This window comes from Streptomyces sp. NPDC056503, from assembly GCF_042794995.1.
Classification (GTDB): Bacteria; Actinomycetota; Actinomycetes; order Streptomycetales; family Streptomycetaceae; genus Streptomyces.
Window position 1 is genome coordinate 1 of the sequence record NZ_JBHTST010000035.1, and the last position, 57671, is coordinate 57671.

General features: G+C 74.1%; 31 protein-coding genes and 1 pseudogene (1 of these 32 running past the window's edge). 21 read left to right on the top strand and 11 right to left on the bottom strand.

Annotation, left to right across the window (positions count from 1 at the left end; all coding sequences use genetic code 11):
- The first annotated feature begins 9 nt into the window (after positions 1-9).
- The 5 genes and pseudogenes from ACFQ8C_RS13470 to ACFQ8C_RS13490 all read left to right on the top strand — a co-directional run bounded on the left by ACFQ8C_RS13470 (position 10) and on the right by ACFQ8C_RS13490 (position 22406).
- Positions 10-3534, top strand: a complete 3525-nt coding sequence (locus ACFQ8C_RS13470) for an acyltransferase domain-containing protein (RefSeq protein WP_383456027.1) — start codon at positions 10-12, stop codon at positions 3532-3534.
- Between the two features lie 23 nt (positions 3535-3557).
- Positions 3558-9080 (top strand): annotated as a pseudogene (locus tag ACFQ8C_RS13475) (type I polyketide synthase); the annotation flags it as partial.
- 7 nt (positions 9081-9087) lie between these two features.
- Entirely contained in the window at positions 9088-20493 is an 11406-nt protein-coding gene (locus tag ACFQ8C_RS13480; RefSeq protein WP_383455950.1) for an SDR family NAD(P)-dependent oxidoreductase, read from the top strand.
- Between the two features lie 148 nt (positions 20494-20641).
- Entirely contained in the window at positions 20642-21358 is a 717-nt protein-coding gene (locus tag ACFQ8C_RS13485) for a class I SAM-dependent methyltransferase (protein ID WP_383455953.1), read from the top strand.
- 112 nt (positions 21359-21470) lie between these two features.
- Positions 21471-22406, top strand: a complete 936-nt coding sequence (locus tag ACFQ8C_RS13490) for an ACP S-malonyltransferase (RefSeq protein WP_383455955.1) — start codon at positions 21471-21473, stop codon at positions 22404-22406.
- A 24-nt stretch (positions 22407-22430) separates the two neighbouring features.
- Here ACFQ8C_RS13490 and ACFQ8C_RS13495 read toward each other — a convergent pair whose 3' ends face one another.
- The gene (locus ACFQ8C_RS13495; protein WP_383455958.1) at positions 22431-22676 is read right to left on the bottom strand and encodes a phosphopantetheine-binding protein; all 246 of its coding nucleotides are present in this window, start codon (positions 22674-22676) and stop codon (positions 22431-22433) included.
- A 151-nt stretch (positions 22677-22827) separates the two neighbouring features.
- Between ACFQ8C_RS13495 and ACFQ8C_RS13500 the strand changes: the two genes are divergently transcribed.
- From ACFQ8C_RS13500 to ACFQ8C_RS13525, 6 genes are all read left to right on the top strand, one after another.
- On the top strand, positions 22828-24408 hold the full coding sequence (locus ACFQ8C_RS13500) for an AMP-binding protein (protein ID WP_383455961.1): 1581 nt from the start codon (positions 22828-22830) through the stop codon (positions 24406-24408).
- A gap of 125 nt (positions 24409-24533) precedes the next feature.
- Entirely contained in the window at positions 24534-25730 is a 1197-nt protein-coding gene (locus tag ACFQ8C_RS13505) for a cytochrome P450 (RefSeq protein ID WP_383455964.1), read from the top strand.
- Positions 25727-31369, top strand: a complete 5643-nt coding sequence (locus tag ACFQ8C_RS13510; protein WP_383455967.1) for an SDR family NAD(P)-dependent oxidoreductase — start codon at positions 25727-25729, stop codon at positions 31367-31369. Before ACFQ8C_RS13505 ends, ACFQ8C_RS13510 begins: the two co-directional genes overlap by 4 nt.
- 268 nt (positions 31370-31637) lie before the next feature.
- Positions 31638-34454: a LuxR C-terminal-related transcriptional regulator gene (locus tag ACFQ8C_RS13515; RefSeq protein ID WP_383455970.1), complete on the top strand. Its 2817-nt coding sequence runs from the start codon at positions 31638-31640 to the stop codon at positions 34452-34454.
- 172 nt (positions 34455-34626) lie between these two features.
- Positions 34627-35658 (top strand): dTDP-glucose 4,6-dehydratase, encoded by a 1032-nt coding sequence (gene rfbB / locus ACFQ8C_RS13520; RefSeq protein WP_383455973.1) that lies wholly within the window; start codon positions 34627-34629, stop codon positions 35656-35658.
- Positions 35659-35699: 41 nt separating this feature from the next.
- On the top strand, positions 35700-36467 hold the full coding sequence (locus ACFQ8C_RS13525) for a thioesterase II family protein (RefSeq protein ID WP_383455976.1): 768 nt from the start codon (positions 35700-35702) through the stop codon (positions 36465-36467).
- A 105-nt stretch (positions 36468-36572) separates the two neighbouring features.
- Here the strand turns inward: ACFQ8C_RS13525 and ACFQ8C_RS13530 are convergent, their stop codons facing one another.
- Positions 36573-37835: a pyridoxal phosphate-dependent aminotransferase gene (locus ACFQ8C_RS13530; protein WP_383455979.1), complete on the bottom strand. Its 1263-nt coding sequence runs from the start codon at positions 37833-37835 to the stop codon at positions 36573-36575.
- Positions 37836-37882: 47 nt separating this feature from the next.
- Positions 37883-39205 carry a KamA family radical SAM protein gene (locus tag ACFQ8C_RS13535; RefSeq protein ID WP_383455982.1) on the bottom strand — a complete coding sequence of 441 codons (1323 nt, stop codon included), beginning with the start codon at positions 39203-39205 and terminating at the stop codon, positions 37883-37885.
- A gap of 217 nt (positions 39206-39422) precedes the next feature.
- Between ACFQ8C_RS13535 and ACFQ8C_RS13540 the strand changes: the two genes are divergently transcribed.
- Positions 39423-41003, top strand: a complete 1581-nt coding sequence (locus ACFQ8C_RS13540) for an AMP-binding protein (protein ID WP_383456030.1) — start codon at positions 39423-39425, stop codon at positions 41001-41003.
- A gap of 103 nt (positions 41004-41106) precedes the next feature.
- The gene (locus ACFQ8C_RS13545) at positions 41107-42702 is read left to right on the top strand and encodes an AMP-binding protein (RefSeq protein WP_383455984.1); all 1596 of its coding nucleotides are present in this window, start codon (positions 41107-41109) and stop codon (positions 42700-42702) included.
- Between the two features lie 157 nt (positions 42703-42859).
- Here the strand turns inward: ACFQ8C_RS13545 and ACFQ8C_RS13550 are convergent, their stop codons facing one another.
- The 3 genes from ACFQ8C_RS13550 to ACFQ8C_RS13560 form a co-directional block, all read right to left on the bottom strand.
- Positions 42860-43387, bottom strand: coding sequence for a GNAT family N-acetyltransferase (locus ACFQ8C_RS13550; RefSeq protein WP_383455986.1), 528 nt, complete (start codon positions 43385-43387; stop codon positions 42860-42862).
- Between the two features lie 19 nt (positions 43388-43406).
- Entirely contained in the window at positions 43407-44174 is a 768-nt protein-coding gene (locus ACFQ8C_RS13555) for a TIGR04222 domain-containing membrane protein (protein WP_383455989.1), read from the bottom strand.
- 90 nt (positions 44175-44264) lie between these two features.
- Positions 44265-45263, bottom strand: coding sequence for a hypothetical protein (locus tag ACFQ8C_RS13560; RefSeq protein WP_383455992.1), 999 nt, complete (start codon positions 45261-45263; stop codon positions 44265-44267).
- Positions 45264-45606: 343 nt separating this feature from the next.
- Between ACFQ8C_RS13560 and gcl the strand changes: the two genes are divergently transcribed.
- Positions 45607-47385, top strand: a complete 1779-nt coding sequence (gcl, locus tag ACFQ8C_RS13565; protein WP_383456033.1) for a glyoxylate carboligase — start codon at positions 45607-45609, stop codon at positions 47383-47385.
- A 110-nt stretch (positions 47386-47495) separates the two neighbouring features.
- Positions 47496-47903, top strand: a complete 408-nt coding sequence (locus ACFQ8C_RS13570; RefSeq protein WP_383455995.1) for a hypothetical protein — start codon at positions 47496-47498, stop codon at positions 47901-47903.
- Positions 47904-47978: 75 nt separating this feature from the next.
- On the opposite strand, the gene ACFQ8C_RS13575 is transcribed toward ACFQ8C_RS13570, so the two are convergent.
- Positions 47979-48974, bottom strand: a complete 996-nt coding sequence (locus tag ACFQ8C_RS13575) for a helix-turn-helix domain-containing protein (RefSeq protein ID WP_383455997.1) — start codon at positions 48972-48974, stop codon at positions 47979-47981.
- A 175-nt stretch (positions 48975-49149) separates the two neighbouring features.
- On the opposite strand from ACFQ8C_RS13575, the gene ACFQ8C_RS13580 reads away from it, so the two are divergent.
- Entirely contained in the window at positions 49150-50388 is a 1239-nt protein-coding gene (locus ACFQ8C_RS13580) for an MFS transporter (protein WP_383456000.1), read from the top strand.
- On the opposite strand, the gene ACFQ8C_RS13585 is transcribed toward ACFQ8C_RS13580, so the two are convergent.
- The 4 genes from ACFQ8C_RS13585 to ACFQ8C_RS13600 form a co-directional block, all read right to left on the bottom strand.
- Positions 50324-50989, bottom strand: a complete 666-nt coding sequence (locus ACFQ8C_RS13585) for an HNH endonuclease (protein ID WP_383456004.1) — start codon at positions 50987-50989, stop codon at positions 50324-50326. The genes ACFQ8C_RS13580 and ACFQ8C_RS13585 overlap by 65 nt on opposite strands.
- Before the next feature lie 496 nt (positions 50990-51485).
- Positions 51486-52943 (bottom strand): catalase, encoded by a 1458-nt coding sequence (locus tag ACFQ8C_RS13590; RefSeq protein WP_383456006.1) that lies wholly within the window; start codon positions 52941-52943, stop codon positions 51486-51488.
- Positions 52944-53132: 189 nt separating this feature from the next.
- A complete protein-coding gene (locus tag ACFQ8C_RS13595) occupies positions 53133-54026 on the bottom strand; it encodes a 2-hydroxy-3-oxopropionate reductase (protein ID WP_383456008.1) in 894 nt (297 codons plus the stop codon).
- Positions 54027-54070: 44 nt separating this feature from the next.
- The gene (locus tag ACFQ8C_RS13600; protein WP_383456011.1) at positions 54071-54904 is read right to left on the bottom strand and encodes a TIM barrel protein; all 834 of its coding nucleotides are present in this window, start codon (positions 54902-54904) and stop codon (positions 54071-54073) included.
- Positions 54905-55044: 140 nt separating this feature from the next.
- Here ACFQ8C_RS13600 and ACFQ8C_RS13605 point away from each other — a divergent pair, with 140 nt between their 5' ends.
- The 5 genes from ACFQ8C_RS13605 to pucL all read left to right on the top strand — a co-directional run.
- Positions 55045-55305, top strand: coding sequence for a hypothetical protein (locus ACFQ8C_RS13605; RefSeq protein WP_037881565.1), 261 nt, complete (start codon positions 55045-55047; stop codon positions 55303-55305).
- Positions 55306-55349: 44 nt separating this feature from the next.
- Complete coding sequence (locus tag ACFQ8C_RS13610; RefSeq protein WP_383456037.1) at positions 55350-55670, top strand: helix-turn-helix domain-containing protein; 321 nt, start codon at positions 55350-55352, stop codon at positions 55668-55670.
- A 155-nt stretch (positions 55671-55825) separates the two neighbouring features.
- Positions 55826-56341 carry a 2-oxo-4-hydroxy-4-carboxy-5-ureidoimidazoline decarboxylase gene (uraD, locus tag ACFQ8C_RS13615; RefSeq protein ID WP_383456013.1) on the top strand — a complete coding sequence of 172 codons (516 nt, stop codon included), beginning with the start codon at positions 55826-55828 and terminating at the stop codon, positions 56339-56341.
- Positions 56338-56745, top strand: coding sequence for a hydroxyisourate hydrolase (gene uraH, locus ACFQ8C_RS13620; protein WP_383456016.1), 408 nt, complete (start codon positions 56338-56340; stop codon positions 56743-56745). Before uraD ends, uraH begins: the two co-directional genes overlap by 4 nt.
- Positions 56746-56750: 5 nt before the next feature.
- On the top strand, positions 56751-57671 hold the 5' portion of the coding sequence (gene pucL, locus ACFQ8C_RS13625; protein ID WP_383456018.1) for a factor-independent urate hydroxylase. It continues 3 nt past the right edge of the window; only the first 921 of its 924 coding nucleotides appear in the window; its start codon is at positions 56751-56753; the stop codon falls past the right edge of the window.

Below are 57671 nucleotides of genomic sequence, written 5' to 3' on the forward strand. Positions count from 1 at the left end.
GGTCGTGGGTTGTACGGGGCGTTCCCGGTGTTCGCGGGGGCGTTGGACGAGGTGCTCGCGGAGCTTCCGGATGGTCTGCGGGAGGTGATGTGGGGCGAGGACGCGGAGGTTCTGAACCGTACGGGTTGGGCTCAGCCGGCGTTGTTCGCGGTCGAGGTCGCCCTCTTCCGTCTTCTGGAGTCGTGGGGTGTGCGGCCGGATGTGGTGGCCGGGCATTCGGTGGGTGAGATCGCTGCCGCGCATGTGGCGGGGGTGTTGTCGCTGGGGGATGCGGCTCGGCTTGTGTCGGCGCGTGGTCGGTTGATGGAGGCGCTGCCCGAGGGTGGTGCGATGGTGGCGGTCGAGGCGTCGGAGGACGAGGTCCGGCTCACCGCCGGGGTTTCGATCGCCGCGGTCAACGGTCCCCGCTCGCTCGTCGTCTCCGGTGTCGAATCCGAAGTCCTCTCCCTCCAGGCGCACTTCGAGGCTCTGGGTCGTAAGACGACCCGTCTCAAGGTCTCGCACGCCTTCCACTCCCCGCTCATGGAGCCGATGCTGGAGGACTTCCGGCAGGCCGTCGAGGGGCTGGCCTTCGCCGCACCCCGGATCCCGTTCGTCTCCACCGTGACGGGCGCGCCCGCCGGTGAGGAGGAGCTGGGCGATCCGGCGTACTGGGTGCGTCAGGTGCGCGAACCCGTGCGGTTCGCGGATGCCGTGGGCGCGCTCGAAGCCCTGGGCGTACGCCACTTCGTCGAGGCCGGGCCCGACGCCACGCTCACCGCCACGGGCGCGGGAGCCTCCTTCGTACCGCTCCTCCGCCGTGACGGCGACGAGGCGGAGACGCTGGTGTCGGCCCTGGGGGCGCTCCATGCGGCCGGGAGGTCCCCGGACTGGCGGAAGGCCTTCGAGGGACAGGGGGCGCGGCTCGTCGACCTCCCCACGTACGCCTTCCAGCGCGAGCACTACTGGATCAGTGACGGGGACGGTGCCGGGGCCGCCGGCGGCCTGGACCACCCGCTCCTCGGCGCGGTCGTCGAACTCGCCGAGTCGGACGCCCTGATGTTCACCGCGACCCTCTCGCTCGGCACGCACCGCTGGCTCGGTGACCACGTGGTCGGCGGCTCGGCGGTGCTGCCCGGCGCGGGGATCGCGGAACTGCTGGTGCGCGCGGGCGACGAGGTCGGCTGCGGCCGGATCGAGGAGCTGGTCTTCGAGGCCCCTGTCGTCCTGCCGGGGGACGGCGGTGTACGGCTCCAGCTCACGCTCCGCGCGGCCGACGCCTCGGGCCGCCGCGAGTTCGTGCTGCACGCCCGCCCGGAGAGCGCCCCGGTCGGCACCCTCTGGACCCGGCACGCGTCGGGAGCGCTGTCGGTCGCGGCGGGCGCGCCGACGAAGGGGGCGGCGGACCTGATCGCCTGGCCGCCGCCGGGTGCCGAGCCGGTCTCGCTGGCCGGCATGTACGAGTCCCTGGCAGACGCCGGGCTGGCGTACGGGCCCGTGTTCCGTGGCGTCCGGGCGGCCTGGAGGCGCGGCGACGAGGTCTTCGCCGAGGTGGCACTCGCGGAGCGCGCGGCGTCGGACGCCGCCGACTTCCTTGTGCACCCGGCCCTGTTCGACGCGGCCCTTCAGGTCGTGGGGCTCTCGGCGGCGGCCGGTGAGGGGCTTGCCCTGCCCTATGTCCTGCGGGGTGTGGAGGTGTTCGCGTCGGGCGCGGGCGCCGCGCGGGTGCGCGTCACCGGGACGACGCTCGAACTGGCGGACACGAGCGGTCGGCCGGTGGCCTCCGTGGACTCCCTCGTCCTGCGCGACGCGGAGTCCGGCGCGGCGGTCGCACACGGCTCCGCGGACACCGGGGGGACGGCCGACGCCGAACTCCTCCGGACGGAGTGGACACGTGCGGTCCTGCCGACCTCCGACCAGTTCGACGGCGGGGAGTTCACCCTGCTGGAGGTGGCGGGCGGCGCCGCATCGCCGGAGGCGGTGCGGGGTGAGGTGGTCTCGGCCCTGGAGGCCGTCCAGTCCCATGTCGCCGGACAGGGGCGGGTGTTGGTGGTCGTCACGCGCGGCGCCGTCGCCCTGGCCGACGAGTCGGTGACGGATCTCGCGGGTGCCGCCGTGCGGGGGTTGGTGCGGTCGGCGCAGGCGGAGCATCCGGGGCGCCTGGTGCTGGTGGACGCGGACCGCGACGCCGATGTCGCCTCGCTGGCGCCGGTCGTGTTGGCGGTGGCCGAGCCGGACGTCGCGGTGCGTGGTGGTGAGGTGTGGGTACCTCGTCTGGTCCGTGTCGCCCCGGACGGCCCGAGCGGGGCCGGGACGGTGTGGGACGGCGAGGGGCAGGTTCTGGTCTCGGGTGGTACGGGTGCCCTGGGTGCTCTGGTGGCCCGGCATCTGGTGCGGGTGCATGGGGTGCGTGAGCTGTTGTTGGTGAGTCGTTCGGGTCCGGCCGCGCCGGGGGCGGATGTGCTGGTCGGGGAGTTGGAGGGGCTGGGGGCGCGCGTCGAGGTGGTGGCGTGCGACCTGGCGGATCGTGGTTCGGCCGAGGCGTTGTTGTCGGGGCGTGGGCTGGCGGGTGTGGTGCACGCGGCCGGTGTCCTCGATGACGGTGTGGTGACGTCGTTGTCGGCGGAGCGGGTGGTGGGTGTGTTGCGTCCGAAGGTGGATGCGGGGTGGCATCTGCACGAGTTCGCGCAGGCTCCGGTCTTCGTGTTGTTCTCTTCGGCGGCCGGGGTGTTGGGTGCTCCGGGGCAGGCGGGTTACGCGGCGGGCAACGCGTATCTCGATGCGTTGGCGGAGTACCGTCGTTCGGCGGGGCTGTCCGGGCAGTCGTTGGCCTGGGGCATGTGGGACACCGGCATGGTCGAGGGGCTGGGTGCCGCCGAGCGGGAACGCCTGGCCCGCACCGGCGTCGAGCCGCTCGCCGTCGACGACGCCCTCGCCCTCCTCGACGGGGCCGCGGGGAGCGGCGCCCCCGTCCTCGTACCCCTGGCCCTGAACAGGGCCGCACTCGCGGGTGACGGGGACGAACTCGCTCCGATGTTCGGCAAGTTGCGGCGACCGAAGCCGGTCAGGCGGGGCGTGGCCGCGCCCGTCTCGGCGGCCACCCGCTCGCTGCGGGAACGGCTCGCCGGGCTGACCCCGGAGGAACGGGAGGAGCTGCTGCTCGGCCTGGTGCGCACCGAGGCGGCGCATCTGCTCGGGCACCCCGGGCCCGAGGCCATCGAGCCCGAGCGGTCCTTCAACGAGGTGGGATTCGACTCCCTCTCCGCCGTCGGCTTCCGCAACAAGCTGACCATCGTCACCGGCATGCAGCTCCCGGTGACCATGATCTTCGACTACCCGGACTCCGTCGCCCTCGCCCGCCACCTCTCCGAGGAACTGGTGCCGGACGGCACGGGCACGGACCGGGCCACGTCTCCGGACGGCGTCACGGACACGACCACGACGGACGCGGAGCCTTCCGCGGAGTCCCAGGAACAGCGCGAGCGCGAGATCGACGGGATGGACATGGATTCGCTGATCGACATGGCGTTCCGGGCTTCGGAGGGGGACGCATGAGCACTCCGCAGAAGTCCGAGAGGAACGTGCTCGACGCCCTGCGCGCCTCGCTCAAGGAAGTGGAGCGCCTGCGCGAGCAGAACAGGAAACTGACCGCCGCCGGCCACGAGCCGATCGCGATCGTCGGGACCGCCTGCCGCTTCCCCGGCGGCGTCGGGACGCCCGAGGACCTGTGGCGGCTGGTGGCCGACGGCACGGACGCCGTCGGGCCCTTCCCCGCCGACCGCGGCTGGGACCTGGAGAGGCTGCACGACCCCACGGGCGAGCGCCCCGGCAGCAGCTACGTCCACGAGGCCGGATTCCTCCACGACGCAGCCGAGTTCGACGCCTCCCTCTTCGGGATCGGCCCGCGCGACGCGCTGCTGATCGACCCGCAGCAGCGGCTCCTCCTGGAGACCTCCTGGGAGGCCTTCGAACGGGCCGGGATACCGCCGCGCTCCGTGAAGGGCAGCAGGACCGGTGTGTTCGCCGGCGTGATGTACCACAACTACCCCGGAAGTTACGGCTCTTCGGGCGTCGTCTCCGGCCGCCTCGCGTACACCTTCGGACTGGAGGGGCCCGCCGTCACGGTCGACACCGCCTGCTCCTCGGCCCTCGTGGCGCTGCACCTGGCCGTGCAGTCGCTGCGCAAGGACGAGTGCGCGCTGGCGCTGGTCGGCGGCGCCACGGTGATGTCGAGCCCCCGCACCTTCGTGGAGTTCAGCCTGGAGCGGGGCCTCGCCCCCGACGGCCGCTGCAAGCCCTTCGCCGAGTCGGCGGACGGCACCGGTTGGGCCGAGGGCGCCGGCGTACTGCTCCTGGAACGCCTGTCGGACGCCCGCGCCAACGGCCACCCCGTCCTCGCGGTGGTGCGCGGCTCCGCCGTCAACCAGGACGGCGCCTCCAACGGCATGACCGCGCCGAACGGCCCCGCCCAGCGCCGGGTGATCCGCCAGGCCCTGGCCGACGCGCGGCTCAAGGCGGCGGACGTGGACGCGGTGGAGGCACACGGTACGGGGACGACGCTCGGCGACCCGATCGAGGCACAGGCACTGCTGGCCACGTACGGGCAGGGGCGTGAGGACACGGAGCCGCTGTGGCTGGGCTCGGTGAAGTCCAACGTGGGGCACACCCAGGCGGCGGCCGGCGTCGCGGGCGTCATCAAGATGATCGAGGCGATGCGCCACGGCGTCCTGCCGAAGACACTGCACGTGGACAAGCCCTCCACGCACGTCGACTGGCACGCGGGCCGGATCGAGCTGCTCACGGAGGCACGGGCGTGGCCCGAGACGGGGCGCCCGCGCCGGGCGGGGATCTCGTCCTTCGGCGTGAGCGGTACGAACGCCCACGTCATCGTCGAGCAGGCCCCCGCCGACGAGGAGCCGGACGGGGAAGCGGGCGCGGAGCCGGACGGCGAGCCGGGCACGGCGCCCCGGTGGGGCGCCTGGGTGCTGTCGGCGCGCGGCGCGGAGGCCCTGCGCGGGCAGGCGCGACGGCTGCTCGACCACGTGGAGGCGCGCCCCGGGCTGGGCCTCGCGGACGTCGGACTGTCCCTGGCGGCGTCCCGTTCGGTGCTCGACCACCGGGCCGTCGTGGTCGCGGCCGACCGGGACGAGGCCCTGCGCGGTCTGGCGGCGCTCGCCCGAGGAGACAGCGCGCCGAACACCTTCACGGGTTCGGCCGGGACGAGCGTGACGGCGTTCGTGTTCGGGGGCCAGGGGTCGCAGCGGTTGGGGATGGGTCGTGGGTTGTACGGGGCGTTCCCGGTGTTCGCGGGGGCGTTGGACGAGGTGCTCGCGGAGCTTCCGGATGGTTTGCGGGAGGTGATGTGGGGTGAGGATGCGGAGGTTCTGAACCGTACGGGGAACGCGCAGCCGGCGTTGTTCGCGGTCGAGGTGGCGTTGTTCCGGCTCCTTGAGTCGTGGGGTGTGCGGCCGGATGTGGTGGCCGGGCATTCGGTGGGTGAGATCGCCGCCGCGCATGTGGCGGGGGTGTTGTCGCTGGCGGATGCGGCACGGCTCGTTTCCGCTCGGGGTCGGTTGATGGAGGCGCTGCCCGAGGGTGGTGCGATGGTGGCGGTCGAGGCGTCGGAGGACGAGGTCCGGCTCACCGCCGGGGTTTCGGTCGCCGCCGTGAACGGCCCGCGCGCGCTTGTCGTCTCCGGTGTCGAGTCCGAAGTCCTCTCCCTTCAGGCGCACTTCGATGCGCTGGGTCGTAAGACGACCCGTCTGAAGGTCTCGCACGCCTTCCACTCGCCGTTGATGGAGCCGATGCTGGCGGAGTTCCGGCGGGTGGTGGAGGGGCTGTCCTTCTCCGTTCCGCGTGTCTCGTTCGTCTCCACGGTGACGGGCGTGCAGGTCGAGCAGGAACTCGCGGACGTCTCCTACTGGGTGCGGCAGGTCCGTGAGCCGGTCCGTTTCGCGGATGCCGTGGGTGCTCTCGAAGCCCTGGGCGTACGGCACTTCGTGGAGGTCGGTCCGGACGCCGCGCTGACCGCGACCGCGCCCGAGGCCCCCTTCGTACCGCTCCTCCGCCGCGACCGCGACGAGCCCGAGGCGCTGGTGTCGGCGCTGGGCACGCTCCACGTGTCCGGGAAGTCGCCGGACTGGCGGAAGGTGTTCGAGGGGCAGGGGGCGCGGCTCGTCGACCTCCCCACGTACGCCTTCCAGCGCGAGCACTACTGGATGCACGCGTCCGCCGCCGGCGGTGGTGACGCCGACGCCGTCGGGCTCGCGGTCGTCGACCACCCCTTCATCGGCGCGGCGACCGTGAGCGCGGAGTCCGGTTCGCTGGTTCTCTCCGGGCGTCTGTCGCAGGCCGCGCACCCTTGGCTGGTGGATCACCAGGTGGGCGGGGCCGTCGTCTTCCCGGGCTCCGGTCTGGTCGAGCTCGCCGTCCGGGCGGGCGATCACGTCGGCTGCGGGCGCGTCGAGGAGCTGACCCTGGAGGCGCCGCTCGTCGTCCCCGACGGCGGATCGGTGCAGGTGCAGGTGACCGTGGGGGTTCCGGACGGGACGGGGGCCCGTCCGCTGGGCGTGCACGCGCGGAGCGCGCACGACGAGGACGCCCCCTGGACGCGGCACGCCACGGGTCTTCTCGCGGTGGCGCGCACGGGCTCCGGCACGGCACTCGCCGACGCCGATGGCGGTGGTCATGGTGATGCCGATGGGGGAGCCGGTGTCTGGCCGCCGGAGGGTGCCCGTCCCGTGCCGCTTGACGGCATGTACGAGCACCTGGCCGGCACCGGCCTGGTGTATGGACCGGTCTTCCGGGGTCTTCGGCGGGTGTGGCGGCGCGGGGACGAGGTCTTCGCCGAGGTCGCGCTGCCGGAGCGGGCCCGGGCCGATGCCGAGGACTTCGTGCTGCACCCGGCCCTCCTGGACGCGGCGCTGCACGCCGTCGGGGCGGGGGGTGCCCAGGGGACGCCGGGCGAGGGGCCCGCGCTTCCCTTCGCCTGGTCGGGCGTGGAGGTGTACGCGTCGGGCGCGGGCGCGGCGCGGGTGCGGATCGCCGCCGCGTCCGACGGCGGGACCGCCGTTGACCTCGCCGACGTGAACGGCCGCCCCCTCGCCTCGATCGGCTCGCTCGCCCTGCGCGAACTGCCGTCCGACGCGCTCGACGCGCTCGACGGCGCCCGTGCCGGCGGCCCGGCCGCCCGGCGGCTGTTCCGTACGGAGTGGGAGCGTGTCGCGTCGCCTTCGGGTGGGGTGGTCGGCGAGGCCGCCGTGGTCGAGGTGGCGGGTGGTGTGTCGCCGGAGGCGGTGCGCGGAGCGGTGACGGCGGCGCTGGGCGCCGTGCAGTCTCATCTGGGCCAGGACACGGGTGTGTTGGTGGTGGTGACGCGTGGTGCTGTCGCCGCGTTGCCGGGGGAGTCGGTGACGGATCTCGCGGGTGCCGCCGTGCGGGGGTTGGTGCGGTCGGCGCAGGCGGAGCATCCGGGACGGTTCGTGCTCGTCGACGCGGGACCGGGGGTGCCGGTGACGCCGGTGACACCGGTGGTGGACGAGCCGGACGTGGTGGTCCGGGCCGACGGGGTGTGGGTGCCCCGGCTGGTCCGTGTCGCCCCGGACGGCCCGGCCGGGCCGGGCACGGTGTGGGACGGCGAGGGGCAGGTTCTGGTCTCGGGTGGTACGGGTGCGTTGGGTGCCCTGGTGGCCCGGCATCTGGTGGCGGTGCACGGGGTGCGTGAGCTGTTGCTGGTGAGTCGTTCGGGTCCGGGCGCGCCCGGGGCGGACGTACTGGTCCGGGAGTTGGAGGGGCTGGGGGCGCGCGTCGAGGTGGTGGCGTGTGATCTGGCGGATCGCGGCTCGGCCGAGGCGTTGTTGTCGGGGCGTCGGCTGGCGGGTGTGGTGCACGCGGCCGGTGTCCTCGACGACGGTGTGGTGACGTCCCTGACGGCGGAGCGGGTGACCGGTGTGCTGCGTCCGAAGGCGGACGCGGCCTGGCATCTGCACGAGTTCGCCGACACCCCTGCCTTCGTCCTCTTCTCCTCGGCCGCCGGTGTCCTCGGCGCGCCCGGCCAGGCGAACTACGCGGCCGGCAACGCCTACCTCGACGCGCTCGCCGAGTACCGCCGCTCGGCGGGGCTGCCCGCGCAGTCCCTGGCCTGGGGCATGTGGGACACCGGAGGCACCGGCATGAGCGCCGCCGCCGCACCCGCCCCTGCCACCGCAACGGCAGCCGCATCCGCCCTTGCCACCGCAACGGCCGCCGCACCCGCCGTGCCCGCCGCAGCCGTCCCGTCCACCCCACCCGCCGCATCCGGCACGACCGCCTCAAGGCGCGGCGGCGGCCGGCACGCGGCCCTCTCCGCCGGCGAGGCGCTGGCTCTCCTCGACGTCGCGCCCGGCGTCGAGGCCGCCGCCCTCGTGGTGATGGCCCTGGATCCGGAGGCGTGGCGGACGCACGAGGGCGGGACCCCCCACCTCCTCCGCCGTCTGCTGCCGAGCCGGAGGCGCAGCGCCGCGGGAGCCGAGTCCGCCGAGGCGGGCCGGACGCTCCTCGCGGAGCTCGCGGGGCTCTCCCGCGGCGACCGGCTCGTACGGCTGCTCCACCTGGTGCGCACCGAGGCGGCGCACCAGCTGGGACACTCCGGACCCGAGGCCGTCGAGCCCGAGCGGTCCTTCAACGACCTGGGATTCGACTCGCTCTCCGCGATCGGTTTCCGCAACAGGCTGACCACGGTCACGGGAACCCGGCTTCCCGCCACTTTGATCTTCGACCATCCGAATGCCCGCTCCCTCGCGAGCCACCTCTCCACGGAACTGGTTCCGGAGGACGGGGAGGGCGGCGCGGGAGCGGCCGACGAGGAAGCACGTGTACGTGAGGTCCTGCGGCGCATTCCGATCTCACGGTTGCGCGACGCGGGACTGCTGAGCGTCCTGTTCGAGCTGTCGGACGCGGACGGCGGGGCCTCCTCCCGGCTCGCCGCGCATCCGGGCCGAACCGTCGACGGCCTCGAAGGTGACCTGGAAGTCGCCATCGACATCGACGAGTTGGACGGCGACGCTCTGGCCGCGCTGGTACTGCGGGGCATGGAAGACGGCAATTCGACGCAGGGAGTGTGAGGGCGAGATGAGCAAGTCCGAAAGCAAGGTGGTCGACGCTCTTCGCGCGTCGATGAAGGAGACCGAGCGGCTGCGCGAGCAGAACAGGGCCCTGGCGGACGCGGCGCGCGAGCCGATCGCGATCGTCGCCATGGCCTGCCGTTTCCCGGGCGGCGTCGCGTCCCCCGAGGACCTGTGGGCGCTGGTCTCCGACGGCACCGACGCCGTCACCGCGTTCCCCACCGACCGTGGCTGGGACGTGGAGCGGCTCTACGACCCCACGGGCGATCGCCCCGACAGCAGTTACGTCCGCGAGGGCGGATTCCTGCACGAGGCCGCCGAGTTCGACGCCGACTTCTTCGGCATCAGTCCGCGCGAGGCCCTCCTGATGGATCCTCAGCAGCGGCTTCTCCTGGAGACGTCCTGGGAGGCCTTCGAGCGGGCCGGGATAGCGCCGCGCTCCATGAAGGGCAGCGCGACCGGCGTGTTCGCCGGCGTGATGTACCACGACTACGCGCGCGGGGGCACGCTCGGCAGCGTGGTCTCGGGCCGCGTGGCGTACACCCTGGGTCTTGAGGGTCCCGCGGTGACGGTGGACACGGCGTGTTCGTCCTCCCTGGTGGCGCTGCACCTGGCGGCCCAGTCGCTGCGCAAGGGCGAGTGCGCGCTGGCGCTCGCCGGCGGCGTCACCGTCATGGCCACGCCCCGCACCTTCGTCGAGTTCAGCAAGGAGAGCGGCAGTCTCTCCCGGGACGGCCGCTGCCGGGCCTTCGCGGAGGACGCGGACGGCACCGGCTGGGGCGAGGGCGCCGGTCTCCTCCTCCTGGAGCGGCTCTCCGACGCCCGCCGCAACGGCCACCCGGTCCTCGCGGTCCTCCGGGGTTCCGCCGTCAACCAGGACGGCGCCTCCAACGGCCTCACCGCCCCCAACGGCCCGGCACAGCAGCGCGTGATCCGGCAGGCCCTCGCCGACGCCCGCGTCGCCGCCGACCAGGTGGACGCCGTGGAGGGACACGGCACCGCCACGGAGCTGGGCGACCCGATCGAGGCGCAGGCGCTGCTGGCCACGTACGGGCAGGGGCGTGAGGACACGGAGCCGCTGTGGCTGGGCTCGGTGAAGTCGAACCTGGGCCACACCCAGGGCGCCGCCGGTGTCGCGGGCGTCATCAAGATGGTCGAGGCGATGCGCCACGGCGTCCTGCCGAAGACGCTGCACGTGGACAAGCCGTCCACGCACGTCGACTGGGACGCGGGCCGGGTCGAGCTGCTGACCGAGGCGCGCGCGTGGCCCGAGACCGGCCGCCCGCGCAGGGCCGGCGTCTCCTCGTTCGGCTTCAGCGGCACCAACGCCCACGTCATCCTCGAACAGGCCGGTCCCGCCGAGGTCGCCGCGCCGGAGGAGGCCCCGTCGGGCTCCGTCTTCGGCCGGACGATCCCGTGGGTTCTCTCGGCCCGCGGCGCCGAGGCCCTGCGCGGGCAGGCGCTGCGGCTCCTCGCGCACGTGGAGGCGCGTCCCGGGCTGGACGCGCGCGAGGTCGGCCGGTCGCTGACCGGGACGCGGTCGCTCTTCGAGCACCGCGCCGTGGTGACGGGCGCCGACCGCGGCGAACTCCTGGCGGGTCTGCGCAGCCTGGCCGCGGGCGAGGCGGCGGCGAACGTCCAGCAGGACCGCGCCGCAGGCGAGGACGGTCCGACGGCCTTCGTGTTCGCGGGTCAGGGGTCGCAGCGGCTGGGGATGGGTCGTGGGCTGTACGAGGCGTTCCCGGTGTTCGCGGGGGCGTTGGACGAGGTGCTCGCGGAGCTTCCGGACGGTCTGCGGGAGGTGATGTGGGGCGAGGACGCGGAGGCATTGAACCGGACGGGGAACGCGCAGCCGGCGTTGTTCGCGGTCGAGGTCGCCCTCTTCCGGCTCCTTGAGTCGTGGGGCGTACGGCCCGACGCGGTCGCCGGTCACTCGATCGGCGAGATCGCCGCCGCGCATGTGGCGGGGGTGTTGTCGCTGGGGGACGCGGCGCGGCTTGTGTCGGCTCGGGGTCGGTTGATGGAGGCGCTGCCCGAGGGCGGTGCGATGGTGGCGGTCGAGGCGTCGGAGGACGAGGTCCGGCTGACCGCCGGGGTTTCGGTCGCCGCCGTGAACGGTCCGCGCGCGCTCGTCGTCTCCGGCGTCGAGTCCGAAGTCCTCGCTCTTCAGGCGCACTTCGAGGCTCTGGGTCGTAAGACGACCCGCCTGAAGGTCTCGCACGCCTTCCACTCGCCGTTGATGGAGCCGATGCTGGAGGACTTCCGGCAGGCCGTCGAGGGGCTGGTCTTCGCCGCTCCCCGCATCCCGTTCGTCTCCACGGTCAGTGGCACGCCGGTCGGCGCCGAGCTGGCGGACCCCGCCTACTGGGTCCGCCAGGTCCGTGCGCCCGTCCGCTTCGCGGCCGCCCTCGACGCCCTCCGAGAGCAGTCGTCCGTACGGCACTTCGTCGAGGTCGGCCCGGACGCCACGCTCACCGCGACGGTGACCGCGACCGACCCCGGCGCCGCCTTCGTCCCCCTCCTCCGCCGCGACCGCGACGAGGAGGAGACCCTCGTCTCCGGGCTGGCCCGGCTCGTCGCCGCCGGCGCCGCGAACGGCCCCGACTGGGAGAGCTGCTTCGGCGCCGCCGGCGGCCGGCCGGTCGAGCTGCCGACGTACGCCTTCCAGCGCGAGACGTACTGGCTGCGCACGCCCGCGACCGGCGCGGACGCCGCCTCGATGGGGCTCGGCACCGTGGACCATCCGCTCCTCGGCGCGGCCATCGTGCTCGCGGACTCCGACGACCTGATCCTCTCCGGGCGGCTCTCGCTCGCCACGCACCCGTGGCTCGCGGACCACGTCGTGGGCGGAGCCGTCGTCTTCCCCGGCGCCGGTCTGGTCGAGATCGCCGTCCGCGCGGGCGACCACGTCGGCTGCGGGCGCATCGGCGAGCTGACCCTCGACGCGCCCCTCGTCCTGCCCGAGCGCGGCGCGGTCCAGGTGCAGGTCACCGTCGGCGCCGCCGACGACGCGGGGGCCCGCCCGATGAGCCTGTACGCGCGCCCCGAGGAGGCCACCGGGACGGCCCCGTGGGCCCGGCACGCGACGGGCGTCCTGGTCGCGCCGAGCACGGGCACGGGCACGGGCTCGGGCGGTGCCGCGGTCGGCGACTGGCGGCGGAGCTGGCCCCCGGCCGGCGCGGAGCCGGTCTCCCTGGACGGCCGGTACGAGACCCTGGCGGACGCGGGGCTCGTGTACGGGCCGGTGTTCCAGGGCCTCAAGCGGGCCTGGCGGCGGGGCGACGAGGTCTTCGCCGAGGTCGGGCTCGCCGAGCGCGCGCATCCGGACGCGGAGGACTTCCTGCTGCACCCGGCCGTGCTCGACGCCGCGCTCCACGCGATCGGTCTCGGTTCCGCCGCGTCCGCCGCCGAGGGCGACGGCCCTTCCCTGCCGTTCTCCTGGAACGGTGTGGAACTGTTCGCGTCGGGTGCCGCCGCGGCCCGGGTCCGCATCGCCCCCTCGGGCGAGAGCGGCGTGTCGCTGGAACTGGCCGACGCGCAGGGCGACCCCGTGGCCGCCGTCGGCTCCCTCGCCCTGCGTCCCCTGCCCGCCGGGCGGCTCTCCGCCGCGCCCGGGGGCGGCGCGGTCACGGGCGCCGACGACCTCTTCCGTACGGCGTGGGAGCGCTCGGTCCTGCCCGCCGCGGGCCCGGCCGACCAGACGCCCGCCGTGTTCGACGTCACGGGCGGTACGTCGCCGGAGGCCGTCCACGCGGCCGTGACGGACGCGCTGGGGGCCGTGCGGTCCCATCTCGGCGCCGACACCGGGGTGCTGGCCGTCGTGACCCGCGGCGCCGTCGCCGCGCTGCCGGACGAGGCCGTGACCGATCTCGCGGGCGCCGCCGTGCGCGGCCTGGTGCGGTCGGCCCAGACCGAGCACCCCGGCCGGTTCGTGCTGGTGGACGCCGAGCCCGACCTCGAAGGAGACCTGACGGCCGGACTCCTGGCCGCCGTCCTGGCATCCGGCGAACCGGACGTGGTGGTCCGGGCCGGCGGGACCTGGGTGCCTCGTCTGGTCCGTGTCGCCCCGGACGGCCCGAGCGGGGCCGGGACGGTGTGGGGTGATGAAGGTCAGGTTCTGGTCTCGGGTGGTACGGGTGCCCTGGGTGCTCTGGTGGCCCGGCATCTGGTGCGGGTGCATGGGGTGCGTGAGCTGTTGTTGGTGAGTCGTTCGGGTCCGGCCGCGCCGGGGGCGGATGTGCTGGTCGGGGAGTTGGAGGGGCTGGGGGCGCGCGTCGAGGTGGTGGCGTGCGACCTGGCGGATCGTGGTTCGGCCGAGGCGCTGCTGTCGGGGCGTCGGCTGGCGGGTGTGGTGCACGCGGCCGGTGTCCTCGACGACGGTGTGGTGACGTCCCTGACGGCGGAGCGGGTGGCGGGTGTGTTGCGTCCGAAGGTGGATGCGGGGTGGCATCTGCACGAGTTCGCGCAGGCTCCGGTCTTCGTGTCGTTCTCTTCGGCGGCCGGGGTGTTGGGTGCTCCGGGGCAGGCGGGTTACGCGGCGGGCAACGCGTATCTCGACGCGTTGGCGGAGTACCGTCGTTCGGCGGGGCTGCCCGGGCAGTCGCTGGCCTGGGGCATGTGGGACACCGGCGGCATCGGCATGAGCGCCACCGGCCCCTCGGAGCGCCCCCGTCCCGGTATCAGCGGTCTCACCGCGGCCGAGGGCCTCGCCCTGCTCGACCTGTGCACCGCGAGCGCCGCCGCCGTCCTCGTACCCGCCAGGCTCGACCTGCCGGCCCTCACCGACCCGGACGGTACGCTGCCGCCGCTGCTCGGCGGTCTGGCCCCCGCCCGGCGCCGTGCCGCCGCGGCCCGGGAGCGGGCCGGGACCGGGGCGCTGTCGGAACGGCTCGGGGCGCTGCCGCCGGGCGACCGGCTCACCGCCGTCCAGGACCTGGTCCGTGAGCACGTCGCCGCGGTGCTCGGCCACACCTCCCCGGAGAGCGTCGACGGGGACCGGGCCTTCCAGGACCTCGGCTTCGACTCGCTGACCGCCGTCGAGCTGCGCAACCGGCTCAGCTCCGCGACCGGCACGCAGCTGACCGCCACGATCGTCTTCGACTACCCGACGGCCGCCGCGCTCGCCGGGCACCTGCACACCCTGCTCGTCGGCGACCTCGACGACGTGCGGGACGACGGGCCCGCCGTGCGGCTCGACGACGAGCCGATCGCCATCGTCGGCATGGCCTGCCGCTACCCGGGCGGGGTCGACTCGCCCGAGGACCTGTGGCGGCTGGTCTCCGACGGCACCGACGCGATCTCGGGCTTCCCCACCAACCGCGACTGGGACCTCGAGTACTGGCTCGGTGACGGCGCCACCGCCAAGGACCCGCAGGGCGGCTTCCTCCACGACGCCACCGACTTCGACGCGGCCTTCTTCGGGATCAGCCCGCGCGAGGCCCTGCTCATGGACCCCCAGCAGCGGCTCCTCCTGGAGACCTCGTGGGAGGCGCTGGAGCGGGCGGGCATCGACCCGGTGTCGCTGCGGGGCTCGTCCACCGGGGTGTTCGCCGGTGTGATGCAGACCGACTACGACCCGTACGTCGAGGAGACCGACACGCTCGACGCGGGCATCCGCACGACCGGGCTCTCCGGCAGCGTCGTCTCGGGCCGGGTGGCGTACGTGCTCGGTCTCGAAGGCCCCGCCGTCTCCGTCGACACCGCCTGCTCGTCCTCGCTGGTCGGCCTCCACTGGGCGATCCAGGCGCTGCGCCAGGGCGACTGCGACCTGGCGCTCGCGGGCGGCGTCACCGTCATGGTGTCGCCGAGCAACTTCATCGGCTTCGACCGGCAGGGCGGCCTGGCCTCCGACGGCCGCTGCAAGGCGTTCGGCGCCGGGGCCGACGGCGTCGGCTGGTCCGAGGGCGCGGGCATGCTCGTCGTCGAACGGCTCTCGGACGCCCGGCGCCACGGGCACCGGGTCCTGGCCGTCGTACGGGGCTCCGCCGTCAACCAGGACGGCGCGTCCAACGGGCTGACCGCGCCCAACGGGCCCTCCCAGGAGCGGGTGATCCGACGGGCGCTGGCCACCGCCGGGTTCACCCCCGGCGACATCGACGCGGTGGAGGCGCACGGCACGGGCACCACGCTCGGCGACCCGATCGAGGCACAGGCGCTGCTCGCCACCTACGGGCAGGACCGGCCCGAGGACCGGCCGCTGTGGCTCGGCTCGGTGAAGTCCAACATCGGCCACACGCAGGCCGCGGCGGGCGTCGCCGGTGTCATCAAGATGGTGCAGGCGCTGCGTCACGGCCGGCTGCCGGGCTCGCTCCACGCCGACGAGCCGACGCCGCACGTCGACTGGAGCGGCGGCGCCGTCCGGCTGCTCACCGAGGCCAGGCCCTGGCCCCGCTCCGGGCGTCCGCGCCGCGCGGGCGTCTCCTCGTTCGGCTACAGCGGAACGAACGTCCACACCATCCTCGAAGAGGCCCCGGAGGAGGAGTCCGCCGAGCCGGCGCCCGCCGGTCGCGACCTGGACGCCGGCCGGACCGAGGCCCCGGCCCCGGACGCCGACCAGGCCCCGGCAGCCGACCAGGCCACGGACGTCGACCGCGGCCCCGCGCTGCCCTGGCTGCTCTCCGCGCGCAGCGCCGACGCGCTGCCGCTCCAGGCGAAGCGGCTCCTCGCCCACCTGGCCGAGCATCCGGAGGTACGGACCGAGGACGTCGGCTACTCGCTGGCGTCCGGTCGCGGCTACGGCCGCCACCGGGCGGCGGTCGTCGGAGCCGACCGCGACGGGTTGCTGGCCGCGCTGGCCTCGCTCGCCGACGGGGCTCCCGGGCCGGCCGTCGCCCTGGGCACCGCGCGGGCCGGCGGCGGGAAGACCGCCTTCCTCTTCCCCGGGCAGGGCGGTCAGCGGGCCGCGCTCGGCCGGGAACTCCACGCCGCCTTCCCGGCGTTCGCCGACGCCTTCGACGCGGTCTGCGCGCATTACGACCGTCATCTGGACCGGCCGCTGCGCGAGGTGATGTTCGCGGAGGAGGGCACGGTCGCGGCCCAGCTGCTCGACCAGACGGCGTTCGCCGCGGCCGCCGTCTTCGCCCTGGAGGTCTCCCTCTTCAGGCTCCTGGAGTCCTGGGGGGTGCGCCCCGACTACGTGATGGGCCACTCGGTGGGGGAGATCGCCGCCCAGCACGTCGCGGGCGTGTTCTCGCTCAAGGACGCCGTACGGCTCGCGGGCACCAGGGGCCGGCTCATGCAGGAGGCGTCCGGCGGGGCGATGGTCGCCCTGGAGTGCACCCCGGAGGAGGCGGAGCCGCTGCTCACCGACCGGGCCGCGGTCGCCGTCGTCAACGGCCCGCGCTCGATCGTGGTCTCCGGCGACGAGGAGCCCGTCCTCGCGGTCGCCGCGCACTTCGAGGGCCTGGGCCGCCGCACCCGGCGCCTGGGCATCCGGCAGGCCTCCCACTCGCCGCGCATGGAGGTCATCCTCGACGACCTCTACGACGTCGCCGACGAACTGTCCTACGAGGCGCCCCGCGTCCCGGTCGTCTCCACCCTCACCGGCGCCCTCGCCACGGTCGACGACCTCGACGACCCCGAGTACTGGGTGCGGCACGCCCGGGAGACCGTCCGGTTCCTCGACGGCGTGCGCGCCCTGGAGGCCGAGGGCGTCACCCGCTTCGTCGAGCTGGGCCCCGACGGGGTGCTCTCCGCCGTCACCGAGGCCTGCCTCGGCGGCATCGCGGAGGACCCCGTCGTCGTGCCCGTGCTCCGCCCCGGCCGCCCCGAGACCACGGCCGCGCTGGCCGCGGCCGGGGAGCTGTACGCGAACGGGGTGGGCGCGGACTGGCAGCGGCTGTTCACCGGCAGGGGCGCCCGCACGACGCAGCTGCCGCCGTACGCCTTCCACCGCGAGCGCTACTGGCCCGACCGCACCACCCGGCAGGCCGAGCTCGACGTCACCTCGGCGGGCCTGGACGCGCCCGAGCACCCGATGATCGGCGCGGCCGTCGGCCTCGCCGGCTCCGAGGGCGCGGTGCTCACCTCCCGGCTGACCGTCGGCCGGCTCCCGTGGCTGGCCGAGCACACCGTCGGCGGCGCCGTCGTCGTGCCCGGCGCCGCCCTCGTGGAGCTGGCCGTGCAGGCGGGCGACCGGGTCGGCTGCGGGCACCTCGCCGAACTCACCCTGGAGACGCCGCTGACCCTGTCCGAACCGGGCGGCACCGTCGTGCAGATCGCCGTGACGGGACCGGCCGAGGACGGCAGCCGGGAGCTGACCGTCCACGCCAGGCCCGAGGACGGCGACCTGCCGTGGACCCGGCACGCCTCGGGCCGCCTCACCGGCGCCCCGCAGACCCCGCCCGCCGGGCTCACCGCCTGGCCCCCGGCCGACGCCGAGGCCGTGCCGGTCGACGACCTGTACGAGCGGCTCGCCGCGATGGGCCTGGAGTACGGGCCGGCGTTCCGCGGCGTGCGGGCCGCCTGGCGGCGCGGCGGCGAGGTGTTCGCCGAGGTCGCCCTCGACCCCGCCCACGCCGACCGGACCGGCCCCGCCGAGCGGTACGCGCTGCACCCGGCGCTGCTCGACGCCGCCCTGCACGCCGTGGCGTTCTGCGGCGAGGACGTGACCGGCGGACTGCCGTTCGGGTGGACGGACGTGGCCGTGCACGCCACCGGGGCCACCGCCCTGCGGGTGCGCCTCACCCCGCTCGGCGACGGCTCCCTCGCCCTCGAACTCGCCGACCACACGGGCGGACCCGTCGCCTCCGTGGGCTCGCTGCTGCTGCGCCCCGCCGGCGGACCGAGCGCGCCGGACGCACGCCACCTGCGCCACCTCTTCCGCTGGGACTGGACCGCCGTGCCCGCCGGCGCCGGGAACGCCCCGGGCGTCCTCGCGGTCGTCGGCGGGGACCCCGCCCTGGCCGAGGCGCTCGGCGCGGCCGCCGTGCCCGCCGCCCGCTACGGCGACCTGGGGGAGCTCCGCGCGCACGCGGTGGCGACCGGCCGGGCGCCCGACGTCGTCGTCTGGGACCGCACCGCGGCCCTGCCCGACGCCGACGCCGACCAGGTGCGCGAGGCCGTCACCGCCACGCTGACGGACCTTCAGGAGTGGTTCGGCGAGCCGCTGTTCGACCCGGCGCGGCTCGTCGTCGCGACGCGCGGCGCGCTCGCGCGCTCCGGCGAGGACGTCACCGACCTCGCCGGCGCGGCGCTCTGGGGACTGCTCAGGTCCGCCCAGGCCGAGCACCCGGACCGGATCGTCCTGGCCGACCTGGACGAACGGCCCCGGTCCGTGAGGGCGCTGGCCGCGCTGCCCGCCGGGGACGAGCCGCAGGCGCTGGTGCGCGACGGCGTCGTCCACGGGGCGCGGCTGCTGCGCCCCGGCGCGCACGAGGAGGCACCCGGCAGCGTCTTCGACCCCGAGGGCACCACGCTGATCACCGGCGCCACCGGGCTGCTCGGCGGACTCGTCGCCCGGCACCTCGCGACCGAGCACGGCGTGCGGCACCTGCTGCTGGTCAGCCGCGGGGGCGTCGCCGACCCCGAGCTGCTCGCCGAACTCGACCGGGCGGGCGCCGAGGTCACCGTCGCCGCCTGCGACGCGGCCGACCGGGACGCCCTCGCGGAACTGCTCGCCGCACTCCCCGAAGGACGCCCGCTGCGCGCGGTCGTCCACGCGGCCGGCGTCCTGGAGGACGCCACGATCGGCTCCCTCACCCCCGAGGGCCTGGCGAGGACGCTGCGTCCCAAGGTGGACGCCGCGCTCGCGCTGCACGAGCTGACCGCGGACCTCGGGCTCGGCGCGTTCGTGCTGTTCTCCTCGGCGGCCGGGCTGTTCGGCGCGCCGGGCCAGGGCGGCTACGCGGCGGCGAACGCCTTCCTCGACGCGCTCGCGGCACGGCGGCGCGCGGCCGGCCTGGCGGCCCAGTCGCTGGGCTGGGGCCTGTGGGAGACGGTGAGCGAGATGACCGGCGCCATGACGGACGCCGACCGGGCCAGGCTGGAGCGCAGCGGCATGGGTGCCCTCTCCGCCGACGAGGGCCTCGCGCTCTTCGACGCGGCGCTGGCCAGGCCCGAGGCGCTGCTGGCCCCGGTCCGGCTCGACCTGGCCGGGGCCACGGCCGACGAGGTCCCGCAGGCCTTCGCGAGGCTGGTGCCCGCGGCCCGCCGCAGGGTGGGCGCGGCCGTCGCCGGAGGCGAGGAGTCGCCGGTCCGGCGGCTCGCGGGCCTCACGGGCGCCGAGCGGCGGAAGGCGCTCGTGGCGCTGGTCCTGGACCACGCGGCCGGTCTCCTCGGCCACCCCGACTCCACCGGCCTCGACCCCCGGCAGCACTTCCTGGAGATCGGCTTCGACTCGCTGCTCGCGGTGGGGCTGCGCAACCAGCTGAACGCCCTCACCGGGCTGCGGCTGCCGCCCTCGGTCGTCTTCGACCACGGCAGCCCCGCCGAGCTGGCCGCCCGCGTCGACCGCGAGCTGGGCTCCGTCGAACCGGCCGACGGGCCGGCGGGGCCCGCCGCGGCGGGCGCCGGCCGGGCGCCGGACATGTTCCGGGAGCTGTTCCACTCGGCCGTCGGCAGCGGCAGGCTCTACGAGGCGCTGCACATGCTCGGCACGGCGGCGGTCCTGCGGCCGTCGTTCGAGTCCCCGGCCGAACTCGCCGCGCCGCCGGCCGCCATCAGGCTCGCCGACGCCGCGCCCGGCGGGAAGCTGCCGAAGCTGTTCTGCGTCGGCAGCCCGATGGCGATGGGCGGCGCCTACCAGCACGCCCGGCTGACCTCGCACTTCCGGGGGACGCAGGAGGTGTACGCGCTGCCCGTGCCGGGCTTCGCCGAGGGCGAGAGCCTGCCGGCCACGGCCCGCGCGGTGACCGAGCTCCTCGCGGAGTGCGTGCGCGACGCGGCGGGCGGCGAGCCCTTCGCCCTCCTCGGCTACTCGTCGGGCGGTCTGATCGCCCACGCGGTGGCGGGCAGGCTGGAGCAGATGGGCGTCGCGCCCAGCGCGCTGGTCCTGCTCGACACGTACACCGTCGAGCCCGCCGCGCCCGAGGGCGGGGAGCGGGACGGCGAGCAGGCGACCGGCATCATCGCGGAGATGGCCGTGGCCCTGCTGGCGAGGGAGGCGCAGTACGGCCCGTACGACGGGACCAAGCTGACCGCGCTGGCCCGCTACACGGAGCTGATGGCCGACTTCGCCCAGGGTCCGGTGGCCGCGCCGACGCTCTTCCTCCAGGCCGAGGACCGCTTCACCCTCGACGGCTCCGCCGGGGAGGGCGACAGCGCCGGCGGGGCGGCCGGGGGCGACGACTGGCGGACCCGGTGGGAGGGGGCGGCCGCCACCCGCACCGTGCCCGGCGACCACTACTCGATGGTCGAGGAGCGGTCGCGGACCACGGCCCTCGCGATCCAGGAGTGGTTCGCCTCCTCCTCCTGACCCGCGTTCGGGGCGCGGCGGCCGACCGCCGCGCCCCGACGCACCCCCCGCCGTATGCCGACCCGACCCGACCTGCCCCGATCCGACCTGCCCTGACCTGACCCGATCCGACCTGACCCGATCCACCGACAGCCCGAGGGAGACGCCGATGTACGAGGCCGAGGACGCCGAACTCTACGACCTGGTCCACCAGGGCCGCGGCAAGGACTACGAGGCCGAGGCGGCGAGCATCGTCGCGGTGGTCCGGGAGTGGCACCCCGGCGCCGGCTCGCTCCTCGACGTGGCCTGCGGCACGGGCGGCCACCTGCGCCACTTCGAGAAGTGCTTCGGGGACGTCGAGGGGGTGGACCGGTCCCCGGACATGCTGGCGTACGCCGCGCGGCGCGTACCGGGGGTGCGGCTCCACCCCGGCGACATGCGCACCTTCCGGCTCGGCCGCACCTTCTCGGCCGTGACCTGCCTGTTCAGCTCGATCGGCCACATGCGGACCACGGAGGAGCTGGCGGAGACGCTCGCCTGCTTCGCCGCGCACGTGGAGCCCGGCGGCGTCGTCGTGGTGGACCCCTGGTGGTTCCCCGACACCTTCCTGCCCGGGTACGTGGCCGGCGCGGTCATCGAGGACGGCACGCGCACGGTCGCCCGGGTCTCGCACTCCTCGCTGGAGGGCAACGCGACCCGGATGTCCGTCGAGTACCTGGTGGCGGAGAGCGGCGCGGGGATCCGGCGCGTCAGCGAGTCCACCCTGATCACCCTGTTCACCCGGGAGGAGTACGAGCACGCCTTCGACCGGGCCGGGCTGACCCCGCACTACCTGGACAGCGACTTCTCCGGGCGGGGCCTGTTCGTCGCCGTGCGCCGACCGTGACGGTGACCGGGCCGTTCAGTGGGCGATAGGGGTACCGCCGCGCGGCGGTGCCCCGACAGGCTGGTCCCGGCGCCCGTGGGTGACCGGGGCCGACACGGAACCGAGGTGACTGATGAACGACGGCCGCGCGCTGGTCTTCCCCGGCATGGGCCCCTCCCGCTTCGCGGACGTGGCCCGGTTCATGATGGTCGACCGGTTCGCCAGGGAGCTGCTGAAGACCGCCGACGACGTGCTCGGCTACCGGCTCGTCGACAGGTTCAGGGACGCGCCCGCCGACTACTCCGAGCACGCCCAGGTCGCCTTCCTGGTGAACTGCCTGGCCCTGGCGCGGCACGCGGAGGAGAACCACGGAATGGTGCCGGACTATTGCGTCGGGCCCAGTTTCGGATCGAAGACGGCGAGCGCGTACACGGGAAGCCTGTCCGTTCCCGACGCCGTCCGGATGGTCTCGCGCATGGCCCGGTGCATCGACGCGTACTTCGCGGAGGAACACCGCGACGTCGTCACGCACTCGTTCGTCCGCACCCCGGAGGAAAAACTCCGGGAACTCCTCGGAGAACTCGAAGCGGCGGACGAGTGGTACGACATCTCCTGCTATCTGGATTCCGATTTCTTCATGCTGTCGCTGCGCGAGGGCCGGCTCGAATGGCTGGAGCGGAGCATCCGCGCGGCGGGTGGTCTGCCGCTGTACACGATGCGTCCGCCGATGCACTCGGCGGCGTTCGGCGGACTGCGAAAAAAGGCGGCGGAGGAGGTCTTCGCCGACCTGGACTTCGCCGACCCGGGGATCCCGGTCGTCTCGGACCAGGACGGCACGCTCGTCACCACCGGCGAGGGCGTGCGGACCCTGCTGCTCGACTCCGTCGTGCGCCCCCTGCACTGGCCGCGGACCGTCCGGGCGCTGCGGGAACTGGGCGTCGGCGAGGTGTGCGTGGCCGGGCCCGACAGCCTCTTCGGCCGGGTGCGGACCACGACCGAGAACTTCGCCGTGGTCACCGTCGACCCCCGCACGGCGCTGCGGCCGCGCCCGAAGGACGCGGCCGCCTGAGCCGGGCCTCCCGGCGCGCTCGGGTCACACCGGCGCGCGCATCGCCGTCAGCGTCCGCCACAGGACGCCCGGCGAGCGGAACGAGTCGAGACTCAGCGCCTCGTCCCTGAACCGCACCCCGTACGCGCCCTCCAGAACCGTCATCAGCTCGACGACCCCCATGGAGTCGAGCCCCAGATCGGGCAGATCGCTCTCCGGGGAAAGCTCCTCGGCGGGCGAGACGTACGGCAGGTGTTCGCGCAGTATTTCCTCGAATTCAGGGTCCCACATATTCGCATCCCCTCCGTCCGCGGACGGCCCGCCGTATGACGGCCGGGCCCGGCGAACATCGACAGTAGCACCGGGTGCGGTATGCGGGACCGCGATTCCGAATCTCTTTCCGCACGGTGGAGTTGGAAGCCCGATGACTGCCATGAGCCCCATGGACCAGATGAGCCCGAAGCCAGGGACGAACGGAAACGCGCTGTATTCGCGATTCCTGAAAGGACTCGCGCTGGACGGCGACGCGGTGGCGCTGCGCGCGGGCGGGCACTCCGTGACCTACCGCGAGGCGCACCGCACGGCCCTGCACCGGGCGGGCGCGGTCGGCGACCCGGCGCGGCCCGTCGCCGTCCTGGCGTCGCCCGCCGCCCCGGACGCCGCCCTGGACATCCTGGCGGCCCTCGCCGCCGGGGCCACGGTCGTGCCGCTGAACGCCGAGGGACCGCCCGCCCGCACCGCCCGGACCCTCGCCGCGTCCGGCGCCCGCACCGTGTTCGCCGACGCGGCCGGACTGCGCGCCCTGGAACGGCTGCCGGACCGGGCGCGCCGGCTCGCGGTCCACGCCCCCGCCGCCGCGATCGCCGGGACGCCCGGCGTCGGCGCCCGGCCCTTCGAGGAGGCCGTGCCGCTCGACGCGCCGCGCCCCGTGCGGCCGGACGACGCCGCGTACATCCTGTTCACCTCCGGATCCACCGGCCGGCCCAAAGGCGTGCCCATCACCCACCGCAACGCCACCCACTACTTCGCGGAGCTCGACGGCCGCTACGCCTTCGTCCCCGGCGACGTCTTCTCGCAGACCTTCGACCTCAACTTCGACTGCGCCCTCTTCGACCTGTTCTGCGCCTGGGGCAGCGGCGCCCGCGTGACCCGCATCCCCCCGCACGCCTACCGCGACCTGCCGGCCCACCTCGCCGACGAGGGCGTCACCGTCTGGTTCTCCACCCCCAGCGCCATCGCCCTCACCCGCAGGACCGGCCGCCTCGCCCCCGGCGTCATGCCCGGACTCCGGCACAGCTTCTTCGCGGGCGAGGCGCTCGGCGCCCAGGACGCCGCCGACTGGCAGGCCGCCGCCCCCGGCTCCGTACTGGAGAACCTGTACGGGCCCACCGAACTCACCGTCACCATCGCCCGCTACCGCTGGTCGCCCGCGACCTCGCCCGACCGCTGCGTGAACGGCGGCGCCCTCATCGGCCGGGTGCACGACGGCCACCGGACGCTGCTCCTCGCCGAGGACGGCACCCCCGCCGACGACGAGGGCGAACTGTGCGTCAGCGGGCCCCAGACGACCCCCGGCTACCTCGACCCCGCCGACGACGAGGGCCGCTTCCTGGAGCACGACGGGCACCGCTACTACCGCACGGGCGACCGGGTGCGCCGCACCGAGGACGGCGACCTGGCCTACCTGGGCCGTCTCGACACCCAGGTCCAGGTCCACGGCCACCGCGTGGAACTGGCCGAGATCGACCACCTGTTGAGGGCCGGCACCGCCGTCGAGCAGGCCGTCACCGTCGCCGTCCAGGGCGGCCCGACGGACACCGCGGAGCTCGTCGTCTTCTACACCGGCACCCCGGTGCCGCCCGTCGAGCTCGCCCGCGCCCTGCGCGCCGCCCTGCCCGGCGGCACGATACCCAGGCACTTCGGCCACCTCGCCGCCCTGCCCCTCAACGCCAACCGCAAGATCGACCGCCTGGCGCTCACCGCCAGGGCCCGTGAGCTGCTCCGCCCGGGGACCCCCGCATAGGGGGTGGTAGGGGGGGTGCGCGCGCGCCACCCGGGTTAGCGTCCGAACACGGGGGCGTACGAGGGAGAACGGCACACTTGTGACCCCCGCGACGTGTGCCGCGAGTCACGAGGAGCAGGACAGCGATGACAGCCGTCCACACCGTCCGCGCCTACCCGTTCGACATGGAACGCACCGAAGTCTCCCCGCTGTACGCACGGCTGCGCGCCGAGGAACCCCTGAGCCGCGTCCAGCTGCCCTACGGCGAGGCCGCCTGGCTGGCCACCCGCTACGACGACGTCAAGGCCGTGCTCACCGACGCCCGCTTCAGCCGGGCCCTCGCCCAGGGCCTCGACCAGCCGCGGCTGCGGGCGGAGAACGTCGGCGACGGCGTCATGGGCATGGACCCGCCGGACCACACCCGGCTGCGCCGCCTCGTCGGCAAGGCGTTCACCGCCCGCCGCGTCGAGCAGCTGCGCGCCGAGGTCCAGCGCCGGGCCGACGCGCTCGTCGACGCCATGATCGCCAAGGGCGGCCCGGCCGACCTCGTCGAGGACTTCGCCCGCCCCCTGCCCGTCTCCGTCATCTGCGACCTCCTCGGCGTGCCCTTCGAGGACCACGTGCGCTTCCGCCGCTGGACCGAGGCCATGACCAACGACGAGAGCATCGGCGGCAACGTCCTCGCGGAGATCGGCCCCGAACTCACCTCCTACCTCGCCGGCCTGGTCGAGGAGCGCCGCAGGCGCCCCGCCGACGACCTCCTCGGCGCGCTGGTCCGCGCCCGCGACGAGGGCGACAAGCTCACCGAACAGGAGCTGATCTCCTTCGCAGGCCCCGGGCTCCTCGCCGGCGGCGCCGAGACCGTGGCCTCCGGCATCCCCAGCTTCGTCTACACCCTCCTGACCCGCCCGGACGACCTCGCCCTGCTGCGCCGCCGGCCCGAGCTGATGCCCGGCGCCGTCGAGGAACTCCTGCGGTACGTCCCCGTCAACACGGCCGCCATGTTCGCCCGCTACTCGCTGGAGGACATCGAGCTCGGCGCCACCACCATCCGGGCGGGCGAGCCCGTCCTGCCCGCGCTCGCCGCCGCCAACCGCGACCCCGAGGTCTTCGACGACCCCGAACGGCTCGACCTCACGCGCACCAGGAACCCCCACCTCACCTTCGGCACCGGGCCGCACCACTGCATCGGCGCCATGCTGGCCAGGGTGGAGCTCCAGGTGGCGCTCGGGACCCTGCTGACCCGCTTCCCCGGTCTGCGCCTCGCCGACGGCGAGGAGGGCGTGGAGTGGAGCTTCGGCGTGATCGTCCGGGGCCCGTCGCTCATGCGGATCACCTGGTGACCGCCGACGGGCGCGTCGTCGAGGCGCTGCGCACGGCGCTGACGGAGAACCACGGACTGCGCCAGGAGAACGCCCGGCTGCGCGGGGCCGCCGACGAGCCGCTCGCCGTCATCGCGATGAGCTGCCGCTACCCCGGCGGCGTCACCACCCCCGAGGAGCTGTGGCGGCTCGTCGACGAGGGCGTCGACGCCGTCACCGGCTTCCCCACCGACCGGGGCTGGGACCTCGACGGGATCCACCACCCCGAGCCGGGCCGCCCGGGCAGGACGACCAGCCTCGAAGGCGGATTCCTCACCGGCGCCGCCGACTTCGACCCCGGCTTCTTCGGGATCTCGCCCCGCGAGGCCCTGGTCACCGACCCCCAGCAGCGGCTCCTCCTCGAACTGTCCTGGGAGGCGTACGAACGGGCGGGCATCCTCCCCGAGGACGTCCGCGCCACCCGCACCGGCGTCTTCACCGGCGTCATGTTCCACGACTACGCGGGCGACACCAGCGCCGGCAGCCTCGTCTCGGGGCGCGTCGCCTACGCCCTCGGCCTGGAGGGGCCCGCCGTCACCGTCGACACCGCCTGCTCGTCGTCGCTGGTCGCCCTGCACCTCGCAGGCCAGGCGCTGCGCCGCGGCGAGTGCGACCAGGCGCTGGTCGGCGGGGTGACCGTGCTCGCCGTCCCCGACGTGTTCCTCTACTTCAGCGAACAGCGCGGGCTCGCCTCCGACGGGCGCTGCAAGGCCTTCGCCGCCGCCGCCGACGGCGTGGGCTGCGCCGAGGGCGCCGGCCTCCTCCTCGTCGAGCGGCTGAGCGACGCGCGCGCCAAGGGCCACCGCGTCCTCGCCCTGATCCGCGGCAGCGCCGTCAACCAGGACGGCGCGAGCAGCGGACTGACCACCCCCAACGGCCCGGCCCAGCAGCGTGTCATCGGCCAGGCCCTGGCCGGCGCCGGACTGGCCCCCGGCGACGTCGACGTCGTCGAGGCGCACGGCACGGGCACCCGGCTCGGCGACCCGATCGAGGCGCACGCGCTGCTCGCCACCTACGGCCGGGACCGCACCGCCGGACGTCCGCTGCTGCTCGGCTCGGTGAAGTCCAACATCGGCCACACCCAGGCCGCCGCCGGCGTCGCGGGCGTGATCAAGACGGTGATGGCCCTGCGCCACGAACGCGTCCCCAGGACCCTGCACGTCGACGCCCCGACCCCGCACGTCGACTGGACGGCGGGCCACGTCTCGCTCGTCACCGAGCCCGTCGCCTGGCCGCGCGGCGAGCGCCCCCGGCGCGCCGGCGTCTCCTCCTTCGGGATCAGCGGCACCAACGCCCACGTCATCCTCGAAGAGGCCCCCGCCGAAGAACCTGCCGCGCCGGAGCCCGCCGCCGGGCCGACCCCGCCCGTCGTCCCCTGGACGCTCTCCGCCCGCACGCCCGAAGGCCTGCCCGCGCAGGCGGCCCGCCTCCTCGACCACGTCCGCGCGCACCCCGGGCTCTCCGCCCCGGCGATCGGCACCGCCCTGGCGACCCGGCGCACCGCCTTCGGCCACCGCGCCGTCGTGCTCGGCGAGGACCGCGAGGAACTCCTCCGGGGCCTCGCCGCGCTCGCCGGGGGAACGGCCGCCCCGCAGGTGGTCGGCGGCGTCGCCGGCCCGCGGCGCAGGACCGCGTTCCTCTTCTCCGGGCAGGGCACCCAGCGGCCCGGCATGGCGCGCGAACTCCACGCCGCCCACCCGGTCTTCGCCGCCGCGTTCGACGAGGCGTGCGCGCACTTCGAGGCGGCCGGCTCCCCGGCGCTCCCGGTGGCCGCCGTCGCCCTCGCGCCCGAAGGCGCCCCGGACACCGGCCTGTCGACCCGTACCGACCTCGCGCAGGCGGCCCTGTTCGCGGTGGAGGTCGCCCTCTTCCGCCTCCTGGAGTCCTGGGGCGTCACCCCCGACCACGTCGCGGGCCACTCGGTGGGGGAGATCGCCGCCGCCCACGTCGCCGGGGTCCTCACCCTGGCCGACGCCTGCGCGCTCGTCGCCGCGCGCGGCCGGCTCATGCAGGCCCTGCCCGAGGGCGGCACCATGGTCGGCATCGCCGCCTCCGAGGAGGAGGTGCGGGCCAGGCTGACCGAGGGCACCGACATCGCGGCCGTCAACGGCCCCGCCTCGGTGGTGATCTCGGGCGGACGCGCCGCCGTCGACGCGCTCGCGGCCGCCTTCGCCGCCGACGGCCGGCGCACCCGGCGGCTCGACGTCGCGCACGCCTTCCACTCCCACCTGATGGAGCCGGTGCTCGCCGAGTTCGGCGCCGTGGCGGCCCGCCTGGAGTACGCCGCGCCGAAGCTGTCCCTGGTGTCCACCGTGACCGGCGCCCCCGCCGGCGCCGACGAGCTCTGCACGCCCGACCACTGGGTGCGGCACATCCGGCGGAGCGTGCGGTTCCACGACGCCGTGCGGTCCCTCGACGGACTCGGCGTCGGCCGCTACGTGGAACTCGGCCCCGCCCCCGTGCTCACCGCGCTGGTCGCCGACTGCGCCGGAGCCGACGTGCTCGCCGTGGCCACCGCGCGGCGCGGCACCGGCGCGGCGCGGGCCCTGACCACCGCCCTCGCCCGGCTGCACGCCGACGGACAGCCCGTCGACTGGGCGGCGTTCTTCGCCCCCTTCGGCGAGCCCCCCGCCGACCTGCCGACCTACGCCTTCCAGCGCGAGCGCCTCTGGCGCCACACCCGCTCGCACGCCGACGCGGGCCGGCCGGGGCCCGGACTCCTCGACACGGTCGTGCACCGGGCCGACGACGGCGGCCTGATCCTCACCGGGACGGTCTCCACCCGCTCCCTGCCCTGGCTCGCCGACCACGTCATCGACGGCACCGTCCTGCTGCCCGGCACCGCCTTCGTGGAACTGGCGCTGCGCGCGGGCGCCGAGGCGGGCTGCCCCCGGGTGGACGAACTCACCCTGGAGACCCCGCTGGTGATCGCCCCCGGCAGCCCCGTCACCCTCCAGGTCGCCGTGACGGGCGCCGCCGACCGGCGCGAACTCCTCGTCCACGGCCGGCCGCGCGACGCGCCCGCCGACGCCCCGTGGACCCGGCACGCCCACGCGGTGCTCACGGCGCCGGACGGAACGTCGAGCACCGGATCCGGGAGCACCGGATCCGGAACCGCCTCGGACGGGACCGCCTCGGACGGGACCGCCGAGCCGCTGCCCGCCGTCTGGCCGCCCGAGGGAGCCGAACCCCTGGACGTACGGGACCTGTACGCGGCGATGGCCCGCGAGGGCCATGCCTACGGGCCCGCCTTCCGGGGCCTCACCGCCGCCTGGAGCCTCGACGGCGACGTCTACGCCGAGGTGACCCCGGCCGGCCCGCTGCGGGACGAGTCCGCCGAGTACGCCCTGCACCCCGCCGTCCTGGACGCGGCGCTGCACGCCATGGACCTCGCCGTCACCCGGCGCGGCGGCGCCACCCTGCCGTTCCTGTGGACCGGGGTCACCTCCCACCGCGGCGGCGCCCGCGACCTGCGCGTGCGGCTCACACCGCGCGGCCCCGACGCGGTGGGCCTGTACGCCGAGGACCGCGCGGGGAACCCCGTCGTCACCGTCGGCGAACTGCTGGTGCGCCCCCTGCCCGAGGCGCGGCGCGCGGCCACCGCGGCCGAGGCGCTCCACCGGGTCGTGTGGGAGCCGGTCGCCGCGGGGCAGGCCCCGGCCGTGTCCTGCGCCGTCGTCGGCGAGGCCCACCCCGAGCTGGCCGAGGCGCTGCGCGCGGCGGGCGCCGAGGTCCGCGTCCACGCCGACTGGCCGGCCTTCCGCACCACGCTCGGCAGCGCCGACGCCGACGCCAACGCCCAAGTCGCCGTACCCGACGTGGTGTTCGCCCACCCGGCGGCGCCCGCCGCCGTGCCCGGGGCCGGGCTCCCCGCCGCGGCCACCGCCGCCGTGGGGGCCGCCCTCGGAGCCGTACAGGAGTGGCTGGCCGACGAACGCCAAGCGGACTCCCGGCTGGTCCTGGTCACCGGCGGAGCGATCGCGGTGGACGCCGACGAGGCGCCCGCCGCCCTGGCCCACGCCCCGGTGTGGGGCCTGGCCGGCACCGCGCGCCTGGAACACCCCGGCCGGATCGCCGCCCTGGACCTGGACGGCACGGCGCCGCCCGGCGCCGCCCTCCTCGCCGCCCTGGCCCGGGACGAGCCCGCCCTCGCGGTGCGCGGCGGCGGACTGCGCGCACCCCGGGTGACCCGCGCCCACCCGGCGCCGTCCGCGCGCCCCGGCACGGGGACGGACGGCGTCCTCGCCCGGGCCGTGGCCGGCACCGTGCTCGTCACCGGCGGCACGGGTGCGCTCGGCGGGCTGCTCGCCGCCCACCTCGTACGCGAACACGGCGCCAAGCGCCTGCTGCTGGCCGGCCGGCGCGGACCCGACGCGCCCGGCGCGCGGGAGCTGACCGACCGGCTGACGGCCCTCGGCGCCGAGGTCACCGTCGCCGCCTGCGACGTCGCCGACCGCGAGGCGCTCGGCCGGCTCCTCGGCACCATCCCCCCGGACCGCCCGCTCACCGCCGTCGTCCACACCGCGGGGGTGCTGGACGACGGGGTGGTCACCTCGCTGACCCCGGAGCGCGCGGCCGCCGTGCTGCGCCCGAAGGCCGACGCGGCGTGGCACCTCCACGAGCTGACCCGGGCGGCCGATCCGGCGCTCTTCGTGGTCTTCTCGTCGGCCGGAGGAGTGATGGGGGCGCCGGGGCAGGGGAGTTACGCGGCGGCCAACGTCTTCCTCGACTCGCTGGCGCAGTACCGCAGGGCCTCGGGGCTGCCCGGTCTCTCCCTCGCCTGGGGGCTGTGGGAGCAGGCGGGCGGCATGGGCGGTCGGCTGACCGGCGCCGACGCGCGGCGGATGCGGCGCGCCGGGGTGCGCGGCCTGTCCGACGCCGAGGCGCTCGCCCTCTTCGACGCGGCGCTCGGCTCGCCCGAACCGCTGCTGCTGCCGATCCGGCTCGCGCCGGCGACCGCGGCGGCGGGCCCGCAGGGGCCGGCCGGGGACTACGCGGACGACGGTCACCGCGACCGCGACCGGGAGACCGGCCGCGGCCCGGACACCGGCCGTGCCCGCCCCGGTGCGGGGGCGGATGGCTGGCGCGGGCTCCTCGCCGGGCTCTCCGGGGCCGAGGCCAGGCGGACGCTGCTCGGGCTGCTGCGCGCCGAGGCCGCCGAGGTGCTGGGGTACGAGACCCCGGCGGCGATCGAGCCCGAACGGGGCTTCCTGGACATGGGGTTCGACTCCCTGACGGTGGTGGAGCTGCGCAACAGGCTCGCCGGCCACACCGGGCTCCGGCTGCCCGCGACGCTCCTCTTCGACTGCCCGACCCCGGACGCGCTCGCCGACCGGCTCCACGGCGAACTCACGGCGGCCGAGGCCTTACCCCCGGCGACCGGCGGCCTCCAGGAACGGCTCGCCGCCCTGGAGGCGGCGCTCGCCGCCTCGGGACCCGGCTCGCCGGGCGCGACCGGGGTGGCGGAGCGGCTGCGGGAGCTGGCGGCGCACTGGGAGCGGAGGCACGCGGTCACGGCGGCGGCCGGGGACGCTCCGCAGGCCGGGCCCGACGTGCGGAGCGCGACCGCCGCGGAGCTGTTCGACATCCTCGACGGCGAACTGGGCGATTCAGAGGAGTGAGACGGTCCCGGTGCTCCCCGGACACCGGCTGTTCCCTTGAGAACGGAATTACCTCTGCTTTACTCTTCGTAAATACTCCGCGCCGTCGCGGGCCAGGCTTCGGCGTGCCCCGACGCCTGGCCAGAGGGGTGGTAGGGCAGGGGGTCTCCTGCTAGGGTTCGTGGAAATCTGTACACGTGTTTGTCGCTCGCGGGAGAATTCTATGAATGTCTCTGCGAATTCACCTGGGTCCCCGGGCGGTGCTGTGCACACAGGGGGTATTCGATTAATGGATTTGCGTGATCGCGATGTAGTTGAGCCGCTTCATGAATCCTTCTCCCAATGCGTGGCTGGGAAAGGCCAAGTAGTAATCGTGACCGGCGGCCTGGCAAGTGGAAAGACCGAACTTCTCCAGAAGTGCTCCGAAATGTTCACCCAGTCGGGAGCGCTCCATCTGAGCGCCACCGGGGCCCGTGCCGAGCAGGACAACTGGATGGGAATCATCTGGCAGCTCCTGCACAGCGCGCCCCTGCCCGGCTCGATCATGGAACGCCTCGATCGACTGCTGGGCGGTGGCGTGCCGGATTCCGTCCGCGCCGATTCCGCGCACCACGACTCCGGAAAGTGTCCGGCGGCCGCGGGGGCCGCCGGACACCCGGAAGTCCACGTCATGCACGGCGTGTCCGCCCTCCTGCTGGCGCTCGCCCAGGACCGTCCGCTCGTCATCACCGTCGACGACGTCCACTTCGCCGACGAGGCCTCCCTGGAGACCCTGCTCTACCTGCGGCGCCGCATGCGCTCCGCGCGGATCCTGCTGGTGTTCACCGAGTGGGCGCGACCGGACCTGCTGCGGCCGGTCTTCCGCACCGAGGTCACCCGGTACCCCTACCGTCGCATCACCCTGGAACTCCTCTGCGTCGGCGCCATCGAGCGGGCCCTCACCGAGGCCGGCGCGGACCCCGCGACGGCCGCCCGGCACGCGCCCGCCTACCACGCGCTCACCGGCGGGAACCCGATGCTGGTCAACGCGGTGCTGGAGGACCGGTGGACCGCGGGGGCCGCGTCGGGCGACCCGGGCGCCCCCGTCGCGGGGGCCGCCTACCGGCAGGCCGTACTGGACTGCCTCCAGCGCTGGGACCCCCATCTCTTCGACGTGGCCCGGGCCCTGGTGATCCTGGAGGAGAACGCCACCCCCGCGTTCATCGCGCGCCTGCTGCGGATGCGCGTCGACGACGTCGAGCGCCTGCTCGACGTGCTCACCAAGGCGGGCCTCCTCGTCGACGGCGCGCCCGGCCATCCCGAGATCGCCGCCACCCTGCACGCCCTCTCCGACCAGGAGACGGCGCACCTGCACACCCAGACGGCCGAGCTGCTGTACGAGCGGGGCGCCGACGAGACCGAGATCGCGCGGCACCTCGTGCGGGCCGGCACGGTCCAGCGGCTCTGGGGCCGGCCACTGCTGTGCCGCGCCGCCCGCCAGGCCCTCGTCGGCAACGACCCGGACCTCGCGGTCAGCTGTCTGGAGCTGGCCCTGCGCGAGAGCGACGACGAGTCCGAGCGGCTGCACTTCCAGGCCCTGCTGGCCCAGGTCGGCTGGTGGGTCAACCCGTCGGCGGCGGCCCGCTACTTCACCCCGCTCCAGGAGGCCCTGGCGGAGTCGCGGCTGCCCCGGCAGGACGCCCTCCCCGTCATACGGCAGATGCTGTGGAACGGCAGCTCGGGCGCCACCGCCCAGCTGGAGCGGATGACGGCCCAGTCCGAGTCCGGCGACGTCCGGGAGCTGTCCGAACTCTGGCTCGCCCACGACTGGATCTACGGCCTGACCCGGGGGCAGGGCGGCCGGACCGCCGGCCACACGGCCGAGCACCGGACGTCGGCGATGCCCGCCAGCCTCTTCGCGCTGCTGGCCAAGGGCGCCACCGACGACCTGGTCGGCGCCGCCGAACACATCCTCCAGGGCCGCCTCGCCACGATGCTGCCCGAGGCCGGAGCCACCGTCATCCTGCTCCTGGACCACGCCGGCCAGCAGAAGCGCGCCGTCCACTGGTGCGACTTCCTGGAGGCGGAGGCCGCCCGGCAGGGGGCCACCACCTGGCGGGCCGTACTCGGCGGGGTCGCCGCCGACATGGCCCTGCGGCGCGGCAACCTCGCCGTCGCCGAGAGCAGGGCGGACCGGGCCCTGGGGCTGCTGCACGTCCAGAGCTGGGGCGTGCTCGTCGGTTTCCCGCTGGCCACCAAGATCTCCGCCGCCACCGCCATGGGCCACCACGAACAGGCCGCCGAACTCCTCGACCAGGTCGTCCCCGACGCCATGCTCGGCACCACCTTCGGGCTGCGCTACCTCCAGGCCCGGGGCCATCACCACCTCGCCATGGGCCGCCCCTTCGCGGCGCTCGGCGACTTCGAGCACTGCGCGGCCCTGATGCGCAAGTGGCGCCTGGACTTCCCCGCCCTGGTGCCCTGGCGCAGCGACCTCGCCCAGGCCCACCTGGCGCTCGGGCGCCGCAAGAAGGCCCTGGAGCTGCTGACCGAACAGCTCGAACGGCTCGGTTCCCGAGGCGACGAGCGCGCCCGGGGCCTGACCTTACGACTCCTCGCGCTGGTCAGCCCGCTGGAGCGGCGCGCCGAACTCCTCGGGGAGGCCATCGAACTCCTGGAGCGCAGCGAGGACCACCTCGAACTCGCCCGCGCCCTCGCCGACCGCAGCCAGGTCCACCACGACCTCGGCGAACTGGGGGACGCCCGGCTCCTGGCCCGCCGCGCCGCGCAGGAGGCCAAGGCCTGCAACGCCGAGACGCTCTCCGCCCTCCAGCTCCGCCGCGCCTCCCAGGGCCCCCAGCCCGAGCCGGCGCCCGCCGAGGCCCCCGCGCCCGAGGCGGCGACCACGCTCAGCGAGGCCGAACGGAAGGTCGCCACCCTCGCCGCGTACGGCCACAGCAACCGGGAGATCGGCCGCAAACTGTTCATCACGGTCAGCACCGTCGAACAGCATCTGACCCGGGTCTACCGGAAACTCAACGTGCAGAAACGAGAGGACCTCCCGCTGGAGCTCGCCGGACGCCAGACCAGGGAACACCCGGCGGGCCACACCCTGAGATCGGCCTGACCCCATCGGGAGCGAAAGAGGGCCGGCGGGCCGGTGATCCCGCCGGCCCTCCCGCATTCCGGAACCGGAATGCGACGGCACCGGCGGCGGACCGAAAGTGTGGGGCGGCTAAGGGGCCCCTACCGGAAGCCGTTCTCCTGGAAATCCACCGCCTTCTCCCTAGCCTGGTGCCATGACCTCCATACTTGTCACGGGTGCGGCGGGATTCATCGGATCCCATTTCGTCCGGCACTGGGTGCGCCGGCACCCCGACGACACCGTCGTGGCGCTGGACGCGCTGACCTACGCCGGTTCGCGCACCAACCTCGCGGACGTCGCCGACCGCGTCGTCTTCGTCCACGGCGACATGGGCGACGAGGCGCTCGTGACGGGGCTGCTGGCCGAGCACCGCGTCGGACTCGTCGTCAACTTCGCCGCCGAGTCCCACAACAGCCTCGCCGTGCTGGACCCCGCCCGGTTCTTCCGCACCAACGTGCTGGGCACCCAGGGCCTCCTCGACGCCTGCCGTCGCGCCGGCGTCGAGCGGTTCCACCACATCTCGACCTGCGAGGTGTACGGAGACCTCCCGCTGGACGCCGACGAGGTGTTCACCGAGACGAGCCCCTACCGCCCCCGCACTCCCTACAACGCCAGCAAGGCCGCCGCCGACCACGCGGTCCGCGCCTACCACGAGACGTACGGGCTGCCCGTCACCCTCACCAACTGCGCCAACAACTACGGCAGCCACCAGTTCCCCGAGAAGGTCCTCCCGCTGTTCGCCACCCGCGCCCTGGACGGCCGTGCCCTGCCCGTCTACGCCTCCAGCGCCAACCGCCGGGAGTGGATCCACGTCCAGGACCACTGCGAGGCCATCGAGACCGTGCTCCTCAAGGGGCGGATCGGCGAGACCTACCACGTCGGCACCGGCGTCGAGGCCAGCGTCGACGAGATCGCCGCCCTCGTGCTCGACGAGCTGGGCCTGCCCGAGTCGCTCAAGGAGACCGTGCCCGACCGGCCGGGACACGACCGCCGCTACCTCCTGGACTCCTCCCGCATCCGGCGCGAACTCGGCTGGGAGCCGCGGATCCCCTTCGACTCCGGGGTCCGGGAGACCATCCGCTGGTACGCGGCCCACCGCGACTGGTGGCAGCCGCTGCTCGGCCGCAGCCCCGTCGCCGAGCACGCCTGGCACGGCGCCCCGCGGAGCGCCGCCGCCCCCGCGTGACGCGTCCCGACAGGCACCCCACGGAAGGAGCACCCACCACCATGTCAGCAGCGAGCACGGAGACCGGACCCTGGCTCAGGCGCTTCCACCCGGCGCCGGACACCCCCGTACGCCTGGTGTGCTTCCCGCACGCCGGGGGTTCGGCGTCCTACTACTTCCCCGTGTCCAAGGCGCTCTCCGCCGCGGCCGGGGTGCTGGTCCTCCAGTACCCGGGCCGGCAGGACCGGCGGCTGACGCCGTGCGTCGAGTCCATCGGGGAGCTCGCGGACGCGATCGCCGAGGAGCTGCGCGGACGGCTCGAAGGGCCCGTCGCGCTGCTGGGCCACAGCATGGGCGCCACCGTCGCCTACGAGGTGGCCCGGCGGCTCGAAGAGGCCGGCGAGCCGCCGCTCGCGCTGTTCGCCTCGGGGCGGCGCGCCCCCGACTCGCTCCGCGACGAGCGGGTGCACCTGGCGACGGACGCCCAGGTCATGGCGCACGTCGCCCGGCTGAGCGGTACGGGGGCGGGCGTCCTGGACGACCCGGAGATCGTACGGATGGTGCTGCCCGTCATCCGCGGCGACTACCGCGCCGCCGAGACCTACCGCCACCGTCCCGGCCCTCCGCTGAGCTGCCCGCTGTACGCGCTGACCGGCGACGACGACCCCCAGGTGAGTCCGGCCGAGGCCGACGAGTGGGCCCGCTTCACCACCGGCCCCTTCGAGAAGGCGGTCTTCGACGGCGGCCACTTCTACTTCACCACCGGCCCCGACAAGCCGATGGCCTACCTGGGGGAGCGGCTGACGGCCCTCGCGGCCGAGACCCTCTGACGACGGGGACGGCGACGACGGGCCGGGGGCGGCGACGCCCCGGCCCGCGCGCCTCCCGCGTGGGCCGGGGGGCGCGCGGCGCCTACCGGACGGATCCGGCGGCGGTCAGGCCAGCGAGCCGAAGCTCTCGCGGAGCCACGCCAGTTCGGCCGCGATGTGCGGCAGCGCGACCGGGTCGGCGGAGGCCAGCGCCAGCTCCTGCTCCTCGCGGGTGGCGCCGTACAGCATGCTGGTGGCGGCCTTGAACCGCAGCGCCTTCCCGTCGTCGTCCAGGAGGTGCCCGGCGAGCACCGCGATCCCGAACTCGTCGAGCAGGAACCGCCGCAGGGAGTCCGAGTCGTGCACCCCGCGCCCGGCCAGCGGGGCCCGCAGCGGCTCGAAGTCCGGGTAGACGTAGAAGGCGCCGGCCGGCGCACGGCACTCGGCACCCGCGTCCACCACGATCCGGTGCACCGCGCGGGCCACCGCGCCGTGCAGCCGCGCGCACGCCGCCAGATGCTCCCGCAGCTCCGGCGGCTCGCCGAAGGCGTACGCGGCGACCTCCTGCATCGGTCCCGCCAGCGTCGACCACACCTCGCTGGCGATCGACACGACGGCGTCCCGCAGCGCGGCCCCGCGCTCCCCGTCGGGGAAGCGGGCCGCGCCGACGCGCCAGCCGCCGAGCGCCAGGCTCTTGCTCAGGCCGGTCGTCACCACCGTGCGCTCCGGGGCGACCTCCGCCGGGCTCAGGAACGGCGTCGCCGGATCGTGCAGCACGTCGCGGTAGATCTCGTCGGAGACGATCATCAGGTCCTCGGCCCGGGCGATCGCGCACACCTCGCGGACCAGCTCCGGCGGGGCCAGCGTGCCGGTCGGGTTGTCCGGCAGCGTCAGCACCACCACCCCCGGCGTCCCACCGCCCTCCCGGCAGGCCCGCACGGTCTCGCGCAGCGCGTCGGGAGCGGGCACGCCCCCGCACTCCGGCGGGATCGGCACGCCGTGTGCCCGCTTGCCCGCGAGGCGCGCCTGCGGGGCGTAGGTGTTCCACGCGGGGCGCGGCAGCAGGACGTCGCCGGGCACGGCCAGCTGGAGCGCCATCAGCAGCGGCTTGCTGCCCGGCGCGACCACCACCTGCCCGGGGTCGGTCGGCAGCCGCCGCCGGCCGAAGTACCCGGCGACCGCCTCGCGCACGTCGAGGCCTCCGGCCACCGGCCCGTACGCGTTGCGGTGCGCACCGGCCGCCAGCCGCTCGGCCAGCGGGGCGAACACCGGGAGCCGGGCCTCCCCGAACCCCAGGTGGACGACCCGCTCGCCCGCCGCCCGCCGCTCGTCGACCAGTTGGTTGAGCGCCAGGTTCGGCGAGACCTCGAACCCTGCCACGGCCACCATCCCTTCCCGCTTCCCGCTTCCCGAACGACCCGCCCCGGCGGGGCGCGTCACACCCGTCCGCCGAGGAGCGCGCCGAACTCGGCGGGCGTCCCCGGGGCCGGCCGCAGCTCGTCGAGCCACGCCGCGTCCGCGCTGAACTCCGCGTGGAACGGGCGGCCCACCAGCGACGGGTCCCGCGCCTGGAGCATCCGCAGCCGGAAGACCGCACCCCCGTCCGACTCCTCCACCCCGTCCACCACGACCTTGCCCGGCGTCGCCGACATCACCGGCCCGCGCACCGTCCGCGCCAGCCCCGGCAGCTCCCGGTACGCCGCCTGGAAGATGCGCACCGCCTCGGCCAGCGGCACCTTGAAGTACTCGTGCGGCCCGGTGTCCCGCTCCACGAACAGGTAGTACGGCACCACCCCGTGCGACAGCTCCGCGCGCCACAGCTCCGCCCAGACCGCCGCCCGGTCGTTGACCCGGGCGATCAGCGGCGCCTGCCCGTACAGCAGCGCGCCCGTCGCCCTGACCCGTGCCAGCGCCCGCGCCGCCGGCTCGTTCGCGAGCTCGCGCGGATGGCTGAAGTGCGCCATCACGGCCAGCGTCCGCCCCGAGGCCACGACCCGCTCGAAGAGCCGCAGCAGCTCGTCGGCGTCCTGGTCGGTCACGAAGCGCTGCGGCCAGTAGGCGGGCGACTTGGTGCCGAGTCGGATCGTGCGCACCGTCGGCACGGACAGCAGCGGCTCGATGTGGGCCCGCAGCCGTTCGGTCGACATCACCAGCGGATCGCCGCCGGTCACCAGGACGTCGCTGACGTCGGGCTTGGTCCGCAGATAGCCGACGAGCCCTTCGGGGGACGGCGCGGCGAAACGGAGATCCGGGTCGCCGACGAATTGCGCCCACCGGAAGCAGTAGGTGCAGTAGGCGTGACAGGTCTGTCCCTGCCCGGGGAAGTAGAGGACCGTCTCCCGGTATTTGTGCTGAATCCCCGGAATCTCCACGGAGTCCACGGTGGGGACGTTGAGTTCCCGCTGTGCCGACGGATGCGGATTCAGCGACGCGCGGATCTCGCCCACCGCGGCGCGCAGCGCGGCCCTGTTCCCCGAAGGGCCGGAAAGCTCGTCGAGCCGCCGCAGGTCGTCCGGCGCGAGCATGTCGATCTGAGGGAACGTCAGCTGGAACATCGGGTCGTCGGGGACCCGCTCCCAGTCGATCAGCTCGGACAGGACGTGCTCGTTGACCCGGAACGGCAGCACCAGCGACACCAGCCGCATCGCCCGCACGATGTCGGCGGGCAGCCCGTACCGCTGGGCGATCTGGTCGATCTGGTGCGGCCCGTAGGCGCGGAACCGCGCCGTGTCGGGGAGGCCAGGAGCCAACGGGGACATGGGGGCGATCCTTGTCGATAGCGGCAGCGGCAATTGTCCGCCGACCCTATTCGGCGGGAATTGCGCGGCGCACCCCTAACAGCCCCTAACACGCTCCCGCGGGTATCCGCGAGAACTGGAGTCACTTTCTCCCGGCCTTACTTGACCCCGATCGGCGCCCCCTTGATGCTGGAGGCCGAATCCGGCCGAAGCGGGGGAGTGGAAGCACGTGACGGGTATGCAGCCGGCACTCGCGGTGAACGCACCGGTCGAGCGGATGGACGAACTCCTGCTGGCCGCCGCGGCACGCACTCCGGAACGTCCGGCCGTCGTCGAACACCTGGGAAGCGACGGAATCCGCGTCCATTCCTATCGCCGGCTGGAGCAGAAGGTACGGGAATACGCCCGCGCCCTGGACGCCACCGGCCTCGGCATCGGCGACCGCGTCCTGATCCACGCCGACACCGACGTCGAGTCCATCGCCCTCTTCCTGGCCTGCTCGTCGCTGGGCCTGCCGTTCGTCCCGGTCAGCCCCGAGGCCCCGGAGCAGCGGCTGCGCACCATCGTGGAGACGGCCGAGCCCGCGCTCTTCGCCCACGCGGCCGGCGGCTCCCCCTCGTGGCTACCGCCCGGCACCGGCAGCGCGCGCTTCGGCGCCGGCGGCCTGGAGCCCGGGCGCCCGGTGCCGCCGCGCGCCCGGGTGCGGCGCGAGATCACCGGCACCGACACCGCGTACATGATCTTCACCTCGGGCACCACCGGCCGCCCCAAGGGGGTGGTGATGAGCCACCGGGGCGTCACCTCCTTCTACCGGGGGATGCTCGCCCACGCCCTGATCACCCCGGACGACCGGGTCGCCAGCACCTCGCCCCTCCAGTTCGACTTCTCGCTCCTCGACATCGGCCTCGCGCTCGGCAGCGGCGCCGCCGTCGTGCCCGTCCCGCGCGACGTGGTCCGCTTCCCCCGGCGCTTCGTCGGCCTGCTGGACGCGGCGGAGGTCACGCACGTCAACGGCGTCCCCTCGATCTGGCGCTCCGCGCTGCGCCACGAGGCCGAGGCCCTCGCCCGCCTGGACCGGCTCACGTCCGTGCTGTACTGCGGCGAGCCCTTCCCGCTGACCGAACTGCGCGCCCTCCAGGGCCTGCTGCCGCGCCTGCGGATCGTCAACTGCTACGGCGCGACCGAGTCGATGGCCTGCTCCTTCACCGACGTGCCCCGCCCCCTCCCCGACGACCTGGAGAACCCGTCCATCGGCTTCGCCCACCCCGGCGCCGAGATGCTCCTCGTCGACCCGTGGGGCCGTCCGGTCGAGCGGCCCGGCGAGGTCGGCGAGATCTACCTCCGCAGCCCCGCCCTCTTCACCGGCTACTGGGACGACCCGGTGGCGACCGCCGCCGTCCTCGTGGCCGACCCGCTCGAACCCCGCTCGGGGCAGATCGTCTTCCGCACCGGCGACCTCGCCTACCGGGGCGAGGCGGGCGACCTCTACTTCGCCGGCCGGGCCGACGACCAGGTCCAGATCCGGGGCAACCGGGTGGAGCTCGGCGAGGTCGAGCGCAGGATCCTCGAGTTCCCCGGCGTCGCCGCGGCGGCGGCCGTCGTCGTCCCCGACGGGGCCGAAGGGGAGTACGCGCTCGGCGTCTTCGCGGTCGCGGCGCGCGGCGCGGAGGTCCAGGAGCGGGCGCTGCGCTCCTTCTGCCGCGACTCGCTGCCCGCGTACATGATCCCCAAGGCCGTCCGGCTGGTGGACGAGCTGCCGGTCACGCCGAACGGCAAGACGGACCGGAAGGCGCTGGCGGGCCTGCTGACCACGCCCTGAACCGCCGCCGGGAACCGGTGCGGTTCCCGGCGGTCCGGGCGATACTCGGTGCACACCGCCGAAGGGCCCTTTGGGGGCCCGGAGTCCACCGAAGGGACCTGGCATGACCGCCACGGAGCTCTCGTACGCGCACGGGGTGGCGGACACCCCGCTGCTCGGCGACACCATCGGAGCCGACCTCGACCGGGCCGTCGCCGCCTGGCCCGACCGCGAGGCCCTGGTCGACCTCGCCGACGGCCGCCGCTGGACCTACGCCGAGTTCGGCGCCGACGTCGACCGGATCGCGGGCGCGCTGCTCGGCAGCGGCGTCCGCAAGGGCGACCGGGTCGGGATCTGGGCGGTGAACCGCGCCGAGTGGGTCCTCGTCCAGTACGCCACCGCCCGCGTCGGAGCCGTCATGGTCACCATCAACCCGGCCTACCGCTCCCACGAACTCGCTTTCGTGCTGCGCCAGTCGGGGATCTCGCTGCTCTTCGCCTCGCTCGCGCACAAGACCAGCGACTACCGGGCGATGGTCGAGGAGGTGCGGGGCGGGTGCCCGGAGCTGCGGGAGGCGGTGTACTTCGGCGACCCGAGCTGGGACGCCTTCACGGCCCGCTCGTCCGGCGGCCTCGTGCCCGAACCGCTCTCCGCCGACGAGCCGGTCAACATCCAGTACACCTCGGGCACCACCGGCTTCCCGAAGGGGGCCACCCTCTCCCACCACAACATCCTCAACAACGGCTACTTCGTGGGGGAGATGATCGCCTACACCGAGGAGGACCGGATCTGCGTCCCGGTGCCCTTCTACCACTGCTTCGGCATGGTGATGGGCAATCTGGCCGCCACCTCGCACGGCGCCTGCGTCGTGATCCCGGCCCCGTCCTTCGACCCGGCCGCGACCCTGCGCGCCGTCCAGGAGGAGCGCTGTACCTCCCTGTACGGCGTACCGACCATGTTCATCGCGGAGTTGAACCTCCCCGACTTCGCCACGTACGACCTCTCGTCGCTGCGCACCGGCATCATGGCGGGTTCGCCGTGTCCGGTGGAGGTGATGAAGCGGGTCGTCACCGAGATGAACATGGCGGAGGTGTCGATCTGCTACGGCATGACGGAGACCTCGCCGGTCTCCACCCAGACCCGCCGGGACGACGACCTGGAGCGGCGCACCGGCACCGTCGGCCGGGCCCTGCCGCACATCGAGGTGAAGGTCGTCGACCCGGCCACCGGCCTCACGGTGCCCCGCGGCACCGCGGGTGAACTGTGCACCCGCGGCTACAGCGTGATGCTCGGCTACTGGGACGAGCCGGCGAAGACCGCGGAGGTCGTCGACGCCGGCCGCTGGATGCACACCGGCGACCTCGCGGTGCTGCGCGAGGACGGCTACGTCCAGATCGTCGGCCGCATCAAGGACATGATCATCCGCGGTGGCGAGAACATCTACCCGCGCGAGATCGAGGAGTTCCTCTATGGCCATCCCAAGATCGCCGACGTGCAGGTCGTCGGCGTCCCCGACGAGCGGTACGGCGAGGAGATCCTCGCCTGCGTGATCCCGCGCGACCCGGCCGACCCGCCCACCCTCGACGAACTCGCCGCCTTCTGCCGCGACCGCCTCGCCCACTACAAGGTCCCGCGCCGCGTCGAGATCCTCGCCGAGTTCCCGATGACGGTCAGCGGCAAGGTCCGCAAGGTGGAGCTGAGGGAGCGGTACGGCTCCTAGTGCTGTGGCCGCAAAGGTTTGCCGGGTCGCGGCGTCCGGTGCGGTGCATCGCAAGGCGGAGGGCCACGACTCGTACGGGACGTACCTGCGTGGTCCGACAACGCGGCGAGGTGCCGTGCCGGGCGTCGCGACCCGGTGAACCTTCGCGGTCACAGCACTAGACGGAGTCCCCGGTCAGCTCACGGCGCATGCAGACGCGCGGCCAGGCCGTCAGGCCGTGGGCGGCCTCGGCACGGCTGATCGCCCGCAGCCCCTCGGTCAGGGCGGGGTCGGTGTCGGCGAGCGGACGGAATCCGAGGCGGGCGTAGTACGGGGCGTTCCAGGGCACCTCGGCGAAGGTCGTCAGGGTGAGGGCCGTCAGGCCCTCCTCCCGGGCGGCCCGCGCCAGGTGCTCGATCAGCGCCCGGCCCACGCCCCGGCGGGCCGCCCCCGGGTGGACGGAGACCTGCTCGATGTGGGCGGCGCCGTCGACCGCGTCCGCGATCAGGTACGCGACGGGGCGGTCGGCCCCGTCGACCGCCACCCAGGCCCGGCCCGCCGCGCGGTACCCCTCCAGCACGTCCAGTGGCAGGGGTTCGTCGTCGGCGACGGCCGTCATCCCGAGGGCGCGGAAGGGTTCGCCCGCCGCGCGCTCGATGGACCGGAGCAGCGGGAGTTCGGCCGGCAGGGCCGCTCGGATACGCATACGCCAGTATGGCGCGGTCTCACCGCCCGTCGGAGGCCCGGTGGCCGAGCAGCCCCCCGTCCCGGGAGAAGCGCGGCAGGAACAGGGCGAGCGCCGGGTCGCCGTAGAGCGCCACGTACAGCTGGACCAGCCGTCCGTCCGTCACCTCCCGCCGGTGCTCCGGCAGCGGGTGCCGCTCCCGGAGCTCGGCGAGCAGCCGCCGGGCGGCCCGGGTGGCCGGCGGCAGCCGCAGCAGCGCGAGCACGGCGAGGAGGACCGGCACCCCGGCGGCGAGCGCGAGGGCGGTCCCGGGCCCGTCCGGCCCGCCGACGCCCGTGAGCAGTCCGGCCGCGAGCGTGGCCGGCGCCGCCGCGAGCAGCAGCCGGGCCGCGCGCCGCCGTCCCGGCGGTCGCACCAGCCCCGCCCGTCCCAGCTCGGCGCGGAGACCGTCCACCGCCCGGCGCGCCTCGGGGCGCAGGGCGAGCGCGGGCACGGCGAGGGCGTTGCGCAGCGAGCGGTGGACGCCGAGCTGGACCGGGTCCCGGGTCCGCCCCGGCCCGCCGTTGGCCCGAACCGTGTGTTTGCGTCCCGCCGCGACCGCCCCGCGCTGGTGCAGCGCGACCAGCGCGACCGTCACCGCGGCCCGTCGCCCGCCGCGCAGCAGCGCCAGTGCCTCGGGACCGGGCACCGCGCCGGTGGCGCCGGGACCACCGCTTCCGCCCCTGCCGCGCAGCAGTACCGCCGCGGCCAGCACCTCGGCCCAGGCGGCGCAGACCGCCGCCACGAACCACCACGTCCCCGTCCCCATGCCGTCCACCCCCAGGATGGTTCTGCCCGGAGGAGCGTGATCATCACGCGTGGATGGCCGGATCCGTATCCCCGATCGGCCCGGTGCGGATCAGATGGCGCCGCCGGACGTCAGTTCGTCGGCCGCGTTGTTCACGGGCTGCGGGGTGCCGGTGAGGTCGAGGACGAAGAGCGGCAGCCCTATCTCGGCGGCGCGGGACCGGGCCTCGGGGGTGTAGCCGGCGAGCGAGAAGAAGATGCTCACGGCGGAGGCGCTGAGGCCGTTCAGCCAGAGGCACTCCACGGCCCGCAGTCCGGCCGGCCGGGTGCTGGGGTCGACCTGGGCGACGAGCCCGGGTCCGCGCAGGTCCACGCCGGGGGAGTGGCGGTCCTCCGGCTGCACGATCTCCCGGAAGCCGAGCCAGTTCAGGTACGTCGCCGCCGCGGCGACCGCGTCCCGCGCCGTCCTGATCGTCACCGGCCGGTACGCGCCCCGCCCCGGGGAGGGCGTCGGCGTGGTCGGCGGCGGCGGGATGTGCGCGGGGTAGCGCTCGGCGAAGGACCGGGGAGGGGCCCCGAACCAGTCCGATGCGGGCGCGGCGCCGGCGGCGTCCGGGGCCCCGCCGTCCGGGACGGCGAACGGGTCGGGGCCTTCGGAGGCGGGCCCGGGGCCCGCGTACGGCAGGGGACCAGGGGCCTCGGAGTCGTCCGGCCCGTACGGCAGGGGACCGGGGCCCGCGGAGCCGTCCGGCCCGTACGGCAGGGGATCAGGGGCCTCGGAACCGTACCCCTCCCCGGGGTCCGGCCGCTCCGGTCCGGGGACCGCGGTCCCCGCCCCGACCTGGTCGGAGACCGGTGCCACCGGGATCCTCAGCACCGCCCCGCAGGCGCAGCCCAGCTCCGGGTGGGGCCACTCGCCCTCGCGGCCGCAGGCGCCGCAGCGGACGGTCACCCACGCGTCCAGCCAGGTCCGGTGCCGGATGGGTTCGGCGGTCGCGTCCGGGATCACCGGGGCGGCGACGGGGGTCCCGCAGGCGCAGGGGAAGACGGGTGCCGCGTACGCATGGCTGCGCAGGCACTCAGGGCAGCGCACCGATACCGACTCACCCACACCCGACCCCCTCTTCCCGTTCGTCCATCGTCCACCAATCCGGCCGCGCGGGGGTGCGACTTCGGCCATTGCGGGAGGCCTTTCGGTACCCGTCCGGTGCCTGGGCCGACGCCTGTCCTACGCCCGTCCGGTGCCCCGGCCGACGCCCGTCCGGTGCCCGGAGGGGGCCTCGGCGGTGTCCTGGCGGTGCCCGTCTGATGGGCGCTCCCTTGACGGCTCCCCGACCCCCACCTACATTGCTTCCGTATAGCAGAACAGTTCTTCCGCATTACGGAAACAGGAACGGGCGGCCCGCCCGGAACCTGCGACCGACCGGCCGAGCAGGAGCACTCCCATGCCTCGTATGACCGCCGCCGCAGCGGCCGTTGAGATCCTCAAGCGCGAAGGCGTCACCAACGCGTTCGGCGTGCCCGGCGCGGCGATCAACCCCTTCTACCGCGAGCTCAAGAACGTCGGCGGCATCGGCCACACGCTGGCCCGCCACGTCGAGGGCGCCTCCCACATGGCGGAGGGCTACACCCGCGCCAAGGCCGGCAACATCGGTGTCTGCATCGGCACCTCCGGCCCCGCCGGCACCGACATGATCACCGGCCTGTACTCGGCGATCGCCGACTCGATCCCGATCCTGTGCATCACCGGCCAGGCCCCGGTCTCGAAGCTCCACAAGGAGGACTTCCAGGCCGTCGACATCGCCTCGATCGCCAAGCCCGTCACCAAGGCCGCCACCACGGTCCTGGAGGCCGCGCAGGTCCCCGGCGTCTTCCAGCAGGCCTTCCACCTGATGCGCTCCGGCCGTCCCGGCCCGGTCCTCATCGACCTGCCGATCGACGTCCAGCTCACCGAGATCGAGTTCGACCCCGAGACCTACGAGCCGCTGCCGGTCTACAAGCCGGCGGCCACCCGCGCCCAGGCCGAGAAGGCGCTCTCCTTCCTCCTGGAGGCCGAGCGCCCGCTGATCGTCGCCGGCGGCGGCATCATCAACGCCGACGCCACCGACCTCCTCGTCGAGTTCGCCGAGCTGACGAACATCCCGGTCATCTCCACCCTCATGGGCTGGGGCACCATCCCGGACGACCACGAGCTCGCCGCCGGCATGGTCGGCGTCCAGACCGCGCACCGCTACGGCAACGCGACCTTCCTGGAGTCCGACGTCGTCATCGGCATCGGCAACCGCTGGGCCAACCGCCACACCGGCTACAACCTCGACGCCTACACGGCCGGCCGCAAGTTCGTCCACGTCGACATCGAGCCCACCCAGCTCGGCAAGATCTTCGCCCCGGACTACGGCGTCGCCTCCGACGCCAAGGCCGCCCTGGAGCTCTTCGTCGCCATCGCCAAGGAGTGGAAGGCCGAGGGCAAGCTCCCCGACTTCACCGCCTGGGCCGCCTCCGCGCAGGAGCGCAAGGCCACCCTCCAGCGCCGCACGCACTTCGACAACGTGCCGATCAAGCCGCAGCGCGTCTACGAGGAGATGAACAAGGCCTTCGGCCCGGAGACCCGGTACGTCACCACCATCGGCCTCTCCCAGATCGCCGCCGCGCAGTTCCTGCACGTCTACAAGCCGCGCCACTGGATCAACTGCGGCCAGGCCGGCCCGCTCGGCTGGACCATCCCGGCCGCCATCGGCGCCGCCACCGCCGACCCGGAGACCCCGGTCGTCGCGCTCTCCGGCGACTACGACTTCCAGTTCATGATCGAGGAGCTGGCGGTCGCCGCCCAGCACAAGGTCCCCTACGTCCACGTCCTCGTGAACAACGCCTACCTCGGCCTCATCCGGCAGGCGCAGGGCGGCCTCGGCATCAACTTCGAGGTCAACCTCGAGTTCGAGAACATCAACACCCCCGAGATCGGCGTCTACGGCGTCGACCACGTCAAGGTCGCCGAGGGCCTCGGCGTCAAGGCGATCCGCGTCACCGACCCGGAGAAGCTGGGCGAGGCGCTGGAGGAGGCCAAGAAGCTGGCCGTCGAGTTCCAGGTCCCGGTCGTCGTCGAGGCGATCCTGGAGCGCATCACCAACATCGCGATGAGCAAGACCGTCGACATGAGCGACGTCACCGAGTTCGAGGACCTGGCCACCGAGCCCGGCCACGCGCCGACGGCGATCAAGCCGCTCGCGGTCTGACCGCCGGGCCCGTCCGGGCCCACCCGCACCCGCCCGCACCCGTCGTCCACGTGACGGGGCGGGCGGGCTCGTCGTTAGGCTGGGTCCCCACCCGGGTGAGGAGCCCCGCCATGACCACCACGCCCCCGGCCGTGACCCGCCTGGTCACCCACGTCGAGCTGGACGAGGCCCACACCTTCGACCGGCAGATGTCGGTGTCCGCCCGCCTGGAGGCCGAACTCTCCGACGGCCGCTCCCTGGTCCTCCTCGACGACCGGGGCTGGGCCGCGAGCGTCCTGGGCGACGGCTCCATCCGGGACCACCTCACGGTGGAGTCCGTCGAGGACGACGCCCGCACGGTCGTCGGTCCCGACGAACCCTTCGGGGACGAGACCCGGGAGCAGGCCGCCGCCGCCCACTGGACCGCCCTCGCCGCCCGCCTGGCCCGGCACGGCGTCCCCGCCGACGGAGCCGCCCTCGCGACCCTCCCGCACGACGTCGTCCTCGGCGAACACCTCCGCGCCTGGGCCGGCTTCTAGCCCGCCCCTCCCGCCCCTCCCGCCCCTCCCGGGCTCGCGACGCGAGCCCGGCAGGATCCGAAACAGGCAATACGGCTAGGACACGCGCCCCCGCTGTGCCCGTACGAGGACGGCCCCGGCGTCCGTCCAGTCGTACAGCACCGACCGGCCGGCCCGCCCGCGCCGCACGAGACCGGCGTCGCGCAGCACCTTCAGGTGCCGTCCCACCGAACCGAGGCCCTGCCCCGTCAGGGCCACCAACTGGCTGGTCGACAGGGGCTTTTCGAGCCGCAGCAGGATCCCCGCCCGGGCCGTCCCGAGCAGCGCCCCGAGCGCCTCCGGCACCGCGGGCCCCGCCCCGTCCGCCAGAACTCCCGCGCAGGGGTAGACGATCGCGTACCGCTCGTCCCCCTCCCTGGACGCGTCCCACGACACCCAGCCCGTCGCGGGCGTCACCGGCACGAGGAGCAACCGGCCGCCCTCTACCGAACGCGGAGGATAGTCACGGGCGTTGACCTGGAGCCGGCCGTTCCCCAGCCATCGGGTCTTCCCCGGGCACAGCTCGTCCAGCGCGGCCCCCCAGCCGTCCCGCGCCATGCGCGCGGTCCTGGCCGTCACATCGGCCTCCAGCACCCGCCGCCGACGCGGCCACTCGGGCAGCACCGTCTCCCGCCACACCCACGTCAGCAGCTCCGCGAGCCGCTCCGGCAGATCCCGCGCGGAGCGGAGCGGCTCCGGGACGGGCCCGCCGACCGACACCGCGAGGTCGGCCAGGGCCGTGTCCCGTCCGGTCGCCCGGACCACCGCCACCTCCTCCTCGAAGGGCCGCTCGCCCTCTCCGGTCGGGGTCGGGGTGAGGAAGTCCGCCAGCCAGGTGGGGCTGATCGCCGCCCGGACCAGCAGCCCGTCCAGCGGCTCGGCCGCGATCCGCGCGCGGTACGCGGGCAGCCGGTCCGCCAGCCACGCCCGCTCGCCCGGATGCCCCGCCCGGCCCGCGTGCAGCGCCTTCAGCGCGGCGACGGACTCGGTCAGCGGCGACACCACGAACCTGCTGCTCGCGAGCGCGTCCGCCCCGATCCGCCACCACCCCATCCCCGCCCCGCCTCCCCGTCGCACTCGCCGCACCGCACGTTCAGCCGTACCGCACGCCCCGTCCCACGCACGCCCCGTCCCGCGCCCAGCCCCGTCGCGCGCCCCACCCCGCGGGGAGGTTTCGCGGACCCGCGAAACAATACCGGCGGCCGTCCGGGCTCCCCAGAATCCCGGCATGCCCCTTTCCCCGCCCCTGCACGGGGCCTCCGCCGTACCCCGCTACCGCGACCTCCTCCGCACCCCCGAGTTCACGCCGCTCTTCCTCGCCGGCTCCGCGCAGGTCGCCGGGCAGACCGTCGCCGGTCTCGGGATCGCCACGCTCGTGTTCCGGGCGACCGCGTCGCCGCTGCTGAGCGCGCTCGCGATGTTCGGGCCCTCGCTCGCGCAACTGCTCGGTGCCACCACGCTCCTCTCCGCCGCCGACCGGCTGGCACCCCGTGCCGCGCTCACCATCGTCGCCGTCGTCTTCGCGGCGGGGACGGCCGCGCAGGCCGTGCCCGGGCTGCCGCTCGGCGCCGCCTTCGGGGTGCTCGCCGTGCTCGGCGTCGTCGGCTCGCTCGGCGGGGGCGTGCGGCTCGGGCTGCTCGGCGAGGTGCTGCCCCGCGAGCGGTACCTGATCGGGCGGGCGGTGATGAACATGGCCGTCGGCGTCTGGCAGATCGCCGGGTTCGCCGCCGGCGGGGTGCTGCTCACCGTGCTCTCCCCGCGCGGCACCCTCCTCGCCGGCGCCGCCCTCTACCTGCTCGCCGCCCTGCTCTACCGCTTCGGCCTCACCGCCCGCCCGCCCCGGGCCACCGGCCGTCCCTCGGCCGCCGAGACCTGGCGGACCAACGGCCTGCTGCTCGCCGACCGCCATCGCCGGCTGCTCTACCTCGCGCTCTGGGTGCCCAACGGGCTGATCGTCGGCTGCGAGGCGCTCTTCGTGGCGTACGACCCCGACCGCGCCGGCCTGCTCTTCGCCTGTGCCGCCGTCGGCATGCTCGCCGGGGACACGGTCGTCGGGCGGTTCGTGCCGGCGCGGCTGCGCGGACGGCTCGCCGCGCCCCTCCAGTTCCTGCTGGCGGCCCCGTACGCGCTCTTCGCGTTCGGCACGGGGCCGCACCAGGCGGTGGCGGGCGCGGCGGTCGCGGTCTCCGCCGTCGGCTACGGCGCGAGCCTGCTGTACCAGGAGCGGCTGCTCGCGCTCGTCCCGGAGGAGTCGAGCGGGCACGCGCTGGGCCTGCACGGCTCCGGGATGCTCGCCTGCCAGGGCATCGCCGCGGCCCTGGCGGGCGGTCTCGCCCAGCTGACCTCGCCGGCGACCGCGATGGCCCTCCTCGCGGTGGCCTCGCTCGCCGTCACCGCCGTGCTCACCGCGGGGCTGTCGAGCGCAGCACGACCGTCTCCTCGCACGGCCCGTCGGCGAACAGCTTGAGCGCCTCCATCTCCTCCTTGTCGACGGACAGCCCCCAGCGCAGCTTGGTGCCGACCCACTCGCCGACGTAACGGCAGTAGGCGGTGTTGCCGTCCGGCACCCATCCGGCCGGGTCCTGGCCCGCCTTGGCCGCCCGGCTGCGGGCGGTCACGGCGACCAGCGTCGCCGCCGCCCCCTGGTCGTTCGCGTACGCGGCCCGCCGCGCCGCCGTCCAGCCGGACGCCCCCGAGGCCCACGCCTCCGCCGGAGGCACGAGGTGGTCGACGTGGAGGAGGGCCGGGTCGGTGACGGTCTGCCCGTCGTAGTACGAGGTCCACCGGCCGCCCGTGAGCGCGCAGCCGGTGCCGGTCGCGGGCGCCTCGACGGCCTCCGCGAGGAGCACCTCGGCGCGGGTGTCGCAGCCGTCGGCCGCGTCGAGGCCCTCGTCCCAGTGCGGGAAGGCCGCCTCCTCGTATCCCGCCGGGTCCTCGGCGGCCTCGGTGAGTTCGGCGAGCGCGTCGGGGAAGAGCTGGACGCCGGCGGAGGCGGCCGGGACGGGGGCGGCGAGCGGGGACAGGACGAGGGCGAGCGGGACGAGCCCGCGCATCAGGTTCTTGATCACGTACGGCTGGATAGCGCCGCGGCAGGGGCGCACGGGAGGCGAATCGCGGTGCGCTCCGCCGAGCGGGTGCGGATCTTCACCGCAGAAACGATGCGGTGCCGGGGGAGTGCCGGGACAGGGAAGAGCGCGGAACCAGGGACCGTAAACCTGGTTCCGCGCTCTCGTCTGGTGACCGCCCGGCGACACGAGGCTGGCGCGACAGGACGTTCGCGGCGCCGGGCGGAGTCTGTGTCCCCCTTCGTCCGGGGGATCCCTCGGGGGAGAGGGCGTGGGGACCGCGGCGGCTGCGACGGACGCTTCGGCCGGTCCCTTCCTTCAGGTCTGGAAGGGGGGCCGGGCGTCCTGGCCACCGCACTGGCTCGCAGCCGCCGCGGTCTCACGCTGTCCATGAACACCGGCCACCCCTCATCCGGGCCGGTGTTCCGGACGGCGTACGACATTGACCTCCCGTCAGATGTCGTACGCGGTCTGGGGATCCGTGTGGGATCCGGGAGGGTCAGTCCTCGCGCAGGGCGCGGACCGCCTCCTCGACGCGCTTGCCGTACTCGGCGTCGGCCGCGGCGAAGTGGGCGAGGTTCTTCTCGATGACGTCCTCGCGGGACACCTGGGAGAGACCGCCGGCGATGTTGGCGATCAGACGGCTCTTCTCCTCCTCCGACATCAGGCGGTACAGCTCGCCGGCCTGGAAGAAGTCGTCGTCCTTGGTGTGCTGCGGGGCGGCGTGGGTACCGGTCCAGCCGTGGATCGCGAGCGGCGCGGAGAGCGGCGTGTCGGTCTGGGCCGGGCCCTGGTGGGAGTTGGGCTCGTAGTTCTTGTCGTACCGCGAGCCGTTGCGGGTGGCCATGGCGCCGTCACGGCCGTAGTTCTCGGCGACGGTCGCCTTGGGGGCGTTCACCGGGAGCTGGGTGTGGTTGACGCCGAGGCGGTAGCGGTGGGCGTCCGCGTAGGCGAAGAGGCGGCCCTGGAGCATCTTGTCCGGCGAGGGACCGATGCCCGGCACGAAGTTGTTCGGGGAGAACGCGGCCTGCTCGACCTCGGCGAAGACGTTGTCCGGGTTGCGGTCGAGGACCATGCGGCCCACGCGCTGGAGCGGGTAGTCGCTGTGCGGCCACACCTTGGTGAGGTCGAAGGGGTTGAAGCGGTAGTCCGCGGCCTCGGCGGCCGGCATGACCTGCACGTAGAGGGTCCAGGACGGGTTCACGCCGCGCTCGATGGCCTGGAGCAGGTCCGTCTGGTGCGAGTTGGCGTCCTTGCCGACGAGCTCGGCGGCCTGGTCGGCGGCGAGGGAGCGGATGCCCTGGTTCGTCTTGAAGTGGTACTTGACGAAGAAGGCCTCGCCCGCCTCGTTGGTCCACTGGTAGGTGTGCGAGCCGTAGCCGTTCATGTGACGGTACGAGGCCGGGATGCCGCGGTCGCCCATGAGCCAGGTGATCTGGTGGGTGGCCTCGGGGGCGTGGGCCCAGAAGTCCCAGACGTTGTCCGCCTCCTGCTTGCCCGTGAAGGGGTCGCGCTTCTGGGAGTGGATGAAGTCGGGGAACTTGATCGGGTCCTTGATGAAGAACACCGGGGTGTTGTTGCCGACGAGGTCGTAGTTGCCCTCTTCGGTGTAGAACTTCACCGCGAAGCCGCGCGGGTCGCGGACCGCGTCCGCGCCGCCGAGCGAGTCGGCCACGGTGGAGAAGCGGATGAAGAGCTCCGTCTTCCTGCCCACCTCGGAGAGGAAGTCGGCCTTCGTGAAGCCGGTGACGTCGTCGGTCACCTCGAAGTAGCCGTACGCGCCGGAGCCGCGGGCGTGCACCACGCGCTCCGGGATCCGCTCACGGTTGAAGCGCGCGAGCTTCTCCAGCAGGTGCTGGTCCTGGAGGAGGAGGGGGCCACCGACGCCGGCGGTGGCGGAGTTCTGGTTGTCGGCGACGGGGGCGCCGGACTCGGTCGTAAGCACGCGCTTCGACATGGTGGCCTTTCCCTACAAGATGCTGCTGACGATGCCGTGGAGCGTAGGTTCGCTCAGAACGCGGCGTCAACAGTTTGTTGAAATTGAGGTGTGGTGTTCCGGTCGGCGGCGGCGCCTGGGCGCGACAGGACAGGTGTCAGCACCGCCGCCGACCGGAAATCTGGGGCCCCGCCGAGGCGGGGCGGCAGGTCAGACCTGCGCGCCGGAGAGACGCTCGACGGCGCGGAGCAGGGCCGAGTGGTCCAGGCCGCCGTCACCCTGCGCGCGCAGCGAGGCGACGAGCTGGGCGACCACGGCGCCGACCGGGAGGGCCGCGCCGACGTTGCGGGCGGCGTCGGTCACGATGCCCATGTCCTTGTGGTGCAGGTCGATCCGGAAGCCGGGCTTGAAGTCCCGGTTCAGGAAGTTGTCCTTCTTGCGGGTCAGCACGGTCGAGCCGGCCAGACCGCCGTTGAGGACGTCGAGGGCGGCCTGGAGGTTCACGCCGGACTTCTCCAGGAAGACCACGGCCTCGGCGCACGCCTGGATGTTCACGGCGACGATGAGCTGGTTGGCCGCCTTGACCGTCTGGCCGGAGCCGTGCGGGCCGCAGAGCACGATGACCTTGCCGAGCGCCTCCAGGATCGGGAGGGCCTCGTCGAAGTCGGCCTGCTCGCCGCCGACCATGATGGAGAGCACGGCCTCGATGGCGCCGGCCTCGCCGCCGGAGACGGGCGCGTCGATGACGCGGATGCCCTTCTCCTTGGCGTTCTTGGCCAGGTCGACGGAGGTCTGCGGGGTGATCGACGACATGTCGATGATCAGCGCGCCCTGCCGGGCGTTCTCCAGGATGCCCTCGGGGCCGTAGGAGATCGCCTCGACCTGCGGGGAGGCGGGCACCATCGTGATGATCACGTCGGCGTCCTTGACGGCCTCGGCGATCGAGCCGGCCACGGTGCCGCCGGCGGCCGCCAGGCGCTCCAGCTTGTCCTGCTCCAGGGTGAAGCCGGTGACGGAGTAGCCGGCCTTGATCAGGTTCTCGGACATGGGGGAGCCCATGATGCCGAGGCCGATCCACGCGATCTTGGGAAGGTTGCTGCTCATGAGGGTGCCTCTCAAAACAAGGTCGTACGGGGAGGGGGCCTGCGTCAGCGGGCCGGGCGGGCCTCTGCGGCGAGCCATTCGAAGGACGCGGCGGCGTCGGCGGCCTTGTACTCCAGACCGACCCAGCCGTCGTAACCGGCCTTCCTCAGCTCGTCGAGCAGCTGCTCCAGCGGCAGTTCGCCGGTGCCCGGGGCGCCGCGGCCCGGCTTGTCCGCGATCTGGACGTGGCCGGTCTTGTCCGCGTACCGCGCGATGACGGCGCTGACGTCCTCGCCGTTCATGGCCAGGTGGTAGATGTCGAGGAGGAACTTGGCGTTGCCGAGCCCGGTGGCCTCGTTCACCTTGTCGACGACCTCGATCGCGGAGGGGGCGCTCACCAGCGGGTAGAGCGGCGACTCCGGCTTGTTCAGGGTCTCGATCAGCAGGATCGCGCCGACGCGGTCGGCGGCGCGGGCCGCCAGGACCAGGTTCTCCAGGGCGAGGGCGTCCTGGACCTCCGGGTCGACGCCCTCGACGCGGTTGCCGTAGAGCGCGTTGAGCGCCTTGCAGCCGACCGAGGCGGCGAAGTCCGCGGCGATGTCGATGTTGGCCCGGAAGCGGTCGGACTCCTCGCCCGGGACCGAGACCGCGCCGCGGTCCGGGCCGGGGAGCTGTCCGGCGTAGAAGTTCAGACCCACCAGCTGGGTGCCGGCGTCCTCAAGGGCCTTCTTGAGGGCGTCGAGCTCGCTCTGCTCGGGGGTGGCGGTGTCGATCCAGGGCCACCACAGCTCGACCGCGGTGAAGCCGGCCGCGGCGGCGGCCGCGGGGCGCTCCAGGAGCGGGAGTTCCGTGAAGAGGATCGACAGGTTCACATCGAAGCGCTGGTCCGTGTATCCCATGAGGGGCGGCGCTCCTTCCGTATTGCGGAAGTCGTTTTCTGTCTGACGGAATGTTGCAAGTCCGTGGCGGTGCTTGTCAAGGGCCCTCGTCGACTCCCGGGCTCCCCAGCCGCCCGAACGGCCCGTAGCGTGGGGGCATGGTGCGTTTGAGAGTGGAGTTCACGACCGAGCCGTTCGACCTCGACGAGGCGCCGGCCCACGCGGTCGTGGCCCGTGAGGTCATCCAGTCGGCCGAACTGGACGCCGTCGATGTCGGCCCCTTCGGCAACACCGCGGAAGGCGGCGCCGACGCCGTCCTCACCGCCGTCGACGAGCTGCTGCGCAAGGCGCTCGGTGCCGGTGCCACCCGGGTCTCGCTCCAGGTCAACGTGATCGGTGAGGGCGGGGAGGACGCGAAGTGACCGAGCATCCCTTGGCGGCGGCGGTGAAGCCGCTGGTCGACGCGATGGGCGCGGAAGTGCTGGAACCGGCCCAGGCCGCGGGCGACGACGTCGTGCTGTCCTGGGAGGGCGAGGACGTCCTCGCCGTACGGCTGCCGCAGCTGTCGGACTCCCTGGACCACATCCTCGCGGCGATGGAGCGCCGGCACGGGATGCCGCTGGCCGAACTGGACCGCAAGGCCAAGCAGGAGGTCGTACGGCTCCTGGAGGCCCGCGGCGCCTTCTCGGTGCGCCACGGCGTGGAGACGGTCGCCGGCGCCCTCGGGGTCAGCCGCTTCACCGTCTACAACTACCTGAACAGGGAAAACGCCTCCAAGAACGCCTAGTTGATCAAGAGTGGCCACAAGCCGTCGTCCGCATGTCGGGACGACGGCTTCCGTGTCACCGAGTTTTCAACAAAGTGTTGACGTGGTGTTGCCGAGGGCGTTAGCTATCCGCAGCCCGTCCGACGCACAGCGAAAAACAGCCACGGAGGCTTCCCGTGACTTCAGGTACGACACCGGGCCTCACCCGGTTCAACACCTCGGCGGACAGCGAGGCTCTCGCCGCGCTCCACGAGGTGTGCTCCAGCTCGGCGTGGGGGAGCAAGCTCCTCGCCCAGCGCCCGTACACCACCGCCGAAGCCCTCTTCCTCGCGAGCGACGCCGCCATGGCCGAGCTGACCGCCGAGGACCTGGCCGAGGCGATGGCGGGCCACCCGCCGATCGGTCGTCCGAAGGAAGGGGATGCCACCTCCACCCGCGAGCAGAGCGGGATGGCCGGCTCCTCCGCCGAGCTCAAGGCCGAGATGCTCGAACTGAACCTGGCCTACCAGGACCGTTTCGGCCACGTCTTCCTCATCTGCGCCACCGGCAGGACCGGCGAGCAGATGCGCGACGCGGTCCGGGACCGGATCGGCAACTCGCCCGAGCGGGAGCGCGAGATCGTCCGCGCCGAACTGGGCAAGATCAACCGCATCCGGCTCACCCGTCTCGTAGAGGAAGAGAGCGCCGCATGAGCACCGACACCACGGCCTCGGTGTCCACCCACATCCTGGACACCAGCATCGGACGCCCCGCGGAGGGCGTGGCGATCACCCTCGCCGCCCGCGCCGGCTCCGACGCCGCCTGGGTCGCGCTCGGCGGCTCGGCCACCGACGCCGACGGACGGTGCAAGGACCTTCCGGCCCTGCCGGTCGGCACCACCCACGTACGCCTCGACTTCGAGACCGAGACGTACTTCCTGAGCAAGCAGAACCAGCAAGCCGAGGCGCAGCAGGACGCCCCCGCGAATCGGGACAGCGGTCCGGACGGTGCTTTCTTCCCGGAGGTGGCGATCACGTTCGCCGTCAAGCCGGGCGAGCACTACCACGTACCGCTGCTGCTCAACCCGTTCGGCTACTCCGTTTACCGAGGGAGCTAGCAGACATGCCCACGATTCTCGGCCAGAACCAGTACGGCAAAGCAGAGAACCGCGTCGTCAAGATCACGCGGGACGGCGCCACCCACCACATCAAGGACCTGAACGTCTCGGTCGCCCTCTCCGGCGACCTCAGCGACGTCCACCTCACCGGCTCCAACGCCCACTGCCTCCCCACCGACACGACGAAGAACACCGTCTTCGCGTTCGCCAAGGAGTACGGCATCGAGTCCGCCGAGCAGTTCGGCATCCACCTGGCCCGTCACTTCGTGACCAGCCAGGAGCCGATCAAGCAGGCCCGGATCCGGATCGAGGAGTACTCCTGGGAGCGCATCGCCTCCTCGGACGCCAACTCCAAGTTCATCGGCTCCGACGAGGTCAACCACTCCTTCGCCCGCAAGGGCCAGGAGACCCGCGTCACCCAGATCACCTACGACGGCGAGAAGTGGGAGGTCATCTCCGGCCTCAAGGACCTCGTCGTCATGAACTCCACCAACTCGGAGTTCTGGGGCTACATCAAGGACCAGTACACCACCCTCCAGGAGGCGTACGACCGCATCCTGGCCACCCAGGTCTCCGGCCGCTGGCGGTTCAACTGGACCGACGACGACCAGCGCATGCCCAACTGGGAGCGGTCCTACGAGCAGACCAAGCGCCACATGCTCGAGGCCTTCGCGGAGACCTACTCGTACTCCCTCCAGCAGACGCTGTACCAGATGGCCACGCGGATCATCAACCACCGCGCGGAGATCGACGAGGTGCGCTTCTCGCTCCCCAACAAGCACCACTTCCTGGTCGACCTCGAGCCCTTCGGGCTGAAGAACGACAACGAGGTCTACTACGCCGCGGACCGCATGTACGGCCTCATCGAGGCCACGGTCCTGCGTGACGGCGCCGAGGCGCTGATCCCGGTCGACATGACCAATCTC

Bases quoted from the DNA above. Each gene is read 5' to 3' on its own strand.
- ACFQ8C_RS13480 (WP_383455950.1), top strand. From the start codon at position 9,088: ATGAGCAAGTCCGAAAGCAAGGTGGTCGACGCTCTTCGCGCGTCGATG.
- ACFQ8C_RS13485 (WP_383455953.1), top strand. From the start codon at position 20,642: ATGTACGAGGCCGAGGACGCCGAACTCTACGACCTGGTCCACCAGGGC.
- ACFQ8C_RS13490 (WP_383455955.1), top strand. From the start codon at position 21,471: ATGAACGACGGCCGCGCGCTGGTCTTCCCCGGCATGGGCCCCTCCCGC.
- ACFQ8C_RS13495 (WP_383455958.1), bottom strand. From the start codon at position 22,676: ATGTGGGACCCTGAATTCGAGGAAATACTGCGCGAACACCTGCCGTAC.
- ACFQ8C_RS13500 (WP_383455961.1), top strand. From the start codon at position 22,828: ATGGACCAGATGAGCCCGAAGCCAGGGACGAACGGAAACGCGCTGTAT.
- ACFQ8C_RS13505 (WP_383455964.1), top strand. From the start codon at position 24,534: ATGACAGCCGTCCACACCGTCCGCGCCTACCCGTTCGACATGGAACGC.
- ACFQ8C_RS13515 (WP_383455970.1), top strand. From the start codon at position 31,638: ATGGATTTGCGTGATCGCGATGTAGTTGAGCCGCTTCATGAATCCTTC.
- rfbB (WP_383455973.1), top strand. From the start codon at position 34,627: ATGACCTCCATACTTGTCACGGGTGCGGCGGGATTCATCGGATCCCAT.
- ACFQ8C_RS13525 (WP_383455976.1), top strand. From the start codon at position 35,700: ATGTCAGCAGCGAGCACGGAGACCGGACCCTGGCTCAGGCGCTTCCAC.
- ACFQ8C_RS13530 (WP_383455979.1), bottom strand. From the start codon at position 37,835: ATGGTGGCCGTGGCAGGGTTCGAGGTCTCGCCGAACCTGGCGCTCAAC.
- ACFQ8C_RS13535 (WP_383455982.1), bottom strand. From the start codon at position 39,205: ATGTCCCCGTTGGCTCCTGGCCTCCCCGACACGGCGCGGTTCCGCGCC.
- ACFQ8C_RS13540 (WP_383456030.1), top strand. From the start codon at position 39,423: ATGCAGCCGGCACTCGCGGTGAACGCACCGGTCGAGCGGATGGACGAA.
- ACFQ8C_RS13545 (WP_383455984.1), top strand. From the start codon at position 41,107: ATGACCGCCACGGAGCTCTCGTACGCGCACGGGGTGGCGGACACCCCG.
- ACFQ8C_RS13550 (WP_383455986.1), bottom strand. From the start codon at position 43,387: ATGCGTATCCGAGCGGCCCTGCCGGCCGAACTCCCGCTGCTCCGGTCC.
- ACFQ8C_RS13555 (WP_383455989.1), bottom strand. From the start codon at position 44,174: ATGGGGACGGGGACGTGGTGGTTCGTGGCGGCGGTCTGCGCCGCCTGG.
- gcl (WP_383456033.1), top strand. From the start codon at position 45,607: ATGACCGCCGCCGCAGCGGCCGTTGAGATCCTCAAGCGCGAAGGCGTC.
- ACFQ8C_RS13570 (WP_383455995.1), top strand. From the start codon at position 47,496: ATGACCACCACGCCCCCGGCCGTGACCCGCCTGGTCACCCACGTCGAG.
- ACFQ8C_RS13575 (WP_383455997.1), bottom strand. From the start codon at position 48,974: ATGGGGTGGTGGCGGATCGGGGCGGACGCGCTCGCGAGCAGCAGGTTC.
- ACFQ8C_RS13580 (WP_383456000.1), top strand. From the start codon at position 49,150: ATGCCCCTTTCCCCGCCCCTGCACGGGGCCTCCGCCGTACCCCGCTAC.
- ACFQ8C_RS13590 (WP_383456006.1), bottom strand. From the start codon at position 52,943: ATGTCGAAGCGCGTGCTTACGACCGAGTCCGGCGCCCCCGTCGCCGAC.
- ACFQ8C_RS13595 (WP_383456008.1), bottom strand. From the start codon at position 54,026: ATGAGCAGCAACCTTCCCAAGATCGCGTGGATCGGCCTCGGCATCATG.
- ACFQ8C_RS13600 (WP_383456011.1), bottom strand. From the start codon at position 54,904: ATGGGATACACGGACCAGCGCTTCGATGTGAACCTGTCGATCCTCTTC.
- ACFQ8C_RS13610 (WP_383456037.1), top strand. From the start codon at position 55,350: ATGGGCGCGGAAGTGCTGGAACCGGCCCAGGCCGCGGGCGACGACGTC.
- uraH (WP_383456016.1), top strand. From the start codon at position 56,338: ATGAGCACCGACACCACGGCCTCGGTGTCCACCCACATCCTGGACACC.